We start from the raw sequence: 47,328 nt of genomic DNA, 5'->3' as shown, positions 1-47,328 counted from the left end.
CCCCACGGCAGCCTAGCGCGCCGCGCCGCTCACGCCCCCACCCCCAGCCCCTCTCCCCTAGGCACGCTCACCCCCAGCCCCTCTCCCCAAGGGAGAGGGGAGCTAGGTGTTGTGGTAGGCGGCCTGCAGGGCGGCCAAAGAGACCGACAACAGGGGATCCCCTTCTGCCGTCGTCAAGGCCAAGGGATCGGCAGGGGATCCCACTTGTCCCAGCAGTTGCCACTGGCCGGGGAGCTGGGACTCTAAGTAGGCTTCCCAAGGAGAGCGCTGGGCTGGATTGACAGAAACGAGGATGCGGCTGGATCCCTCGCCAAACAGGGCCTGATCCCAGCGCAGGGATCCGGGAGCCAGAGAGACGCTGGCGCCGCGGCCCCCGCTGAGGCAGGCTTCCGCCAGAGCCACGGCCAGTCCTCCCTCGCTACAGTCGTGGGCGGAGCGCACCCACCCCTGCCGGATGCCGTGGCGGCAGGCGGCTTGCACGCGCTTTTCCAGTTCCAGATCCACGGGGGCAGGCCGACCCGTGACCTTGTTGTAGATTGCCGCCAAATACTCGCTGCCGCCCAGACTGGTAACAGCCTGGGATCCCAAGAGGTAGATGAGATCCCTTTCTTGCTGCCACCCCTGGCCACAGACCAACTTCAAGTCTGGAAGGAGACCGACCATGCCGATAACGGGGGTAGGGTAGATGGCCTGGGATCCCTTCTCGTTGTAGAGGGAAACGTTCCCCCCTGTTACCGGTGTCCCTAGGGCACGGCAGGCCTCCCCAATCCCCCGACAGGCCAGGGCCAACTGCCAGTACACCACCGGGTTTTCCGGGTTGCCGAAGTTGAGGTTGTCGGTTACAGCCAAGGGCTCCGCCCCCACGCAGGAGAGGTTGCGGGCGGCTTCGGCCACCGCGGCTTTGGCCCCCTCGTAGGGATCCAAATATACCCAGCGGCCATTGCCATCGAGGGTGGCAGCAATGGCCTTGCGGGCAGCCTGCAGGGGGGGCACCTCGCCCACGCCAAACTTTTGCGAGCGGATGCGGATAACCGCTGCATCTCCCTGCCCCGGCCAAAGGACAGTGTTGTTTTGCACCTGGTGGTCATATTGGCGATAGATCCAGGCTTTGCTGGCCAGGGTGGGGCGGGCCAAAAGCCTCAGCAGCACCTCTTGCCACGTCAGGGTTGCCTGATCGAGGTGGATCCCTTCGCGACTGCAAGGGGGTAGGGTGGCGGGATCCCACTGCCACGCTGCCTGGACGTACTCCGGTGGCTCTGGCAGCAGCGGGCGGACGTAGACGGGGGTCTCTTCGGCCAAGGCCCGCGCCGGCACTTGCACCACGCAGGATCCGCGGTGCCAGATCTCCACCAGCGGCTCGGCAATGACTTCTCCGGCCACGCTGGCCTGCAGGCCCCAGCGGTGGAAGATCTCCATCACCTCCGCTTCGCGACCTTTTTGCACCACCAGCAGCATCCGCTCCTGGGACTCCGAAAGCAGGTACTCCCAGGCGGCCATGCCGCTTTCCCGCGCCGGCACCCGGTCGAGATCAAAGCGGATCCCTACGCCGCCTTTGGCGGCCATCTCCGCCGTGGAGCAGGTGATCCCGGCCGCTCCCATGTCCTGGGCGGCCACCACGGCTCCTGTGGCAAAGGCCTCCAGGCAGGCCTCGATGAGACATTTGCCCAGAAAGGGATCCCCCACCTGCACCGCCGGCCGATCCTGCTGGGAGTCCTCCTTGAGCTCGGCGCTGGCAAAGCTGGCCCCGCGGATCCCGTCCCGCCCCGTGGGGGCGCCCACGTACAAGACCGGATTCCCCACCCCCCGAGCTGCCGATTTCACCACCGCCGGCGTCTCCAGCAGCCCCAGAGCCATGACGTTGACCAGGGGGTTGCCACTGTAGCAGGGATCCACGGCCACTTCCCCCCCCACCGTGGGCACCCCCACGCAGTTGCCGTAGTGGGCGATCCCCTCCACCACCCTGGCCATGAGGCGGCGGTTGCGGGGATCCGTCAGCGGCCCAAAGCGCAGGGAGTTGAGCAGGGCAATGGGACGGGCGCCCAGGGTAAAGATATCGCGCAGGATGCCTCCCACGCCGGTGGCCGCTCCCTGGAAGGGCTCAACCGCTGAAGGATGGTTGTGGGATTCAATCTTAAAGGCCAGCCAGTCCCCATCCCCCAAATCTATGACGCCGGCATTTTCCCCCGGCCCCACCACCACCCGCTCGCCCGTAGTGGGAAAGTTTTTCAGCAGAGGGCGAGAGTTCTTGTAGCAGCAGTGCTCCGACCACATCACCCCAAACATGCCCAGCTCGGTGGGGTTGGGATCCCGGCCCAGTTGCTGCTGGATCTGGTGATATTCCTGGGGGGAGAGGCCGTGGAGCGTCAGCTCTTCAGGAGTAGGGGGCATAGGCACCAAGGTTAAGTCAACAAAGCCGGCCCCAAAAGGCGGGCCTGGCGTTCTTCCAGTATGCGACGCAGGCGGGGCCACTGCTGCAGCTGTGGGTCTTGGGCAATGAGCTGCTCTGCTGCCTGGCGGGCCAACTGCAGCACCTCTTGGTCATCCATGAGGCTGGCCAGAGCAAAATCGGGCAGTCCCGACTGGCGGGTGCCCATCACCTCCCCAGGGCCGCGGAAGCGCAGATCCATCTCGGCAATGAAAAAGCCATCGTGGGACTGCTCCAGGACTTTTAGCCGGCGCAGGGCCTCTTCGCTTTGGGATCCCGTCATCAGGATGCAGTAGGCCTGTTCGGATCCCCGCCCCACCCGCCCCCGCAGTTGGTGGAGCTGGGAGAGGCCAAAGCGCTCAGCATGCTCCACCAGCATCACCGAGGCGTTGGGCACATCCACCCCCACCTCGACCACCGTGGTGGAAACCAAGATATCCAGCTCCCGCCGGCGGAAAGCTTCTATGACGGCGTCCTTCTCGCTGCTGGTCAGACGCCCGTGCAGCAGGCCCACCCGGAACTGGGGGAAGACCTTCTCCTGCAGGCGCTGGTGCTCTTCAATGGCGGACTTGAGATCCAGCTTCTCAGACTCTTCAATCAAAGGCAGCACCACGTAGGCCTGCCGCCCCTGGGCAATCTCCCGCTCCATCAGCCGCACCACCTGCAGGCGATCCCCCGGTCGAGCCACCACCGTGTGCACCGGCTTGCGCCCCGGGGGCAACTCGTCAATTTGGGTAACATCCAGATCCCCGTGCAGGGCCAGGGTAAGGGTGCGGGGGATGGGGGTGGCCGTCATGGTCAGGACATCGGGGTGATCCCCTTTCTGTTGCAGGGCAGCCCGCTGTTCGACGCCAAAGCGGTGCTGCTCGTCGATAACCACCAAGCCCAGGTTGCGAAACTGCACCGCCGGCTGGATGAGGGCATGGGTGCCAACAACTAGGGGCAGCTCCCCGGTCTGCAACTGCCGCAGGATCTCGCGCCGCTTGGCGGGGGGTGTGGAGCCGGTCAAGAGTTCAACGGGCACTTGCAGTTGGCTGAGCCACTCCACCAGCTTGCGGTAGTGCTGCTCGGCCAAGACCTCCGTGGGAGCCATGAGGGCCGTCTGCCAGCCCGACTGGATGGCCGCCAGCAAAGCCGCCACCGCCACCACAGTTTTGCCGGATCCCACATCCCCCTGCAGCAGGCGGTTCATGGGCAAGGGATCCCGCAGATCCGCCAGGATCTCGTCGATGGCCCGCTGCTGGGCAGCGGTCAGCTGGAAGGGCAGGATTTGGTAGAAGCGGTCCAAGAGCTCCCCTCTAGCTGGCTGGTAGCGGGGGACAGCCTGGGCCTGGGCGCGGTAGCGCTGCCGCCGCTGCAAGAGGCTAAGTTGCAGGTAGAAAAACTCGTCGAACACCAGCCGCCGCCGGGCCTGGGCCAGCAGCTCTTGCGTCTTGGGAAAGTGGATCTGCTGCAGGGCAAGGGGCAAGTCCAACAGCTGCAACTGCCGCTTCAGGGGCTCCGGCAAGGGATCCTCCACCAAGGCGGCTGCCGGCAGGGCGAGCTGGACGGCTTTGCGCACCAGATCGGCGGGGATCCCTTCTGAGAGGGGGTAAACGGGTAGAATCTTGCCCAATCTCTCCGGATCCTCGCCCTCTCCCCCCAGCACCTCCAGTTGCGGGTTCTCCAGTGTCAAGCCCAAGCGGCCCTTTTTCACCAGACCGCTGGCCGCCACCACTGCCCCCTTGGGGTATTGCCGCTCCAGGGCCGCCTGCCAACTGCGCTGGGCAAATTGCCGCCCGCTGTAGAAGCGGCTGAGGGTGACTACGCCGCTTTTGTCGGCAAGCTTGAGGTTGAAGATGGTCAGCAAGGGGTTTTTGGGGCTGGTAAAGCAACTGCAGCTTTTCACCGTCCCCACCAGGGTAACCGTCTCCCCCACCTTGGCCTGGCGGATGAGCACGCGGCGGGAATAGTCCAGGTGATCCCGTGGGAAGTAGTAGAGGGCATCGCACACAGTGTGCAGGCCCAGTTGCGCCAGTTTCTCCGCCGACTTGGGGCCAATGCCCTTGAGAAATTGCAGCGGCTGCTCCAAACTAAGGCCCTTGGGCAGGGGCAAAGCAGGGCTGGGTGGAGCAGAGTGGGCTTGTTCTTGCTGGCGACGCAGCCGCTCCAGCCAGCGGCGGGTTTCCGCCACCAGGTGCTGCCGCTCCGGCAGCTCTAGCTGGGGGTAGAGGCGATAGCGGGATCCCAGTTCTTTCCACCGCCGTCGCGCTTCCCCATCCAGGATCCAGCCAGCGGGGGGATCCTGGCCAAACACGCTCTGCAAAAATTGGGAGAAGGTCTGCTCTCGCCCCCGCAGGTCGGTAAACCCCACCTCCGCTTCCAGAGAAAGGGCGCGCTGAACCCGCTGTAGATCCACCTGGCTCAAGTTGCTTCTGGGTTGGCTGCCGGTAGTATCCTTTATCCAACTTTAGCCAATGGCAAAGCGTCCCAGGCGCAGCCCCTGGGCCTCAACTCAAAAGGGCCTGCTCTATAGGACAGGCCCCCGGATCCAGAGCAACCTTATTCTTCCAGATGGAAACTAGCTGCGGGCCAGGGCGGATCCCAGCAGCACGGCCATCACTGCCGGCACCAGGGCAATGGCCAGGATGGTGAAAACTTGCGCGTCGGTCATAGCCAACTCCTAAAACCCAGTGCTGTAAACCTGCCCCTCACTTTACCCCGGCTGGTGACCAGACCTGGGGCCCAAAAACATTCTTTACAAAGCGGCCTTTGGTTCTGCGCTTAGCCGCTGCGGGATCCCCTGGCCTCAATTGTGTTACGATGTTGCTTCACAACGCTGTTGCGACCGCAGGGTAATTCTGGCCTTTTTTTCTTTGCAACGTTTGCTCTTGGCGTCACCATGGTAGCCGCCCCCCACAGCCTAACCACTCCCCGGGACAACCTGGCCATTTTGGCCGAAACGGATCCCATCGTTTACCGCCTCATCCAGCAAGAGCTTAAGCGCCAGCGGGATCACCTGGAGATGATTGCCAGCGAGAACTTCACCTCGCCGGCTGTCCTGGCGGCGCAGGGCTCGGTGCTTACCAACAAGTATGCGGAGGGTCTACCCGGCAAGCGCTACTACGGCGGCTGCGAATTTATCGACGAGATCGAACAACTGGCCATCGACCGCGCCAAGCAACTGTTTGGGGCGGCCCACGCCAATGTCCAGCCCCACTCCGGCGCCCAGGCCAATTTCGCGGTTTTCTTGGCTCTGCTGCAGCCAGGAGACACGATCATGGGCATGGATCTGGCCCACGGCGGCCACCTTACCCATGGCTCGCCAGTCAATGTCTCTGGCAAGTGGTTCCGCGTGGTGCACTATGGTGTGGATCCGCAGACGGAGCGGATTGATTTTGACCAGGTGCGGGATCTGGCCCTGCAGCACCGGCCTAAGCTGATTATCTGCGGCTACTCCGCCTACCCACGGACAATTGATTTTGCTGCCTTCCGCGCCGTTGCCGATGAGGTGGGGGCCTATCTGATGGCAGACATTGCCCACATTGCTGGCCTGGTGGCCACTGGGCACCACCCCAACCCCGTGCCCCTCTGCGATGTGGTAACCACCACCACCCACAAGACGCTGCGGGGGCCGCGCGGGGGGCTGATTCTCACCCGCGACCCGGAATTGGGCAAAAAGCTGGACAAGGCGGTGTTCCCCGGCAGCCAAGGGGGGCCTTTGGAGCATGTCATTGCCGGCAAGGCAGTGGCCTTTGGAGAAGCCCTGCAGCCCAGCTTTGCCCAGTACTCCGCCCAGGTCATTGCCAATGCTCAGGCACTGGCAGCAACGCTGCAACGACGGGGCATCCGGTTGGTTTCGGGGGGCACCGACAACCACCTGATGTTGCTGGATCTGCGCTCGGTCTCGGCAGTGCTGGAGAAAAACGGAGCGGCGGATCCGGTGATGACGGGCAAGCGGGCGGATCGCCTGATGGAGGAGATCCACATTACCGCCAACAAAAACACCATCCCCTTTGACCCGCAGCCGCCCTTTGTGGCCAGCGGCCTGCGCCTGGGATCCCCGGCCTTGACCACCCGCGGCCTGGGCGCAGCAGAATTTGAGGAAATTGGGGAAATTATTGCCGATTGCCTGTTTCAACCGGGGGATCTGGCTGTGCTCGAAGACTGTCGCCGGCGAGTGGCCCAGCTCTGCCGCCGCTTTCCGCTCTACCCCCAGTTGGGATAACCGCAGTCCTCTCCGCGGCTTGCCATGCCCTACTTGGTTGCCTTTCTCGCTGCTGCCTGTGTGGTTCTGTGGGCAACCCCAATGGTGAAGGCGGTCGGGATCCGCAGCGGCCAGTTGGATTTTCCCGATGAGCGTAAGATCCACCGGCAGCCGATGGTGCGCCTGGGGGGAGTTTCCATCTTTTTCGGCAACCTGGTGGCGCTGCTCTTGCTCTGGGGAGCAGGGGCGTTCGCGGGGCTGCGCACCGAGCAAGAGTACGAGATCTGGGGGGTGACGATCGGCGGCGTTTTGTTTTTTTTGATTGGCCTGGCCGACGATCTGTTTCAGTTGTCGCCCTTTTCCCGCCTGGCGATGCAGTTTGGGGTGGCTGCCGCCGCTTGGGGAGTGGGGGTGCGCATTGAGTTCATCAACCTACCGCGCCTTGGCCTCTGGCCCTTCCCGGTGTGGTTGAGCCTGCTGGTTACCCTGCTGTGGCTGGTGGGGATGGCCAACGCCATCAACTTCATGGACGGCCTGGATGGGCTGGCGGCAGGGGTGTCAGGGATCGCGGCAGTCGTGATGCTGATGGTAACGCTGCTGCTGGATCGGCCGGCGGCGGCGATGCTGGCGGCAGCCTTGGCAGGGGCCTGTCTGGGCTTTTTGCGCTACAACTTCAACCCGGCTCAGATCTTCATGGGAGATGGGGGAGCCTACTTTTTGGGCTTTACCCTAGCCGGGATCGGGGTCATTGGGGTGGCCAAGGGGGTGACCACGCTGGCGGTGGCCCTGCCGTTTTTTATCCTCGCCGTGCCAATCCTGGATATGTCTGCCGTCATCCTCAAGCGGCTGGCCAGGGGCAAGTCCCCCTTTCATCCCGACAAGGGCCACTTGCACCATCGCCTGCTCAAAGCCGGCCTGTCGCAGCGGCATTCAGTGCTCTTGATCTACGCCATGACCCTTTGGGGGGGATCCCTGGCCTTGGCCTTGGCCGGCCTGCCGGCAGGGGGCACCTACCTGGGCGGCGCCTCGCTGCTGTTGGCGGGAGTAAGCTGGGGGGCCTGGCAACGCCAGCGTCAGCGGCAACGGTCTTTGGCTGCTGAAGATACCGAGGTTCAAGCAACAGATTCAGTTAATTCAAAAAAGGATTAAGCCTGGGTTGTTCCCAGCCGCCCGCCTGCCTAGACTGGAAGAGATCTCCTCTGCCGCCTTGATGATGCGTCCTACACCGGAGCTGGCGGCCCTTTTGCGCCGCACTGCTGATCGCCTACAGGCCCAGCACTGGGGCTTTTGGGATCGCGAGTACTGCTGGCGGGATAGTACTCGCTGCAATTGCGGCCTGCTGGTGCGGGAAGCCCTGGGCTGGAATCAGCAGCAGCTTAGCCTGCGCATCCACCGCGGCACCTGGCGCTCCATTGCCCAAACGGCCTACCGCACTGCTGCCCTTGTCCTGAGGGATCCCTGGGAAGCCCAGTGTGAGACCACGGGCCTGCGGCTGGGATATGTGTTCGAAAAAATGGCAGAGCTGGGGTTTGACCGGCCGGAAGACTTTGCCGCCCTGGAAGAGCTGAGCGATCCGGTTATCTTGGCCCGCCTGGCTGCAAAAGGGGTGGAGCCGCTGCGGCGCGACCAGGCAATTCATGTGGCCCTCTACATGCGGGAGCTGGCCGACTGGATTGAGGAACAACTGCAGGCGCAAGCTCAGCTCAGCCACCTGACCCAACCTCTGCCCAAAGCCAAAGCACCAGAGGTGGGCGTCCGCCAGCCGCTACACCTGCGGTGAGGTTGCCTACAAAGCGCTCTGGTGCCCTCACCCCCAGCCCCTCTCCCAAAGGGAGAGGGGAGATGGGAAGCATAGCAAGGCCAGGCCGTCGCCCTGCTATCTGCAGCCCAAGATGAGGGGTGTAGAACCGCGCATCCAGGCCCAACTTCCTGCCCACAGGGATCCAGAAGAATTTCCTCGTTCTGTTTGGGAGTTCAGTTGGATTCGTCCACCATCACCACATGGGTGGGGATCTCAGGGGGCAGGAGCTTGCGGCCCGACAAGAAAGCCAGCTCGATCAAGAAGGCAAACCCCCCCACCTCAGCCCCGCTCTGGGCCACCAATTGGGCGGTGGCGGCGGCGGTGCCCCCGGTGGCGATGACATCATCTACGATCACCACTCGGTTGCCGGGGCGCAGGGCGTGGGCATGGAGTTGCAGCTGGTCTTGGCCGTATTCCAGGCTGTAGATTTGGCTGAGCACCGGCGGTGGCAACTTGCCCGGCTTGCGAACCGGGACAAATCCCAAACCCAGATGCTGAGCCAAGGCAGCTCCTAAAATAAAGCCGCGCGACTCGATGCCCACCACATAGTCCAGGGATCCCATGGCAGCGGTGCCGGCGGCCAATTGTTCAATAGCAGCCCGGAAGCCTGCTGGATCCTGCAGCAGGGGTGTCATATCCCGAAAGAGGATCCCGGGTTTGGGAAAATCGGGCACCAAGCGGATGAAGGCGCGCAAATCCATCCTGTTTTCCTCGTTGGCCAGCGGCTTGCAGAAAGCACGCAACCCATCATACCCACTTAGCTTAAGGGCAGATGGGATCCCTTTTTGTCCGTTCGGCAGCGGGGAAGATTTTTTATAATTGGCAGGGCTGGGAGCCGCGGCTTACCTGGTCTTTCTGTTCCTGACCTCGGAGACTTCTCATGCGCTATTACATGGCCATCGACTCCAATCCCCTGGCAAGTTTGCCGCTGGCTCTGTTTGGGGTGGGCAGTGAGTCGGCTTACGTCGATCTGCTGCAGGACAAGTTAACTGTCCGGGCGGGCAACCTGTTCAACGAAACCTTCTCCCTGAGTGAGTTGGGACAAGGGGAGCGCTTCTCTTGGCCCTGGTTCTACGGCCTGGGCGTGCGTACCGATTTCCAGGGGCTGGTGGGCGCGGTAACCAGCACCCAGGGGGTGGTTGCCATCCCGCTGCTGCAGGAAAAGACCCTCTTCATCCCTCTGCTGGGGCCGCTGGGTCTGCAAGTACCCTGCAAAAAGCTGGTCTTCAGCCTCAAGGATCCAGACACGTTCCTGGCTAACTTCAATCAGGGTCGCCCCGAGGTGAACGCCGGCCCGAAAAATCTGGTGATTGAGTGAGTAAGGGATCCCCCAGACGGCGACGGGTCAAGGGCCTACAGGAGTTGGGGTAGCGCGCCCAGAGGCGACACGGCTTATGCGACGCAAGCCCGGCAAGCCAGGGTCCACCACCACCACACTGCCATCCGGTAAGACCACCAAACCGGCAGGCTGCTGGAAGCGGGCCGCCGAGGTGGGGCCGTCCTGCCAACCAGGCTCATTCTGTCCGGCCAGGGTGGAAACTTGTCCCCCAGGCTGAAGCCGCCGAATGCGCTGGTTATCTCGGTCGGCCAGCCAGAGGACGCCTGAACTATCGAAGGCCAGCCCGGCGAGAGAGCGAAAACGGGATTCCGCCAGGGGGCCATCGCGGTAGCCCGCCTCTGGATCCGATTGGGTGGTCAGTTGTCCGGCAACAGACAACAGGCGCAGGCGATGCTGATCGGCAATCCAGAGATTCCCTTCCCTGTCCACCGCCAGGGCCGTGGGCTGCAGGAGCTGGGCCCGCTCTGCCGGGCCATCGGCGGATCCCGGCTGGCCGGTGCCGGCAACCGTGGCCACCTCACCTGCAGGGGTGATGCGGCGGATGCGGCGGTCGGCACGGTCGGCCACGTAAACGCTACCATCTGAACCCGAGGCCAGGCCAAAGGGCTCGCGAAACTGCGCCTGGTCACGCTCCCCATCGCGGTAGCCGGCTACACAAGTGCCGGCAAAGGTGGTTACCTGCCGCTGAGGGCTGATGTGGCGTAGGCAGTGGTTGCCGCTGTCGGCCACCCACAATCCCCCTTTGGGATCCCAGAGCAGCCCCTGTGGGGAGTCGAACTCAGCTTGGTCGGCTGCTCCGTCGCGGCGGCCTGCTTGGCCTGTGCCGGCCCAAACTTCCAATTCCCCCTCTGGAGAAAGCCGGAAAATCCGGTGCTGAGCTGGGTCGGCTAAGTAGAGGGAGCCCTCTGGATCCACGGCAATGCCCCCGATCTGCTGTAGGTAGATTCTGGACTCGCTGCCGGTGTTGCCTGACGGATCTGCTGCAGGCGCCGTGCGGCCATCCAACAAGGTTTCCACCACCCAAGCCGACGCTGCCGGAGCAGTGGGAGTGGGGGCGGGAGTCGCCACAGGCCAATCATAGACCAGTGTACCCAGCCCCTGCCCTGCAGCATCGGCAACAGCGACCCAAACGGAGCCGGAAAGAGAAGAAGGCGGCATCACCGCCAGACGGTCACCGCTGCGGGAGCGGATCTCCCCCCTCAGGAGGCGCTCGGGATTGGCGGCTGAAGCAAACAAAACCGTTTCTGCCCGCTCCAGATTTTCTCCCGACAACAGCAGCGGCTGGCCAGGCGCCGGCACCCCCGAGCCCGTGTGCAGCAGCGGCACCCCCACGTCGGAGAGCACCAACATGGCCAGGCGGCGATTGGCCCCGCCAGAGCCCCCAGAGCGGGCAGAAAGGGTCAGGGATCCCTTTCCTTGCGCCAAGGTGGTGGATCCCCGGTAGGCGACGGCGCTGAGCTCCGCTTCGCCGGCGGGCGGGTTGGTAAAGGTGAAGGTGGCCGGTTGTCCTGGGCGCAGGGGCGCGGTGGCGGTCTGGCGATAGCTGCCCAGGGTAATGCTCAAGTCGATCCCTTCCGCCCCCGGCCAGGCGGGGGTGCGGGCCAGCCAGCGCTCCACCTCTGAGGCCGGGAGCTGGGCCACCAGATCGGATCCCTGTTCTTGGAGCAGCAAAACGATGCGATTGTTGGGCACCGCCAAACCCGATTGGCGGGCCTGTTCGAGCGTGAGGGCAAAAGCGGAGGGGACGAGGGGAGTTGGGGTGGAAACCGGCTGCAGGGCAGAAGGGGGAACGACGCTGGGAGACAAATTAGAGGAAGAAAGCTCGCCGCAGGCCGAGAGGGCCAGCACCAGGGCACTCAGCGCCGGCAGAGATAGCGGTGCAGGGGAAACCCGTCGTGGCATGATGCAGCTTATCCTCTCCCCCAAACTGGGAAATGGCGGGAACCCAAACCTCCATATCTGTCTTCCTCAGCGTACGAGCTGGCGAAAACTGCCCAGCACCTTCCCTGCTGCAGGAGCCAGCCCGGCCAATGCCTCAGGCCCTGAACTGCATTTCTATTCATAACCAACTGCCCTCACCCACAGGTGAGTTACACTCCTCACTCTTTACATCCTTACTCAAATCCCCGCCGAAAAGCCAGATGGCAGTTGGGTGCTTGCCAAGTTGTGTCTGCGTTTGTTCGCTCGATGGCCAGAGACGGGATCCCAGCCTCTTCAAGCAGAAGCATCCGGCACGGTGGGAGACTGTCGCTAACCTATGGATCTGGAATTGGCCACCCTCGCGGATAAATCAAATAGACAGTACCCCCGGAGTGTGCCAACCACAAAGACTCTAGCTGGTCGCGGCGGTAGGTGCGGCGAACTTCTTCATTGGTCTTGGCCGCCGGATCTTGGAGGATGGGATCCCCTTGGCTGCTGAACCCCACCAGCACCGCCAGATGGCCGTTGCTTTTGGGGATCGGCGCCCCCTCCAGCTCTCCCTCGCCCCAGGCATAGCTGAGGATAGCCGGCACTCCTGCTGCGATCCAGGCCTCTGCCTGGGCCAGGCTCTGCAGCCGCGCCACCACGCCGGCCAAACCTCGCTCGGCCGCATGAGCCACATTGAAGGCCCAGTTGCCGTGGCCCTGGTAAACCCGGTCGTACACCCCGGCCGCCGCGGCGCGCACCAACGGCTCACAGGGGCGGGGATCCCGCTGCCAGTAGGCCATCACCATCGCCAAAGAGGTGGGGCTGCACCAAGCTGCTCCCCCGTCGGCATAGACCATCTGGGAACACAAGGGCAGATCCAAGACCTGGCCCCAGCGGCTGGGATCCCCAGGGGAGAGGTGGCTGGGCTGGGCCGGCTGGTTGGAAAAGGCAACCGCCACCTGATCCACCAGGGGAGAGCGGCCCGCCTCTTGTGTGAATAGGCGCACCCTGACCTGAAAAGCCTCTGCCCCGTTGTGGGTATCCTTGAGCACCAACAAATCCGTGTTTAGGTTGCCGTCCTCATCTGCCTGCCCGCGCACGGAGTGGCTGGCCAGGGTGGCCGGATCGGCGGCCCACACCCCAGCGTGGTACCACTTCGTCCAGCGCCCCGCAAGCTTGGCCCGGATCCCCACTTCCAACCAGGTGCCGGGGGGCGTGGTGGCATTCCAGGAGACGATCGCCTCCACCAGAGGAAAGCTGGCGGGAACTTCCGGGCTGACGGCTTCTCCCACCCAATAGCTGCCGGGGGGATAAAAAGGCCGGCCCTGAAACGCCGACTCAGGTGCTTCAGAGCTGACTGCTTGCCGCCAGCCCTCTGGATCCAAGAACAATTGCCCTTGGGGGTTCAGCCGGATCCCGCGGGCTGACCAGTCCTGAAAACCTTGGGGGGCCTGCCAGCGCTGCAATCCGGTGCGATAGGTGGAGTGGGTCTGGGTTTGCATCAGCAAGAGTCCTGGAGAAATTGGAGCCGGCTGGGCCAACGCGGGCAGGAGCAGTACAGCCGCGCTGACCAGCCCAAACAGCCCTTGCCAACCGCTCTGGCCTTCTGCAACCCGCATGGTCGGCTTGCCCCCATTAAAAGCCGGACACAATGACTCTGCAAAAGGGCATTTAGTAGCGGCGCTCTCTTACCCAGAGGCCAATCAACGCTGCCTTGCCCCAGGGATCCACTTTCACTTCTGCCCGCGTGGCTTCGGGATAACGCCGAATATCCTCTTCCAGGACATCTCCCACCGCTTCGGGAATAAAAAATTCTTCGATGCCAAACTTGAGCCGCCACCCGTCAAACCGGCCTCGCAGCACTTTCTCTTCAGGCTTCACGTCTTTGGGCATGTCCCGGCTGACACCGATGGCTTGCCAAGGTTGAGTTGGATCCCCGCCGGAGGGAGCTAAGCGCAGATACAGGATCCCTGGTCTGTCCAATTCAGATGACCAACCCGGCAGTTGTTCCAGGGTGGAGCGGCGATCGACGACGTAACCCAAGGTCACGTACCGGCCCCGCAAGAGGTCATAGGGATCCAGAGGGGCCGTTTGCAAGTAGATCGTAGTTCCGGTGGCGAGGGTCAGCGCCTGCCGAGCCGGTATCAGCAGAACAATGCCCAGTTGCAGCAGCAGGGCCAGCCAAAACCGCCATTGGGGCAGGGATCCCTTCTTAAAAAGATTCGACATAGCCAGAGGGAGCGACTTCTCTCTTATGGCACAGGTTTGTCGACCTCGGACAAAAGCGGGTAGAAGTGTCCCACCGGCCCCTGCCCCGCGCCAATGGCCAAGGGATGCCGCAGCGCTTCTGTTACATAGGCTTTGGCCGCCAGCGTAGCCGCCAAGGGATCCTTGCCCCAGGCCAGTTGCGCCGCAATGGCCGCCGAGAGGGTACAACCGGTGCCGTGGGTATGGCGGGTGGGGATCCGCTCCGTTTTCAGCACTTCCAGCCGCTCGCCATCGAACCACACATCCACCCCCTGCAACTCCCCCGGCATGCCCCCACCTTTGACCAGCACCGCCCCACAGCCCAAATTGCGGATCCGCCGGGCCGCCGCCTCCATATCTGCCAGCGACTGCAGCTCCAGCCCTGCCAAAATCTGGGCCTCGTAGCGGTTGGGGGTCAGCACCTGAGCCAAGGGGATCAGCCGCTCGCAGATGGCCTGAATGGCCTCATCGGCCAATAACTTAGCTCCCGTGCGAGACACCATCACCGGATCCACCACCAGCGGCCGCAACGCCCAGCGCTCCACCTGCCGGGCCACCTCCCCCACGATCTCGGCGTTGAGCAACATGCCGGTTTTGATCCCTTGCACCCCGATGTCCTGCACCACCGCCTCAATCTGGGCAGCCACTGCCTCCGGCGGCAGGGGATCCACCCGGGTAACCCCCAGGGTATTCTGGGCGGTCACGCAGGTCAGAGCGGAAGAGCCGTGTACGCGCTGGAAGGCAAAGGTACGCAGATCTGCTTGAATGCCCGCTCCGCCACCGCTGTCGGATCCAGCGATGGTGAGGGCGACAGGGGGATGCTGCTCGGCCAACATTGGAGCCGGAGTTGGTTCAGATGTGGGGACAGACATTGGCCAAACGACAAAAACTGCCGAGGGTACCGATAGTCATTTCCATCAATCGATATCGATCATCTTTTCAACGTAGCAGTGAAACTGTTGGTTCCCGATAGTCTGAGACCGCTGAGGTATTGGGAAAACGCTTCCAGACGCCCGTCAAGAAGCCAACCATAGTCATTTCAAATATCAAATGGGTTCGTCACGTCGTTATTGCTACGCAACGCTGTCACGAACCCGCCGCTCTAACTCCCCTCTCCCTCTGGGAGAGGGGTTGGGGGTGAGGGCCTCTGGAAGAGGGGTTGGGGGTGAGGGAGTGTCTGAATCGGGTTTGAAATAGCCATAGGAGTGGGCTGTTCTAGCCTAGATCTGGAGAGCCATCCGCGGTGGTAGCCACCACCTCTACCCAAGCCCTCTCCCCCTCCACCGCCGTCAGGCTCCAGCGCAGTAGGGAGGCTGGCCGCCCCAACTCCTCGGCCACTTGCTGGAGAAGGGATCCCTCCAGTTGAGAAGCAGAAACCGGCCAACTCAGGGGCAAAGACAGGCGGAGAAAATGCAGCTTCACAGGCTGTCGAAAACCATCCCACAATAAACTGGCGTAGAAGCAGGCGTGGGATCCGGCACGGCTAGGAGCCAAATTGTAAACGGTAAACCTCTTCCTCTTGATCGGTCTCCACCTCCAGATCAGAGGTAGGGTAAGCTACGCACAGCAGGACAAAGCCCTGAGCCCTGAGTTCCGGCCCGATCCCCATTGCATCCACCTGGGTCACGGATCCCGACTTCAGCCGCCCTGCACAGGTGGTGCAAACTCCCGCCTGACAAGAGGAAGGTAGCTCCAGGCCGTGCTCCAGAGCCGCCTGTAAAACCGTCTGATCCGCCGCGGCGGGGAAGCGGTAGGTCTGGCCCCGGTGATGGACAGTTACTTGATAAACCATAGCCGCCATTAGGAACCCACCCGCGAAGGAGTGCGGGCCACCGTCAGCGACTGCGGCTGGCGCATTTTCTTCACCTGAGCCTCGATCCTTTTGACCCCCTCCGCCTCCAGGTCGGCGATGTAGTGACTCTTATGCGCCTCTGCCTCTCTCTCGCTGGCAAAGGGGCCGTAGTAGTAGGTGCAGTCGTCGGTGGTGATCTCGATCCAAACCGATAAGCCAAGCAGCCTATCCAACAGACTGGTTAAAGAGTTGCTCACGGGATCCATCCCCCCCTATTCACAAGTGCCAAAGATCGTTCGGGATCTTTGGCAATCATCAACTAGATTCTACTGCTTTTGTTGACGATTTGTTGAGAAATGTTTCGACCTCGGCGCGTTTGAGCTGGTGGGGGGAGCGCTGCCGGTGAATCTCATAGAGGGCGATGCCCGCTGCCACCGAAGCATTCAAACTTTCCGTGCGGCCCGCCAAGGGGATCGACAGCAGTTGATCGCAGTGGCGCTGGGTGAGCAGGCTGATCCCTTCCCCTTCCGATCCCACCACCAAGGCGATGGGACGGCGAAAATCGGCGCCGTAGACGGGGGGAGCCCCTTGGCTGGTGGTGCCGTAGACCCAAAACCCCTGCTCTTTAAGATATTCTAGAGCGCGATTCAAGTTCACCACCCGCGCCACCGGCAAGGTGGAGAGGGCTCCTGCCGCCACCTTCATCACCGTCGCGGTTACCCCTGCCGCCCGCCGTTGGGGGATCACCATCCCCTGCATACCAAACGCTTCCACGCTGCGGGCGATAGCCCCCAGGTTGTGGGGATCTTGGATCCCGTCTAGCACCACCAGCACCGGATGGGGGCCGGCCTGACGGCTTTTTTCCACCAAATCCTCCAGATCCATGTACTGATAAGGCGTGGCCTGGGCGGCGATACCCTGGTGATTGGCACCAGCCGTGAGGGCGTTCAGCCGTTGTGGAGATACCTCATCGATAACGGTGCCCCGCCCTTTGGCTGCTTCCAGCAGAGAGAAAAAGGGCGGGCTGTAGCGCAACTTTGGCAGGATCCAAACTCGGTTGAGGGTAGCTTGACTTCTCAGAGCAGCCAGTACCGTCTGGCGGCCGTAGATAATCTCTTGCTCCAACTCGGCCTGAGGCTGGGCTTCTTCCGGCAAGACCCCTGTCCCGTCAATGGGAAGGCCGGGATCCAGTTTGCCTGTCAATTGAGAATCCACCTGGCCTTGAGGCGACTGCCGTTGTGCGTTGCGGCGGGGAGCCTCTTGAGTGACAAGCTTGGGCCCCCCATCTCGGCGTTTGGGCCACTGTCCCCGCTTGCCGACGGATTGCCCTGCTCCTCGCCGTTGCAGTTTGCCCGAGCGAGACAGCCGTAGAGCAGGTTTGCGCTGAGAAGGCTTGGGCATGGGCGTGGAAGAGGTAAAGACGAAAGACTATCCTAGCCTTCCTCCTCGCCCAGGGTCTCAGCCAAAACATCGGTGAGGGCGAGGACATGGCGAAGTCGTTCGGGATTGACCAGGTAGAGATAGCCCAGAACGGTTTCCAGGCCGCTGGCGTTTTGGTAATCGGCCAGAGGCAGATGCCGGGGTGGGCGACCGCAGCCATTGCGACCCCAGCGGACGATCTCCTGCTCTTCGGGGTTGAGATGGGGCAACAGCGCCAACAACAACTTGGCCTGTGCCGAGCCGCGCACCCGCCTCACCACCTGCTGGTGATAGCGCTCCAGCCGATCCGGCGGAAACAACCGTTGCCGCCGCACATGCAGTTCATAAATGGCATCTCCCAAGTAGGCCAAGGCTGCGGGCGATAGGCGACGGATTTCGGCCAAAGATCTTTCAGCAGTGGGGTCGGACAGCAGATCGCTCACAACAGCTTACAACAACCATTCGTTGAAAAAATATCCAGAACCGCTGCTGTCGGCTCATGACAAATTCAAGACTCAATCCGGGCCGATCCAGTCCATGCTAGGGCAAGTTTCCGCCATGCTGCCAGTCTCCCTGTCGCCCTGAACCCCCGCTTCTGTAAGTGATTTGGATCACGAAGCTGGGGAAGAAAAAGCGCTGGTTATGGTCATTGCAAAGGGTATGAAACAGCCTGTCCGTTGATCTCCAGCTCCCCTCTCCCCTTGTGAGAGAGGCAAAGTGTTTTAATCGTGCTTAGAACAACCATGACAAACCAAGCGGTACCGGCAAGGGTCTGACGCTATGAGCCTTGACAAGCAAGTGACTCCCCCCCTCAAGAAGAGCCAAATCCAGGAAGCAGTGGGCGAGCTGGCCGGCGATCAACGCGAAAAGCTGGAAAGTAAAGCCGAACTGGCCGAAGCTGCTGCTCAACAGACGGCTGAAGAGTCCCTCAAAGACGTCGCAGATGAGGGGATGGACTAGAGAGGAAACCGCTTAGCCGAAATTGGGGAATAACAGATCTCCGTTGAGCAAAAGCAGATAGGCGACAATCGCCCCGCCCATCCCCCCTATCAAAAAGCCGGCCGCCAATTCGCTCCAAGACTGGGATCCCCCGTTGCGCTGCGAGGAGACAGTGCCGTAGAGAGAGAGGGCTGCCGTCAGGATTAAGATCAGGCCACAGGCTCCCAGAAAGCCGCTCAGCAGACCGATGGACTCGTTGCGCAGCGGCCCCAGCTTGGTAAAGGGGCCGACCAGCCAATAGCCGTGGGCCATGCCGATTTCCAAGCCCCGCCAAATGGAGCTCAATCCCGGTCGGTTGATGGGCAACCAGTCTATCAACAGACGGACAACAGACGCGTGGTTGATCGGCGTCCAGAGATCGCCAATCTGCGGATCTCCTTCGGGGACGGTGACGTATCCCCTATTCATATTCAACGGAGCGGGATCGGCATTGGGTTCGACCATTTCAGCAACTCTGTGTCCGGTTCAAAAGAGATGGAAAAAAGCTCAAAAAAGCAGGGATCCCGCCGGGCACGGGTCGTGGCGGGGATCCCCTGCTTCCACTCAGAACGTCAAAATGTCCGGGAAGAAGCGATTGATCTCGATAAACAGGGCAAAAACGAAGCTGGAAAACAGGATAAAGGCCACCGGAGCAGTGGTGAGAAACTTGGTGAAATCAGCCATAGATGCCTCTCAAGAGTTGAACAGATAATGAACCGATAATCGAGTTAAGGAAGGCCGGGCTGAGGTTCCTCAGCGGGGCGAGATGGGCACAGCAGCTTCTGGCTCCTGAATTTCGCCGCTGGCAATTTCCTTCAAAGCAGCCGCGGGCCAAACCAGAGCCGTGAGGAAACAGCGCAGCGCCAGCGCTACATCGATTAGGCTTTCTTTCATCTCCGGGCTCTCCTCATCTCGAACTGCAATCAGGTAGGAGCGTCCGGCCCAGCCCAACCAACCGGCAATATAGAGGAAAAGCAGGCCGGGGATGAGAAACTCGCCCGCATGATTCAATCGACCATCTGTAACCAAGTGGGGCAGGCCCTCTTCGCCGCAGAGCAGCTTGCTGTAGCGTTCAAAGCGCTTCTCAGTTTGGGCCAGCTTTTGCTGGTAGAGAGGAGCCAGGTCAGGGCTGGCGTTGAGGATCTTCTCTTCGAGGCTGCTCAGGCGTTCGTTCATCAGGGCCTGAAAAGCGGGAACTTCGCTGCAAGGCTTCAGACCGATCAAGGGTTCTGCCTGCACAGATTGGGCAAGGCCAAGCGCGATGCAGAGGGCCAAAAGGAAACTCAAAAGGGTTCGCATAGCAGGATGTGTCCTTGAGCTAGGGGTCTAGGATCTGTCTAAATGTGCAGGAATGCTAAGTGCAGAAACAGGCACTAAACGGTTAGTATCATACTCCTGAGCGCCTCACCTCGACGGATCCCGAGTTTTAGCTCACACAATTCTTAAGGATCCTGAAGCGTTCCCACCCCTTTTCCCCCACTTGCTCTCCCATGGCCCGCGTCCTCGCCATCGAAACCAGTTGTGATGAAACGGCTGTGGCTGTGGTGGAGGCAGATGCGGCCTGGCCGGGGTTTGCCCCGCGGCAGCTCAGCTCTGTGGTGGCCAGCCAGATTGACCTTCATGCGGCCTATGGGGGCGTGGTGCCGGAGGTGGCCTCCCGCCGCCACGTGGAAACTCTGCCCTTTGTGCTGGAGTCCGCGCTGCACCAGGCCGGGCTGGGCGTGGCCGAGGTGGATGCTGTTGCCGTCACCTGTGCGCCGGGCCTGGTGGGATCCCTGCTGGTGGGGCTGATGGGGGCCAAGACCTTGGCCCTGCTCTACAACAAACCTTTGATCGGGGTGCACCATCTGGAGGGCCACCTGTTCAGCGGCTTTTTGACCGAGCCCGACTTGCGTCCCCCTTGTCTCTGCCTTTTGGTTTCAGGGGGCCACACCAGCTTGATCTGGATGAAGGACTATGGGGAGTACCAGACGATGGGCCGCACCCGTGACGATGCTGCCGGCGAAGCCTTTGACAAGGTGGCGCGGCTGTTGGGGCTGGGCTATCCGGGCGGGCCGCCGATCGACCGCTGGGCGCAACAAGGGGATCCCAACCGCTTCCCCCTGCCCGCGGGCAAGCTGGATCACCCCTACGACACCAGCTTCAGCGGCCTTAAGACGGCGGTGCTGCGCCTGGTGCAGCAGTTGCAGCAGGAAGGCCGGGAACTGCCCGTGGCCGATATTGCTGCCAGCTTCCAGGCCTGCCTCACCCGCGTGCTGACCGAAAAAGCGGTGGCCTGTGCCGAGGCGCTGGGCCTCTCGACCCTGTTGGTTACAGGGGGGGTGGCCGCCAACCGGGAGCTGCGAGCTCGCCTGCTGGAAGCGGGCCGACCCAAGGGCCTGCGGGTGATCATCCCGCCTGTTGCCCTCTGTACCGACAACGCCGCCATGATCGGGGCAGCCGGCCTCTGCCACTGGCTGCGGGGAGAGATCTCACCCCTGGATCTGGGCGTAGCTTCGCGCCTGCCCCTGGAAGAGATCCCTGCCCTCTACGGCAAGGGTGGCAGAGATTACCGCGAGGTGCTAACGGGTTCTGCCGTTGCCCTCTGACGTTGCCGCACCTCGAGGTAGATGAGCAGCGCGTTGATGTCGGCGGGGTTGACGCCGCCAATGCGAGCGGCCTGGCCCACCGTCAGGGGTCGGACGGCCGCCAGTTTCTCCCGCGACTCTTTGGAGAGGGTGGGGATGGAGTGGTAGTCCAGATCGGGGGGCAGGGGGCGGTGGTACTGCTTGCTCACCTGCTCAATTTGGTTCTGCTGCCGCTGGATGTAGCCGCTGTATTTGACGGCAATTTCTGCTGCCTCCTGCTCAAAGGGATCCAGCTCCTCATTGCCCAAGCCCAGCTCCAGCAGGTCGGCGTAGTGGATCGGGTTGCGGCGCAGGATCTCGGCCAGCGTGGCGGATCCTTTGATCCCCTGGCCGGTCAGTTGGCTGAGGTGGATCCCGGCGGGGTCGTGGGCCTTAACCCGCTGGGTTTCCAGGCGCTCGATCTCGGCGGCAATGCGGGCTTGCTTGGCCTGGAAAAGAGCCCAGCGGCGGTCGTCGATGAGGCCCCATTCCCGCCCCAGGGGGGTGAGGCGTTGGTCGGCATTATCGGCGCGCAGGATAAGACGGTATTCGGAGCGGCTGGTGAGCATGCGGTAGGGCTCCCGCAGCTCTTTGGTGCAGAGGTCGTCGATGAGGGTGCCGATGTAGCTGGACTCGCGCGGCAGAGTGACCAAGGGTTTGCCCTGCACCAGGCGGGCGGCATTGATCCCGGCTATGAGCCCCTGGGCTGCCGCCTCCTCGTAGCCGGTGGTGCCGTTAATTTGGCCGGCGCAGAACAGCCCCTGCACTTTTTTGGTCATTAGGGTGGGGTAGAGCTGGGTAGCCGGCAGATAGTCGTATTCCACGGCGTAGGCAGGCCGCAGCATCACGCACCGCTCCAGGCCGGGCAAGGAGCGCAACATCTGGATCTGGATTTTCTCCGGCATCCCCGTCGAGAACCCCTGGATGTAGAGCTCCGGCAGATCCCGCCCTTCCGGCTCGATGAAAATTTGATGGCTTTCCTTGTCGGCGAAACGGACGATCTTGTCTTCGATGCTGGGGCAGTAGCGAGGCCCCTTGGCCTCCACCCAACCGCCGTAGACCGGGGTCTCGTGGAGATTTTCGCGGATGATGCGATGGGTCTCCGGCGTGGTGCGGGTGAGGTAGCAGTCCATCTGCTCCCGCGGCACCCACACCTCCGGGTCGAAGCTAAACCAGCGCACGTCGGGATCCCCTGGTTGCCGCTCCATCACGGAAAAATCGACGCTGCGGCGATCCACACGGGCAGGGGTGCCGGTTTTCAGCCGGCCCGTCTCAAAGCCCAGTTGGCGCAGGGTGTCGGTCAGGCCTTCGACAGCAAATTCCCCCGCCCTGCCGGCAGGTTGCCAGTGGCGGCCAATCCAGATGCGCCCCCCCAGAAAGGTGCCCGTGGTCAGGATCACCGCCCGACAGCCGAGGACACTGCCAAAGTGGGTAACCACGCCCACCACCTCATCGTTGCGCCCCAGCACCAGGTCGGTGACGGTGCCCTCGCGAAGGGTCAGGTTGGGTTGGTTTTCCACCACCGAGCGCATCACCCGCGCGTACTCGCGTTTGTCGGTTTGCGCCCGCAAGGCCCATACTGCTGGCCCCCGCGAGCGGTTGAGCACCCGCTTTTGCAAATAGGTGCGGTCGGTAACCTTGCCCATCTCGCCGCCAAGGGCGTCGATTTCGTGCACCAGTTGCGACTTGGCCGGGCCGCCCACGGCGGGGTTACAGGGCTGCCAGGCAATCTTGTCCAGGTTCAACGTCAGCATCAAGGTATTGCAGCCCAAGCGTGCTGCCGCCAAGGCCGCTTCACAGCCGGAATGCCCCCCACCCACGACGATCACGTCGTAGTGGTCGAGAAAGTCCACGTTGTCTCGTCCAACTTTGAGCATCGGATTGCCCCTTGCTGGCTACCGGGATCCCCTATCCCAATTGGGTTGTTACAGCTTGTTTCTCCAGTCTAGCGATGGATAGAGGGCTATCCCCAAATCTCGGCAAGAGGAAAAGGCTCCTTGGCCAGACCCCCACCAGTTTGCCGCCCCGAGGCTGCCCAAACCGGCCAGGATCCCGCTCTCCCCAGTCGGATCTAATCCAGACCATTTTAGTCGGGTTTGGTTGACGGGATAGATCGGGGGTGATAAGATGGCCCCCGACGATGGGTAAACAAGATCCAGCCCTTTCTCCTGCCTGAGGCTCCCTATGACGCAAACCCTTTCCCAACGCCCGCTCGTGCCTGCCGCTGCCCCGGCGGCTCCTGCCCTGCGCAACCCCCAGGTGGGCTTCAGCCGCTTGCGCTGCCGCGAATGTGGGGCTGAGTACGAGCCGGTGGCTAAGCACGTGTGCGACCTGTGTTTTGGCCCCCTGGAAGTGGTCTACGACTACGACTGGCTCAAGGGCGCCGTCAGCCGGCAGAGCATCCAGGCCGGGCCGCTGTCCATCTGGCGCTATCGGCCTTTTCTGCCGGTGGTTTCGGAGCGGCCCATCGATGTGGGCACCGGCATGACGCCTCTGGTGAAGGCGGAGCGGCTGGGCCGGCGGTTGGGGTTGAAAAACCTCTACATCAAAAATGACGCCGTCAACATGCCCACCCTCAGCTTTAAGGATCGGGTGGTGTCGGTGGCCCTAACCCGCGCCAAGGAGCTGGGTTTTACCACCGTTTCCTGCGCCAGCACGGGCAACTTGGCCAACTCCACCGCCGCCATTGCCGCCCACGCCGGCTTGGACTGCACCATCTTCATCCCGGCGGACTTAGAAGCGGGTAAGGTGCTGGGATCCCTCATCTACAACCCCATCGTCATGGCCGTGGAGGGCAACTACGACCAGGTCAATCGCCTCTGCGCCGAGGTGGCCGATCGCTACGGCTGGGGCTTTGTCAACATCAACCTGCGCCCCTACTACGCAGAAGGCTCGAAAACCCTGGCTTACGAAGTGGTGGAGCAACTGGGGTGGCAACTGCCGGATCAGGTGGTGATCCCGCTGGCGTCGGGATCCCTGTACACCAAGATTTACAAAGGTTTCCAGGAGTTTGTGAAGGTGGGGCTGGTGGCGGAGAAGCCGGTTACCTTCCATGGCGCCCAGGCCCAGGGCTGCTCGCCCATTGCCCAGGCCTTTCGCGAAGGGCGGGATTTTGTTACTCCTGTTAAGCCCAATACCATTGCCAAGTCGATTGCCATCGGCAACCCTGCCGACGGCATCTACGCCCTGGAGATCGCCCGCAAGACCGGCGGCCAGATCGCGACGGCTACGGATCCTGAGATTATCGCTGGCATCAAGCTCCTGGCCGAGACCGAGGGCATCTTCACCGAGACCGCCGGCGGCACCACCATCGCCGTGCTCAAACACCTGGCCGAAGCCGGCCAGCTCGATCCTGAGGCGGTTACGGTTGCCTATATTACCGGCAATGGCTTGAAGACCCAGGAGGCAGTACAGGCGCAGGTGGGCCATCCGCTGCTGATCTCGCCCAAGCTGGAGAGCTTTGAACAGGCGCTGGATCGGGCCCGTACGCTGGAGCGGCTGGACTGGCAAGAGGCCTCGGTTTGAAGCGAGGGGGATCCCCCTGGGCTCTTAACGGAGTCTTAATGAAGAACTGTTACAATCCCTGGTAAAGGCCCACCTGCTCAGGAGCTTTGCACCATGCCTATCTTTCGTTCTGTCCGTCACTTTGCGCGTCGCTGCCTGCCGGTGGCGGTGGCTGTGTTGACCCCTCTTGCTTTGGCTCCCACGGCTCGGCCCCAGGGGCTGAACACCATTGCCGTTGAGCTGGAAACTTTGCCCAGCAGCTACTCGACGTTGGCGGCGGCTTTGCGGGCGGCGGGGCTGAATACAGCGTTGGCGGGGCCGGGGCCATTTACGATCTTTGCCCCTTCCAATGTAGCTTTTGGCCAACTGCCGCCGGGCACCGTAGAGACGTTGTTGCAGCCGGCCAACCGGGATCAGCTCACCCGCATCCTCACCTATCATGTGGTGCCGGGGCGGATTACCTCGTTTGACCTGCGGCCCGGCCAATCGACTACTCTGACCACCTTGGCAGGGCTGCCGCTGCGGGTGCAGGTGGGATCCGATGGCAGCATCCGGGTCAACGGGGCCAACGTGAACCTGGCGGATATTCCCGTCTCGAACGGGGTGATTCACGGCATTGACGGGGTGCTGCTACCCTAGTCTTCTAATGTTGGTCGTGGACGAAGCATTGGCTTATGGCGGTCAAGGTGTTAATTCCCACCACGCTGCGGGCACTCACCCGGGATCAGGAGGTGGTGAATTGCGAGGGATCCACAGTTCGGGAGTTGCTGGAGGCCTTGGAGCAGAGCTATCCGGGCATCAAGGCGCGGCTGTGCGACGAGAAGGGGGAATTGCGCCGCTTTGTCAATTTTTATGTCAACAGCGAAGACATTCGCTTCCTCAACGGCTCCGACACCCCTCTTCAGGATGGGGATGAGGTGAGCATCGTCCCTGCTGTTGCCGGGGGCTGAGGGCTGCCGAGCCTGCCGTGGATCCCAGGGATTGGTTAAGCCAGCCGGCGCCGCTGGTGGCGCCTGCTTTGCTGGGCATGGTGCTGGTGCGGCAATTTGCCGATGGGCTGCAGGTGCGGGCCCAGATCGTGGAAACGGAAGCCTACACCGCCGGAGATCCGGCTTGCCACGCCTATCGCCGCAAGACCCGGCGCAATCAGGTGATGTTCGGGCCGCCGGGCCATCTCTACGTCTATCGCATCTACGGCCTCTACCACTGCTTGAACATCGTCACCGACGCGGAAGGGATCCCCTCGGCAGTTTTGATCCGGGCAGCCCAGTTGGATTGCCTGCCGGAGTGGATCCCGGCCAGTAAGCGCTCGAAGCCTGCACGGGTGGCGTCAGGGCCGGGCCTGCTCTGTCAGGCGTTGCGCATCGACGGATCCCACAACGGCTGGCGGCTGGAGCGGGCGGAAGCCGGCCAGGAAGGCATTTGGCTAGAGGGATCCCCCGCTTGGGAAGCACAGTTGCCCATCGTCCAGACCACCCGCATTGGCATTACCCATGGGGCCGAGCTCCCCTGGCGCTGGTACATTAAGGATCATCCGACGGTGTCGCGCTATTAGGTCACGCTTTCATTGGCGAATCTCTTCTATCCAACCGGTTTTGCAACCACGTCTGAATATCCCGCAGGCTCTCCGGAGCAACTTCATGGCCCATCTCGTACTCGCGATAGGTGAAGTTCAGCGGCAACGGGGCGAAATAGTCCCGGATCTGGCGGCCAAAAGCAATCGGCAAAACGGCATCGGCAGTGCCATGAACCGCCAAGATGGCCAGGTGTTTCATCCGCTCCGGCTCCACCGCCTCGGCCAGGATCTCTGGAGATAGGCGCCCACTCATCGCCACCACCCCTGCCAGCTTCTCCGGCTGGGTCAGAGCCAAATACAGGCTCATGATCGCCCCCTGGCTAAACCCCAGCAAATACACCTGGCCTGGATCCAAAGCAAGATTAGAAAGATCCGGGAGCCCATCCGGCAACACCTGCTCCAGAAAGCGGCTCAGGAGCTGGAGGCTATCGCGTGCCTGCTGCGGATCCCCCACCAGCCCTTCCGGCGTCCAGGCCATTTCAAACCAGGCAAACCCGCCTACACCCCAAGCAATGGGGGCTCTCAAGCTGATCACCGCAAACCGGGGATCCAGATAGGGAGCCAACTGGAACAAGTCCCCCTCGTGGCTGCCGATCCCGTGCAGCATCACCAACACAGGTGCGGATCCCAGGCCGGCTTGGCGGGGGGGCTGAAAGCGGTAGGCGAGGGGCAAAGGGGGAGACACACAGACATCCTCCCGACGGGGAAACTATGCCCAATCCTGGGGGTGCCGCAGAACCTGGTAGAGCTTGGCTTCCCAGGTGCCCGGCTGCGGCTCGTAGCCGTATTCCCAGCGCACCAACGGCGGCAGCGACATCAGGATCGACTCGGTGCGGCCTTGGGTCTGGAGCCCGAAGATCGTGCCCCGGTCGTAGACCAGGTTAAACTCCACATAGCGCCCGCGCCGATAGAGCTGGAATTGTCGCTCCTGCTCCCCCCATTCCATTCCCTGGCGCCGCTCCACAATGGGCACATAGGCCGGCAAAAAGGCCTCACCACAGGCTTGCACCAGCTCAAAAAGGTGCTCCCAACTGCGGCATCCCACCCGCACTTGCAGCGGTGGCGGTTCAGTCGCAAGCTGGTCGGGATCCCCTTCTGCCTGACCCTCAGGACGGTAAAGGAGGCCGGGGCGCTCATCCTGATAGTCGAAGAAAATGCCGCCAACGCCGCGGGCCTCACCCCGGTGGGGCAGGAAAAAGTAGCGGTCGCACCAGATCTTGAAAGCCGGGTAGTAGGCGGGATCCAAGCGGTCACAGGCCGCCTTGATGGTGCGGTGAAAATGGGCCGCATCCTCCTCAAACAGGTAATAGGGGGTGAGATCCATGCCGCCCCCAAACCACCAAACCGGCCCCGCCTCGAAATAGCGATAGTTCAGGTGAACCGTCGGCACGTAAGGGTTACGGGGGTGCAGCACCATGGAAGTGCCGGTGGCATAGAAAGAATGCCCTGCCGCTTCTGGGCGCTGTTTCAGAATCGAGGGGGGCAGATGGGATCCGAACACCTCGGAAAAATTGACTCCCCCCTGCTCAAATACGTCTCCCTGCTGGATGACCCGCGAGCGCCCACCCCCTCCGCCAGGGCGTTCCCAACGGTCTTCGCGAAACTTGGCTTTGCCATCCAGGGCTTCCAGACGGGCACAGATGTCATCCTGTAGGCGCTGCATGAACCGGCTCACCTGTTGGCGGGCATCCACCGGCAGCGCTGTCGGGCTTGAGGCCAGCATCATCGTCTTCACTATCTCTCGCAACTTGCCAAAAACATCCCCAGTCCCAACAAACCCTCTCAAGCTGGGGCAACCGAACTCAAGAGCTCTGACCGCCCCTAGACGGTACAGTGCGCAGCTTAGGTCCAGGCCATTCTAGGATCTTACGTGGGAACCGCCTCGTAGGGACGGAGCCGCGCCCATTTGTTCCGTTCCTCGCGAAAGCTCTGGCAGCCCACCACATCCCATTCCATCTCCGTGCCGCCGTTGCGGATATTGACATTGATCTGGGGGCCTTGCGGCTCAAAATCCGGCGTCAAAGTGAGATGGGGCTGCTGATGCTGCGCTTCCACGGCATGGTAGGTGGTGCAGCGGTCTACGTAGTAGCAGTGAATACAAATACACATGGTTGCTGCCTGCAAGAGACGGTTCCCGATCTCGAGAGTAGCATCCGGCCCTTTTCTAGACAGGGGATCCCCTCTTTCTCAGCCGGCTCTTGAGATATTTCTTAGCAAACAGAGGCATCTCCTCGTCTCTCATCTAGAATCTCGACATACTTCTCAGGCTGAGGCTGGATCTGCCTCTAGGATCGAACTATCCAGGCTATCCCAAGGAATTGCCATGAACACCCACACCCGCTACCGCTTCACCTGCACCCTCTCCTTTGGAGATATTTACGGCCAGATCATCATTTGGTTGATTGTCATCTTTGCCAGCCTGGGCGCTGCCCTCTCCCTGATGAATAGCCCCCTCTATGCCTTTCTCACCATCGCCCTGATTTTGGTCATTTCCCTGCCTTTTTTGCTCTTCGCCTTTGTGACCACCCTGCTCAACCACATCGAGTTTGTGGCCGTTCCCCCTGAGGCAGAGGAAGAGCGAGCTGTGGCAGCCAAGTCGCGGATGGCCGTCGGCTAGCAGCCAGTGGGCCCCTTCCGGCGCTAAGGATGCCGCAGGTTGGCCAGCCGTTTCGGTGGCCAGCGGGGCTTTCTGCTTAATACTTGTTTAAACTCCGTCAGATTTTGTCTATAATTGAGTCGGAAGGCCTGACAGCTTTTTCCACCTTCAGGAGAGTTCTGCAGCCAAGCAGGATCCTAATCTATGCAAGGGATGGATCTACCTTGGCTGAGGGAGATGACGTGGTAAGAAGCTGTACCGTTTGACCTCTTGGCTGGTCTTGCTGCCTTGCTTGCAGGGGCGAGCCGGCTGAGGATGGCTTAGGAGAGGGCTGCAAGTCAGTTCAGGAAGATGGGTGTGCTGTAGTGACGAAGGTGATGGACAATAGCTTGGCGCAGCTCGACTACCGAGTGTACAGGTTGGCGCGGCTGTTGAGCGAGTATTTGAATTTGGGGGAATTGATTGCCCTGTCTGTTGGCTCTCTGCAGGAGGGGCGTTCTCGCAATGGAGATTAGGCTGGGCCTGATCTACCCGGGCGCTGGCGTCGGCAAGCGGGATCCCGTAGCCTAGATAATTTGTCCTCCGTTACAGCCCCTATGCGGATCCCTTCCTGGTGGCCGAAGCTCAGTTTTCAGGTCTGGCTGATCTTCATCGGTCGGCTGCTTTCCCAAACCGGAACCGGCTTTACCCTGTTTTATGCCACCCTCTTTTTTGTCAATCGGGTAGGGCTGACCGCCACCCAAGTGGGCTTGGGGCTGGGCGTTATGGCTTTTGCCGGGGTGTTTGGCCGCATCCTGGGCGGCTCGATGGCCGATGGTTCTTGGGGGCGCCGCTCCACGTTGATCCTCTCGCTGTCTATTTCTGCCGTGGGATCCTTTGGGTTTGCGCTCTCCTACGAGTTCTGGAGTTTTGCCTTGGCCAACGTGGCGGCAGGTTTGGGGCAAGGGTTATACTGGCCGCCTGCAGAAGCGATTGTAGCGGATCTAACCACGCGCGAGCAGCGCAACGAAGCCTACGCTCTCAACCGCCTGGGGGATAGCCTGGGTCTCAGCCTTGGGGTGGCTATGGCCAGCACGCTGGTGGCTCTGACGGGGGCCTATCGGCTCTTGTTTGTAATCGATGGTGTTACTTTTCTAATCTTTTTGGCGGTGCTCTGGTTTTTCATCCGGGAAACCCGGGCCACCTGTTCGGCGACAGAGCCTGTGTTAGCAGGTTGGAAAACCGCCCTTGGGGATCGCTCTCTCTTGGTGTTTGGCCTGTCGAATATCCTGTTCACCACTTACATCGCTCAGCTCAGCAGCAGCATGCCCCTCTACTTCCGCAATCGGGTAGGGATCCCAGAGGTGCAAATCGGCATTCTGTTTGCCTTACATGGGGCTCTGATTGCTCTGCTGCAGATGCCGGTGGCCCGTTGGCTAAACCGCCGCACGCGCGTCCAAGGGTTGCAGGGATCCGCCCTAATGTGGGGGGTGGGATTTCTCCTGGTTTGGCTCAGCGGCCTGGCGGCAGGGTTGGGAACCGTGCCGGCTTTGGGGATGGCGGCCTTGGCTCTGATGGTGCTCTCGTTGGCGTTGGTGAGCTATAACCCCTCTGCCTCTGCTTTGGTGGCGGATTTGGCGCCGGATCACTTGCGGGGGGTGTATCTGTCGGTCAACTCCCTCTGTTGGGCGGCGGGGTTTGCCGTTGGCCCCATGATTGGGGGGATGGCCTTGGACTTGCCGCAACCGTGGGCAAGCGGGTTGTGGGTCTTTTGGGTGATCAGCGTCGGCCTGGTTTTGGGGATCCTCGGCTTTCTAAACCGCATTCTCCCCTGCAAGGTGAATAGAGCCACAGCGCCTCTGGTCATGGAGCCCTAAAGCGCAGGAAAGAAGCGGATCTGGGGATCCCGGCTTGGCCAGTAGCTTGTTAGGATCAATCCGTCCTCAAAGATGGGTCTTGAGACCCAGTTTTTTGGGTGAGGATGCCGAACAGGAGGGCTGGTTCCACAATCTGGTCTCAACGGTGGAGGATCTGAATCGTGAGCTTGATTGGCAACATCATTTGGCTCATCTTCGGGGGCTTGCTGACAGGTTTGGGCTATATCTTGGGAGGGCTGAGCCTCTGCCTGACGATCATCGGCATTCCTTTTGGCTGGCAGAGCATCAAACTGGGGTTTGCAGTGCTGGCCCCTTTTGGGAAAGAAGTGGTGGAGTATCCCGATGCCAACAGCCCGCTGCTGCTGATCTTTAACGTTATCTGGCTATTGCTGTTCGGCTGGCCGCTGGTGCTTAACCATCTCTTCTGGGCTCTGATTCTGGCCATCACCATTGTCGGGATCCCTTTTGCAAAACAACACATGAAGTTAATTATTTTGTCCTTGTTGCCCTTTGGCCGAGATCTGCGCTGAGGAAGTGGGTGGACTTGGGATCTCGCCTTTTGATTTCCGAAGACTTCGCCAAGCTGACGGTAGGGGCGGATGCAGACTATGGGTCATCCTGCCGCCAAAATCGCCTCCAACAAGGGATCCGCCCCAAAGCGCACCACATCGGTACAGGGCCGTCCGGTCTCGGCTTGCACCTGGCGGATCTGCTCCAGCGCCGCTTCTTCCTCCCAGCCGAAGGTATTGAGGGCAATCCCCACCACCGGCACAGGGGCGAAGGCACCAGCAGCCATGGCCACCTGTTCGTACAGCTCGATCACCTTGGACAAAGGTGGGATGGGCACGTAGTCCATCCCTTTGATATGGGTCTGGCCGGCTCGGTGGACCAAGATCAAATGGGTGGGCTGGGATCCCCGCAGCAGGGGCAAGGTCGCTGTAGAGGCGGGGTTGAGCAGGGATCCCTGGCCTTCGAGGTGCAAAATGTCGTGGTCAAAGCCAGAGCGCAGCACCAGTTGCTCCACCGCTCCGCTGGCGTAGTCCACCCGCACCGCATCCAACGGGATCCCCTCGCCGCTGATGAGGATCCCGGTTTGTCCGGTGGCCAAAAAGCGGGAGCGCAGTCCCCGTCTCAGGCTGGCCCGGTGCAGCTCCAGGCTGGCGGACATTTTGCCCACGCTCATGTCGGTGCCCACCGTCAACACCCGTTTGCAGGGCAAGGTGCGGGCCAAAGCTTTTCCCACCGACAGGTTGGGGGGTTCGCGGCGAATGTCCCAGATCCAGGCTCCCGGCTGCAGCCACTGCCGCAACTGGGGATCCTCGGCCAGAGGCGTGTGGAGACCGTTCACCAGAGATAGGCCGGCTTGCAGGGCTTGGCGCAACTCCTCCCGCCAGGCTTGTGGCAACTGGCCGCCCGAAGGGGCAATCCCGATCACGAGCACTTCAGGCCGGTAGGCCAGCGCCTCCGCCACCGAGGCCACAATGGGAATGGCTTTGGCGATGCCGGTCAGATGAACCAGGGATCCCCCCGCCTGCTCCCGGTCGATCACCGCCACCACCGGGAAAGGCCCGTAGCGCAGCAGCCCCAAGCCCGTTTTGCCGTGCTCCCCCAGCAGGCCACCGTGGAGCAGGATGGCCACCCGAGTTTGGCTGGATAGGGATCCCGGCTTTCCCATTACTCCTCCCGCAGCTCTACCCCCAAGCCCGGTCGGTCGGTGGGGATGAGACGGCCCTCCTGCAGGACGGCCCCGACGAAGGGATCCTCGACAAGATTGAGGTGGCTGTCCAAATCCAGATAATCCACCAGTGGGGCCAAGTGGGCCGCCGCCGTATTCCCCAGAGCCGTGTTGCTGTAGCAGCCCAGCATCACCTGCAGCCCGTAAGATTTGGCCGTGTGGATCATGCGCCAGGCTTCGCTGAGGCCCCCACATTTCATCAGCTTGATGTTGATGCCGTGGACGCGATCCGCCAGGGCAGGAATATCGCGGCTGTCGCAGCAGCTCTCATCCACAAAGATGGGCAGCTTCGACTCGTGCCAGAGGGTGATCAGCTTCGCCTCCTGCCCCCTCTCCAAAGGCTGCTCTAGGTAGCTCACCCCTTGCCCCGCCAGCCAGTTGCTCATGCTCAAGCTCTGCTCCACCGTCCAAGCCCCGTTGGCATCCACTGTAATCAAGGATCCCAGCGGGATCACCTCTTGCACAGCAATCAGCATGTTCTGATCCGCCCTCAGCCCCAAGTCGCTACCCAGCTTGATCTTAAAGGCCCGCGCTTGGGTCTGTTCCATCCAGGCCAAGGCCCGCTGGCGGGCCGCTTGAGGGGTGGAAATGCCAATGGTCAACGTGGTGGACGGAATGCGGGAGCGATCCAGCCCCCACAACTGCCACAGGGGCTTCTCCAGTCGTTTGCCCATCCAATCGTGCAGAGCCATATCCACCGCCGCCCGCGCCGCCGACGGGATCCCGGCCTGCAGCAACTGGGCCTCGATTTGCTGGCGCTCCCAGGGGGAGTGGCGCCTCAGGATCCCTTTGGCCACATCTAGGCCCATGAGGATATCGTCCAGGGACTGGTGGCAGTCGTCGCTTAGCGAGAAGGGACAAGCCTCTCCCCACCCTTCAATCCCCTCTTCCTCGATCCGCACCCACGCCAGCGCAGCCTCACTGTAGGTACCTCGGCTGATGGTCAGGGCATAGCGCTTGTGAACGGTGAAAGCTTCAACATAAAACCGCATGGGCATCTCCAGAGGAGAGAAAGCTTTGAGGGGCAATTCCATTCGAGCTTAGCTCGGTTCCCACCGCCCCCTAGCTCAGAAAAAAAGTTATCCCCTGCCCTGTCCGCTGTCTATGGTGGAGGGCCCGCCTTTACTACTGCGACAAACCCAACACCTGTCTCATCTCCAATGGCTTTGCCCGCCAAATTGGTACATCCTGACCGCCACATCGTGGCCGTGACTGGAGATGGCGGCTACGGGTTGATCGGGTGGCAGCAGTATGGCGTCAAGCTGGCGGAGAGCATGGGGCTCAAAGGCTACCCTGTCTCAGAGAGCAGGGCTCCTGCTGCTTGGGATAGACCACCCTGTTTGCAGAGGTCATGCACGGGGTAGCTGCCGAAGAGCTTCAAAGTTTCCGCAATCGCTTCCAGCGCCGCAATCACCTCTGCATCCAGATAGGGCTGGCCGACCGGATTCTCCAGATCGACAAAAAAGACATAAGTCCCCGCCGATTTTTTGGTGGGGCGCGATTCAATACGCGACATGTTCAAGCCCCGCTCCGCAAAGACTTGCAGCGGCTTCAGCAGCGCCCCCGGCACATTGTGGGGCAGGCTGAAGGCCAAGGAAGTGTGGGATCCTCCAGGGGAAGCGGGCGCCCCATCCTGTCGATCTGAAGGCGAAAGCGGCCCACGGCCCACCACCCAAAAGCGGGTGCAATTGTCGGGGTGATCGTTGATTGGGCAGGCCAAGACCGGCAACTGGTAGAGGGTGGCAGCTCGTTCTGAGGCAATGACGGCGGCGCCGGGCTGCTGCTGCAGGCGATCCAATTCTTCGGTGGTGGAGCGGGTTGGGATCAGCGTGGCTTGAGGCAAATGGGCTCTCAGCCACGCCTGACATTGGGCCAAAGCCTGCGGGTGGGAATAGACCTGCTCAATGTGCTGCAACTGCGAGGCACGTCCGATGAGGGCATGGCGAATCGGTAGGATCAGCGCCTGGCGGATGCTCAGCCCCTCCAGTTGCCAGAGGGCGTCCAAGGTCATGGAAACGCCGCCCTCTACCGAGTTTTCCACCGGCACCACCGCCCAGGGTTGCTGGCCGGCAGCTACCGCCTCCAAACAAGCGCTGATCGTCGGATAGGGCACCAAGGGATGGGATCCCTGGCTGTGCAGGTGAGGCTGCTCGGGGCAGGCCAGCAAAGCAGCCAGCTCCGTGTAGGTTCCAGCAGGGCCGAGAAAGGCCACCGGCGAAGCGGAAACGGTCACGTCAGCAGTGGGTAGCACTGTCGGGGGCATTCCTGCAATCAATTGTCGCTGGGGGCCAGCTCTAACTCGGTCGCGTCAGCGGTCTGGACGAGCAGCAGAGGACAGTCAGGTTCTGGGCAACGGGGATTGGTCGCCACCTTTTCCATGGCCTTCACCACCTCCAACCGGATCAGCCTCTGCAACTCCTGATCCGCTTGAATGGCTTCCAAAGTGTGAAGAGAGCCATGAAAACTGGTGGCGTAGCGAGGCTGGAGATTGTTCAAGGCCAGGGCGGCAGCATCGTGACAGAATCTCTCGCAGAAGCAGTAGCGCTGCTGGCTTTCCAGGAGGAGCATCTCGTTTATGGCTTCGAGGACGGCCCGCTCCATTTGATTTTCCAGCCTCCTCAGGGGTTTGCGTGTCTCCATGGCTGCCTCCTTGTAGCTTCCCTTACCGATGGCGAATTCCCCTTTAAGCGGGATCTGGCCAGCCGGAGTCTCTAGCGACCTCCTATCCTCTAGGGTACCCAGCTCAGCAAACAATGTTGGTGCTGGCAGCCTCTCCATTGACCAACACTCTCGGCAGACGAGCAGAAAGCCCACACAGCAGTTCGTAGGCAATGGTGCCCGCCTGGTCAGCCCAATCCTGCACAGACAAACCCATATTTGCCAGCTTGGGGCCCAGCAGCTCCACCACGTCCCCCACCTGTATATCCGGCCTCTCGGTGACATCCCACATACATTGATCCATTGTGATCGTGCCCACCTGTTGGATCAGGCCGCCGCGCACCCATCCTCGCAGCCAGCCGGAAAGCCGCCGTGGGATCCCGTCCGCATAGCCGATGGCCAGAGTGGCAATGCGACTGGGGCGAGAGGTGATGTAGCGATGTCCGTAGCTCACGCCGGTTTGGGCGGGCACGGTTTGAATGTGGGTCAGCCGCGCCTTGAGACGCAAGATCGGCTGTAAACCCGGCACCGGCAGGTGGGGAGCAGGCGACAAGCCATAGAGGACCAACCCCAACCGCACGCGGGAGTAGTGAAGACGGGCCAGAGCGCCGGCGGAGTTATCCAGATGCAACGGTGGCAAGGGATCCCCGGCTTGGCGAATCTGTTCCACCACCTGGGCAAAGCGGGCGTGCTGCTGTTCCATGGCCGGAGAATGGGGCTCGTCTGCCGTCGCCAAATGGGAAAACAGGCTACAGCCCGCCAGCTCCGGGATCCGACAAATCTGCCCCCACACGGCTGCGGCTTCGCTCCAGGGGATCCCCAAACGGGTCATGCCCGTATCTACATTGACATGCACCGGGACGGGTCGCCCGGCCCAGCGGGCCACCTGGCGCATCAGGGGGATTTGCTCGGCGCGGGTAAGGCTGACCTCCAGCCGAGCTGCCATGGCCTGCTGCAGCTCCGCCCAGGTGTTCAAAGCTCCCAAGACCAAAATCGGAGCCTGCAGCCCCATTTGCCGCAACTCGATCCCTTCCGCTAGGGTGGCCACACACAGCCCTTTGACGCCGGCAGCAACGGCCACAGGAGCCACCAAGTGGGCCCCATGCCCGTAGGCGTTGGCCTTGACCACTGCCCAGATCTCGGTATCCGGCGACAAGCGGGCCTGCAACAGCCGCAGATTTTCCCGCAACTGGGCCGCGTCGATTTCCACCCAAGCCCGACTGGTTGACAGCTCCAGGTCGATGGCGCCATCCTGCTCTGCCCCCTGGGATCCTTCCCTTAGGGCGCTCCCCTGATCCCCCCAATTGCTCCGCACTGCCTGCGGAACCGCTTCTCGATTCACCACTTCACCCCCCCACACCCAAACCGGTCGTGATTAGATTTAGCGCAAAGTCCGCTCCGGCGCCATCCACAGCAGCGGCACGTCTGGGATCCCAGCAACCGCGTCGCCGGCCAACAGCCGGCTCAGCCAAGCATCTTGCCTTTGCGGGGACAATCCCTGGCTGAGCAGTCGTCGCAGTGCCCGTTGGAAGCCATCTCCCCCACCTGCGGGCGACAAAGAGGGATCCCCGGTCATGCGCCGCAGATCCTCCACCGCTTCGGTGTATCCCCCCAAAGCATCCACCAAGCCCACCTCCACAGCTTGCGCCCCGGTGAAGATGCGCCCATCGGCCAACTGTCGCACTCGCTCTTCGTCCAAGCTTTGTCGCCGCGCGATCATCTCTGCGTCCAACACCTGCTCTGCCCCTTTTGCTGGCAGGTGCTGGCGTCCTTGGGCCACATCGCGAATGAACTGGTCAAGGGTGTTCTCCACCAAGCCCTGCAGAAGGCGCTGCTCTTGAGGAGTGGCGCTGCGGAAGGGAGAGAGGATGTCTTTGTACTCGCCGGTTTTGAAGGTCTGCGGCTCGATGCCGTAGTTCTCCAGCAACTTGCCAAAGCTGAGGCCGCTGATGATGACCCCTATGCTGCCGGTCAAGGTGCCGGGGTTGGCATAGATTTTGTCGGCAGCACTGGCCACGTAGTACCCCCCACTGGCAGCGATGTCTTCCAGGATGGCGACCACCGGCTTGCCGGCTTCGTGTAGAGCGGTTACGGCACGGTAAAGTTCCTGGCTGGATCCCACGGCCCCGCCCGGGCTGTTGATGCGCAGCAATACAGCCTTGACGGCGCGGTCTTGCACTGCCTCCCGCAACTGTTCCACAGGAGAGGTGGGCAGGCCTACCAAAGTCGAGCCCCGTGGACCTCCTATCGTTCCTTCCAGGGTGACCACCTCGATGCGATCTGCCCCCTGCGCCGACTCCAGGCCAAGCCGAGCCGACTCTGAGGCAGGTCGTGTGCCGCCAACAATGGCCGCCATCAGGCAGACCACCAGCAAAGAAGCCGCCAAAATGCGGTTAAGCAGGGATTCCTCTGTCACAAGCCCCTCAATGTCACTGACTCTGTTCTATCACCCGGCAAGCTCCTCCGGTGGCCACAAGCCGAGAGCCTGGCAGAACCCATCCACCGAGCTCTTGACAAGCATCCACGGCCTGTCTACGATGAGTACCTGGCACTTTTCACCGGCGCAGCGCCTTCTTTAGGCTAAGCTGGTTATCTGGACATGGGGAAAAAGCTCCCTTTCCCGTTGGCCGAAAGCCTGGGGCTTTAGCTCAGTTGGTAGAGCACTTCAATGGCATTGAAGGGGTCAGCGGTTCGAGTCCGCTAAGCTCCATCCTCAAATAGAGAAAAGCTCCTCAGTCAGAGAATTGGGCCAGACGAGTACAAGCTTCGGATTCATCTGCGGGTGGAGTAAAGAGCGCGACATTGCTGCCGGCGAAACCCTCACCCTATGAAGGTGAGGAGATACGCAGAGCAAGAACCTCTAGCTGGGGAGAGTGTTCACAAGGACACTTTCCACAACCCGCACTCAGGATTTGGTATGGATCCGTTTATCCTCTGGCCGAGGCAGTCAAGGCAGAGTTCATAATCGGCCAGAACCAGTGGGGCCGCATTAGGATCACCGTGTCGATAACGTGAATGATGCCGTTGTCGGCTTCGATATCCGCCTGGATAACGGTGGCATTGTTCACTTCAAACACATCCCCTTCGATAAACAGATCGATGGGGGATCCCTCTACTGAGCCCACGCTCTGGTACTTGGCCAAATCTGCCTTTTTCAGGCGACCGGGCACCACGTGGTAACACAAGATGCGGGTCAGTTGGGGGATGTTTTGCACCAGGGTGGTAATGGTGCCGGGGGGCAACTTGGCGAAAGCTGCATCCGTGGGGGCGAAAACCGTAAAGGGGCCGGGGCTTTTCAGAGTATCCACCAAGTTTGCCGCTTTCACGGCTGTAACTAGGGTGGAGAAACCCTCAGCAGAAACGGCAATATCGACAATATCAGGCATGGCCGAGATCCTTATTTTCTGGAAGTTGGGATGATAGGAAAGCCAAAGAAACAGGCAGTTGCAGAGCTACCTAGCCTGGACACAATCGAGGAGGGGAAGGGTCAATGCCTAGCACTTGAAGTCGGCTAGCGATAGTTCTGATCCTGAATGTAGGACAGGCGGGCTGCTTCTCGGATCCCGTATTCTGGTCGGGTGAAGCGATTGAGTTGTCCCTCAAAATAACGGCGGTTCATCATCAAATGCCGCGGATTGGGATCGTCCAAAGGATAGAGAAAAGCTGCCCTCCCCGCCTGGATCACGGCTGAGGTAACGTTGTACATGGAGCGCTGGAAGCTGATCCCAAGCTGGATCAGCATGTCATCTTCGCCGCGGCAATGCTTGCGGTAATACTCCACCAAATACTGGGGCAAAAAGTGGTACATATCCTGGTGCAAAAGCGTCGGCGGGATCCCAGCAGTGGCCACCGGAAACTTGTCGGCGTAGAGGATCCCATAGTGGAAGTCCAACTGGTTGGTGGGAACTTCGTTGGCCTGGGCGTTGTAGGACTTGGTGCCGCGGAAGGGAGAGGTGCGATAGAACACGGCCTCTACGTAGGGGAAAGCCGCCTCGTAGAGCCAGGTAAATCCCTTGGATTTGGGCACAATATCGTACCATTCCCCGCGAATGCGCACCCGGTGGTAGATGGGCCGCCCGGCAATGGCGAAGATCCCGTTGACCAAAAAGTTCATCGCCTCCGGCACGCTGGTGATTTTGCCCTCGTCGTAGAGGTCGCTCATCTCAAAAAAGACGGGGGCCATAATCTCCCAAAACAGGCCCAGCACCGAATACATGGTGGCCTGGCGGCAAAGTTCCAGAAACATGTCTGGAAAGAGCTTGTACAGGCCGGTCAAGAGAGGATTACCCTGACAGTAGGCGCGGATGGCGCGGTCGGCATTTTGTTTGTATTCCTCGGAATCCATATAGGGATCCAACAGGCCCCCCATATCCCGGTGCCAGAGCATGGCCCGCATACATTCTTCGGCAAATTCCATGTTGATGCGGTCATGCCAGAGGTGATGCAAAATCCGCGGCAGCTTGCGCTTGAGCTCCCCTTTTTCCATGAACTCCAGAAGTTCCGGGTGGGCCGTGGCGGGGCCGCGCCAAATGCGCAAATCTGCATTATCTCCCGCGTAGTGGTTGGCCAGCTTTAGGTATTCTTCGGGAATGATGAACTTAAAAAAGGGCAAGGGATCCACAAACACCTGCTCGGCAATGTAGAGCAGATCCCGCCAGTAGAAGTCCATCGGCACCGCATAGGCTTTGTAAAGGCCGATAATTTGCATCAGGTTTTCCGGCGTATCCGGCAGCATGGATCCCCCCGCTTCGAGGCGGTGGACTACATCCGCAAAAGGGTGGGTAGAAGGGGGAAGCTTGCGGGTTGTGAGGGTTGTCGTCATGGAAGAAGTCTCCAACTCTTCAAAAGCTCTGGATCCTTGCGGCTATGCGTCGAGATCTCAATTCGGTCTTGGACGCTTCCTGGAAGTTCTCCGATTGCTTTGATCGCCTCCCGAGAAGGTGACCTAGGGAGAATGGGCAAAGTCGCCGGCTGAGGCCAAGATGAGGGTTTGGGCCTGAGCCACCTGGGTGGATAGAGTAAACGCCAACGGTTGCGGCCATTTCACCAGGTTCATAGGCTGGATCCCAAACCAGACGATCAAGGCAGTTAAGATAAAGCCCGGGATCCGCTCCCAACCTTGCACCCGTGGGTAGTAGGCGGTGCGGTTGTCCAATTTGCCGAAGCAGGTGCGGTTGAGCAGGATTACAAAATACACCGCCGTCAAGCCGGTGCCGCAGATGCTGATCAAGGTGGGCAAGGGAAAATCTTGGTAGCTGCCCTGGAAGATCAAAAACTCCGCCACAAAGCCCACCAAGCCCGGGATCCCGGCGCTGGCCATGCCGCCCAAAATCAGCAGGGCACTCACGGTGGGCAGGCCGCGCAGGGGATTGAGCAGGCCGTTGAGCACGTCCAGATCCCGCGTTCCCACCTTGCGCTCCACCAGGCCCACCAGATCAAACAGCAGCGCCAAAATCAGGCCGTGGGAGATCATCTGCACCATCGCCCCCGTCAGGCTAATCGGTGTGGCCGCCGCCATGCCCAGCAGGATATAGCCCATATGGCCAATGGAGCTGTAGGCCACCATGCGCTTGATGTCTTTTTGGGCGATGGCCGCCAAAGCCCCCGACAGCACAGCAATGGCCCCCCACCAGGCCAGGATCCCGCCCAGATCGGCCCAAGCTTGGGGAAACAACTGCAGCCCAAAGCGAAACAGACCATAGGTGCCCAACTTGGAGAGCACCCCACCCAGCAGGATCGCCACCGGCGGCGAAGACTCGCCGTAGGCGTCGGGCAGCCAGGTGTGGAGAGGCACCAGCGGCATCTTGATGCCAAAAGCCACAATCAACGCCAAGAGTGTCAGGGTTTGGGCAGCAGGGCCCAGAGAGCTAATGCGAATCTCGGCCAGCTCAAAGGTATGGGGATCCCCTAGCCAGTAGATGGCCAAAAACGCCCCCAACAGGAAGATGGCAGAGACAGCGGTGTAAATCAAAAACTTGATGGCGGCGTAATCCCGCTTGGGGCTGCCCCAGATGGAAATAAGCAGGTAAATCGGGATCAGCACCAGCTCGTAAAAGAGGAAAAACAAGAGCAGGTTCTGAGCGGCAAAAGCCCCGTTGACCGACCCGCTCATGAGCAAAATGCAGCCGTAAAAGAGATTGGGCCGCTTCACTTCCGGCTCCGCCGTCAGAATGGCGATGAGGGTGAGCAGCCCGTTCAGGGCCACCATCAACAAAGACAGCCCATCCAAGCCCAGGGAGTAGCTCAGCCCAATTGGCGGGATCCAATCCCACCGCTGCTCCCACTGCAAGCCGGTCGCCTGCAAGTCGAAGCGGGTAAATAGGAGCAGGGAGATGGCCAGCGGGATCGCGGCCAAGACCACCGCCAGCTTTCGCCCTCCCAAGCCCAGGAACAGGAGCAGGGATCCCACAATCGGCAACACAATCAAGGCACTCAGCATCGTCTTTTTCCTCTTTTCTAAGGACTCCGTCCTGCCACCACCCAAGCCTAGAGAATGAGCCAGCCCAGCAGGGCCACCCCCACCACAATGGTCAGCACATAGGCCTGCAACTGGCCGGAGGTGGTGTATTTCAGGACTTGGCCGCCTGCCAGCACCGCCAAGCTGGTCAAATTCACCAAGCCGTCCACCACGTAGCGATCAAAGAAAGCCGTGACATCAGAGATGATGCGCACCAAAAACACCACACTGGCTCGGTAGAGCTTGGAAGTGTAGAAGTCGTTGGCCAGCAGATCCTGCCAGTCGGCCAAGAAAGCCCAGTCCACCGGCCGCCGCTCCCGCGGTAGGTACAGCCAGGCTCCCAAGGCGATGCCCGCCAAGCTGGATCCCGTCATCACTCCAACGGGGATCCCTTCTAGGACGGGAATGAGATCCAGCGCCGCCAGGATCATGGGCATGTGCAGCGCCACTCCCATGGTGACTGTGCTGGGCAACATCATTGGCCAATGCACCTCTGGGGAACGCTCGCTCATCTGCTGCGGCTTACCCCCCCAAACCAGGCCGAAGACCCGCGTCAGCCCCAGCGCCGTCACCGCATTGGTAACCAGCACCACTGCCGCCCACAGCCCCTGCCCCGATTGCGCCAACTGCTGCCACAGATCCGTCAACACCCAGAAGGAGCCGAAGGGGGGCAAGGCGATGATCCCGGCCATCCCCGTCAAAAAGCACAGGCCGGAGATAGGCCGCCGCGACCACAAGCCCCCCAGGTAGCGCAGATCCTGGGTAATGCTGTTCCAGATCACCATACCCAGCGCCATCACCAGCAAGGCCATCGCCGGCGCATAGGTGAGCAGCAGTTGGTAGGCTTGTTGGGTGTGTCCTGTGCCCACCGCTACAAAGATCAAGCCCATGTAGGCGCTCACCAGATAGGACAAGGCCCGCTTGGCATCGATTTGGGCCAGGGCCACGAAGGCTCCTCCCACTGCCGTCAGTGCCCCGATCACCAGCATCACTTCCAGCACGGTTGGGGAAAGAGCATAGAGCGGTTGCAGGCGAATCAACACCCAAGCTCCCGTGCCCACCACCACCGAGTTGCGCAAGATCGAGGCCGGGATCGGCCCCTCCATCGCCTCATCCAGCCACAGGTGCAGGGGGAACTGGGCACACTTGCCCACCGGGCCAGCCAACAACCCCAGCCCCGCCAAAGTGATCAAGGTCGGATCCACAGAGATAGCTCCTGCCTGCACCGACTTTGCCCAAGCCGTCAAGTCATCAAACTCCCAGGATCCCGTCAAAGGATAGATGGCGATGACCCCCATCAAGAGCAACAGGTCGCCAATGCGCTTGGTCAGAAAAGCATCCCGCGCCCCTGTTACCACCAGCGACTGGTTAAACCAAAGGCCCACCAACAGGTAGGTGCCCAGAGTCAAAATTTCCAAGATGACGTAGCTAAAAAACAAAGAGTCGCACAAGGCCAGAGCGCACATCCCCCCCTCAAATAGGCCCAGCAAGGAGAAAAACCGCGCCCAGCCCCAGTCCATTTCCATGTAGCCAAAGCCGTAGATCTGGGCCACCAGGTTTAGCGCTGTCACCACGGCGCAGGCCCCCAGCGTTAGCGATGAGACCTGCAGCGGCAGCTCCAATACCAGATCCCCCACCTGCAGCCAGGGCAGCCGAATCACCTGCGACGGCTGATCCCAAATTGCCACCAGCGCTCCTACACTGTGCAAGAACGCCAGCAAAGTCAGCAGCGCATTCAGATAGCCCGCCGGACGGGGTCCTGTGCGCCGGGTAATTCCTGGGGACCAGATTAGCGCTCCCGTCCACGCCACCAAGGCATAGAGGGGAATGAGCCATGCAGTTGTGATCAGCCCGTTCAAGCTCATAATCCTCCTTCGGCCAGGGATCTTGGCCAAACTGGAACACTCGCTGAGATCCTGCAAGAAATCTTAAAAAGCATCCTAGCGGAGAACCGAGATAGATAAAAATTGAACTTTCCGATGAGATCTCTAGGTAAGAGTCTATGCTTTAAGAGCGGGTAGCCAGGTGGTCTCTGTTGTTGTGACCACCTTGCTTTTTATCCTCACTACTTCTATAGGGTAGATGGGAACAAGCTCCTTGGAAACCTGAGGATCCGCGGTTGGGTGGATCCAGTTTCCGGTGCTGTTTCCGATCCAGCAGGACGGGCGCGCCCCAGTTCAGCTCTTCTCCCCAGTCCGCTACTCAATCAAGTCGCTATGGAATTGCTATTGTGAAGTTGCTATGAAGATCAAGAGCAATGCCCTAGAAAGGCGTCTTGACTTTGGGTTGCTTGACCTTGAGTTCGCGAATCCGTTTCAACATTTTTTGGAAATACTCGGCCAGGTAATCTTCAAGCGAGGTCAGAGAGGTCAGTTCAATCCCCAAGGTTTCGCACACAGCTGTCATATCGGCATGCATGGGTTCTTTGGCAGCAATCACCTCGACAAAGGCCAGCCGGTCGGCAATGTTCCAGCTCCACTGAAAGAACTGGGCCACCTTACGCGCTCCTCGCAGCAGTCCCAAGGGCATGGTGCTGACCTTGGCTTTTTTGCCGGAGAGCTGCTCGCACAGGGCGATGACTTCTTGGGATGTCCAGGCCTTGGGCCCCACCAAAGGGAAGATCTGCTGCTTGGCGCCTTCGACACTAAGGGATCGCACGGCAAACCGGGCTGCATCTAGGGTGTCGAGGTAGGCTGTGGGGATGCTCTCGCTGGCTACCCAAACAATTTGCTCTTCCAAAATGGGGATGGCATACTGGCCGATCAATCCCTGCATGAAGCCCGCCGGACGAAAGATGGTGTAGGGCATCTGGGATCCGATCAAGTACTTCTCGATGTGGTGCTTGAAATTCATCAGGGGCACATTGGGGTACTCATGCTGAGCACCCATGATGGAGAAAAAGACGAAGTGGCCCACTTGGGCAGCCCGTGCCGCATTGATCAGAGCAACTTTGCCATCCCAATCCACCTGGCGGGCGCTGAGGGTGTCGGTTACCCGCACCGTGGCACAGTCGATCACCGCCTCGACGCCTTCCATTGCCGCTCGGAGCGTGCTGGGCTGCAGTAGGTTCCCCACCTTGAGGTGGGCGCCCCATTCACTCAAGAAAGCAGCCTTGGCCGGGTTTCGCACCAGACAAGTCACCTGATGCCCTTCTTCGATGGCCCGCCGCACCACCTGACGGCCCAGCGTTCCTGTTGCCCCCACAACCAGCACGTTCATAAAATTATCATTTCTTAACCTTAGGCTTAGTCTATCAGACAAAGGCAGCTTCCAACACAGAAGGATAGCTTGGTAGCCCCGAACTGGAGTGCGGAGCGGAAAAGCCCGTAATTGGCAATAACAGCGCCTTTACGAGTTTGTTTTTGAACTGTGTAAGAATCCCCCGCCTTTAGGCAGTGGGAGTGTCAAAACTCGGCCCAACTCTAAGCCATGAACAAAACAGGGATCCCCGACCCAAGGAGCTTTGCAGGGATCCCCGGCTCAGTCTGCTGCCGAGAGAGTGTTCACCCAGCCAGCTCGTTCATGCGTTGTGCCAAGGTGAAATCCAGTTCCGTAATGCCTCCGGCATCGTGGGTGGTGAGATCCACCCGCACGCGGTTGTAGACATTGGTCCACTCGGGGTGATGCCCCATGCTCTCGGCCACCAAAGCCACACTGCTCATCCAGCCGAAAGCTTCCACAAAGGAGCGAAATTGAAACTGGCGATGCAGCTTCCCCTCCTGCAAAGACCAGCCAGGCAGCTCCTCTAGCTTGGCCTGGATCTCGGCTTCACTGAGTTTGACAGGTCTGGACATGGGCCTTCCCTCCAGTCGATGCCATCGTTTCCATCACGTTTTCATCAAAAGAGCGGCTGCGGGCAGATCCCAGCTTCTTTACAAAACTTCGTAGTCTTCCAGTTCCTGGGAGGCGGCAGCAGGGCCGAGGGGTTTGTATAGCCAGTAGCCTTGCACAGCAAAGTGGGCCTGCCTATAGAAGTTAAGGGCAGCTTGATTGTGGCGGTAAACCTGCAAGGTGATGGCCGACAACCGCTGCTGGGATCCCCAGCGTTCTACCTGTTGCAGCAAAGCTCTGCCCAGCCCCCGCCGACGATGGGCGGGATCCACCCAGAGCAAAAAAACGTAGGCCACCCGACGATGAGTGGCTTGGTCAGTAGAAATGCCGGCCCACACGCCGCCCACCGGCTCCCCTGTTGCTTCGTTGAGGATCCACCAGCAGGGAGTACGGGGGGGGTCAAAGAGGCGATCCAGGGTCGCTTCCAGGTGATCCCACTGGCTTTGCTCAGGGAAAGATTCCTGCAAGGTGGCCTGCAATCCCCGCCGCACCCAAGGCCGATCCCAAGCAGAGCCAATGCGCCAACGGTAACCAGCAGGCAGAGGGATCTCCAGTTCAGCCATCCTCAAGCATTCGCGGAAGAAAGATCGGCAAGACCCATCGATGTTACTTCCTCTACCGGGGCCGGCTGGGCCATATCTTCTGGCAGAAACGAGCGGATGCTCACCACCACCAGAGTAAACAGGAACACCAGCAGGATGAGAGCAGGAAAGATATATTGCCGCAGGATGTTCATATTTCTACATAACCTTGGCCTTTACAGTATAGTCCAGAGCAGGATCTCTGGTCGGCCTTGTGGCAACCTTCCCCAGCCCCCATCGACTAACCGGGCGGGATCCCGCGCGTCAACAAGGTGAGAGACTGTAGCCTATGATTCCAAAGTAAGCTCCGTCGTGCATTAAGGTTAAGCGCAGGTAGGTAGGTACTTGCCCTGACCCGTGAGCGGAGAGCCGATGAGCCCCCCAAGCCGCCCCTTAAAGACTTTGGGGATCCCTCCCAACGCCTGGGCTGTGAACGCCGCAATGGCCGACATCACCCGTCCGCCTTTGGAGCCTCGGCCCATCCTGCTGCCTACCTCCAGCAAAACCCTGCGCCTGGATCTGGCCAAAGCGGCGCTGCTGGTCATTGACATGCAAAACGACTTTTGCCACCCCGACGGGTGGCTGGCCAGCATTGGCGTCGATGTTACACCGGCGCGAGCTCCCATTGGCCCCCTGAAAACTCTATTGCCCCGCCTGCGGCAGGCCCAGGTGCCGATCGTGTGGGTCAACTGGGGCAATCGGCCCGACCTGCTCAACATCAGCGCCGGCCTGCGACACGTCTACAATCCCACCGGAGAGGGGGTAGGGCTGGGGGATCCCTTGCCCAAAAAGGGGTCTTTGGTTCTCACCCGCGGCAGTTGGGGCGCGGCTGTGGTGGAGGAATTGGAAGTCAAACCCGAGGATATTTGGGTGGATAAGTTCCGCATGAGTGGCTTTTGGGACACCCCTCTCGACAGCATTCTCAAAAATCTCGGACGTACCACCCTCTTTTTTGCCGGCGTGAACATCGATCAGTGTGTTATGACCACGCTGCAAGACGCCAATTTCCTCGGCTACGACTGCATTTTGCTAGAAGACTGCGCCGCCACCACCTCTCCTGAGTACTGTCTGCGGGCCACCCTTTACAACGTCAAGCAGTGCTTTGGCTTTGTTGCTTCCTCTGCTGATTTGCTGGCAGCTCTCCCCTCTTAGCGCTTTCCACTTTCCACCCACCCTCTCTTGAGGGGAGGATCCCGATGCAAACGCTCTCCCGCTGTGTGATCCCAATCGTCAAAACTCCTGCCGATTATCAGGCCTATCGCATCAGCCCCCACGACACCAATCGTCTGGCCATTGTGTTCGATCCTTCTCATGCTCAAGTCTCGCTAACGTTCTGTGTCGAGATTTTCGATGAGGGAGGCAGAACGCCCCCCAATCGCCATCAAATGGCTGTGGAAATGTTTTTCGTGCTCAAGGGGGAAGGTTTAGCTATTTGCGATGGGAAAGCGGCCCCCATCAAAACCGGAGACAGCATCCTGGTGCCGCCGACCGGTGTCCACGAAATCCACAACACCGGCCCTGGCCGTCTCTACGCCCTCTGTATGATGGTGCCCAACGAAGATTTTGCCGAGCTGATCCGATCTGGGATCCCTGCTGACTTGGACGAAGAGGATCTGGCAGTTTTATCTGGGGGCTGGAGAAGGGCTTGAGCCTCAAGTACTCCTGGAGACTTGGGCCTATTCCAACAGCGGTTCTTACCCCTTCTGTCTATCCCCTTGGAGCCAAGCTTCCCTCCCAAGGCAAGGGATTTTGGGCTTTAACGTAAGGTGCGGAATTCCCCACCGTCTATACGGTGGGGATGGATAGCACCCTCTGACTGATTCTGGATGTATT

50 protein-coding genes, 1 tRNA gene and 1 pseudogene are annotated in these 47,328 nt (G+C 60.8%); 18 read left to right on the top strand and 34 right to left on the bottom strand.

Annotated features, from left to right (window positions below):
• Nucleotides 1-102 precede the first annotated feature (102 nt).
• From purL to psaM, 3 genes are all read right to left on the bottom strand, one after another.
• Nucleotides 103-2,388 (bottom strand): phosphoribosylformylglycinamidine synthase subunit PurL, encoded by a 2,286-nt coding sequence (purL, locus tag NW858_RS05605; protein WP_414520076.1) that lies wholly within the window; start codon nucleotides 2,386-2,388, stop codon nucleotides 103-105.
• 11 nt (nucleotides 2,389-2,399) lie between these two features.
• A complete protein-coding gene (gene recG, locus NW858_RS05600; RefSeq protein ID WP_414520077.1) occupies nucleotides 2,400-4,823 on the bottom strand; it encodes an ATP-dependent DNA helicase RecG in 2,424 nt (807 codons plus the stop codon).
• A 162-nt stretch (nucleotides 4,824-4,985) separates the two neighbouring features.
• Nucleotides 4,986-5,078: a photosystem I reaction center subunit XII gene (gene psaM / locus NW858_RS05595; protein ID WP_414332959.1), complete on the bottom strand. Its 93-nt coding sequence runs from the start codon at nucleotides 5,076-5,078 to the stop codon at nucleotides 4,986-4,988.
• Nucleotides 5,079-5,306: 228 nt separating this feature from the next.
• Between psaM and glyA the strand changes: the two genes are divergently transcribed.
• The 3 genes from glyA to NW858_RS05580 all read left to right on the top strand — a co-directional run bounded on the left by glyA (nucleotide 5,307) and on the right by NW858_RS05580 (nucleotide 8,391).
• A complete protein-coding gene (glyA, locus tag NW858_RS05590; protein ID WP_414520075.1) occupies nucleotides 5,307-6,632 on the top strand; it encodes a serine hydroxymethyltransferase in 1,326 nt (441 codons plus the stop codon).
• Between the two features lie 24 nt (nucleotides 6,633-6,656).
• Nucleotides 6,657-7,760 (top strand): glycosyltransferase family 4 protein, encoded by a 1,104-nt coding sequence (locus NW858_RS05585; protein WP_414509408.1) that lies wholly within the window; start codon nucleotides 6,657-6,659, stop codon nucleotides 7,758-7,760.
• Between the two features lie 61 nt (nucleotides 7,761-7,821).
• The gene (locus tag NW858_RS05580) at nucleotides 7,822-8,391 is read left to right on the top strand and encodes a hypothetical protein (protein ID WP_414338444.1); all 570 of its coding nucleotides are present in this window, start codon (nucleotides 7,822-7,824) and stop codon (nucleotides 8,389-8,391) included.
• Nucleotides 8,392-8,585: 194 nt separating this feature from the next.
• Here the strand turns inward: NW858_RS05580 and NW858_RS05575 are convergent, their stop codons facing one another.
• The gene (locus NW858_RS05575; RefSeq protein ID WP_414427025.1) at nucleotides 8,586-9,113 is read right to left on the bottom strand and encodes an adenine phosphoribosyltransferase; all 528 of its coding nucleotides are present in this window, start codon (nucleotides 9,111-9,113) and stop codon (nucleotides 8,586-8,588) included.
• A gap of 179 nt (nucleotides 9,114-9,292) precedes the next feature.
• Here NW858_RS05575 and NW858_RS05570 point away from each other — a divergent pair, with 179 nt between their 5' ends.
• Nucleotides 9,293-9,730, top strand: coding sequence for a hypothetical protein (locus NW858_RS05570; RefSeq protein WP_414520074.1), 438 nt, complete (start codon nucleotides 9,293-9,295; stop codon nucleotides 9,728-9,730).
• Between the two features lie 27 nt (nucleotides 9,731-9,757).
• Here the strand turns inward: NW858_RS05570 and NW858_RS05565 are convergent, their stop codons facing one another.
• The 9 genes from NW858_RS05565 to NW858_RS05525 form a co-directional block, all read right to left on the bottom strand.
• Nucleotides 9,758-11,653 (bottom strand): hypothetical protein, encoded by a 1,896-nt coding sequence (locus NW858_RS05565; protein ID WP_414520073.1) that lies wholly within the window; start codon nucleotides 11,651-11,653, stop codon nucleotides 9,758-9,760.
• 353 nt (nucleotides 11,654-12,006) lie between these two features.
• A complete protein-coding gene (locus tag NW858_RS05560) occupies nucleotides 12,007-13,278 on the bottom strand; it encodes a peptidase C39 family protein (RefSeq protein WP_414520072.1) in 1,272 nt (423 codons plus the stop codon).
• A gap of 52 nt (nucleotides 13,279-13,330) precedes the next feature.
• Nucleotides 13,331-13,888 carry a GDYXXLXY domain-containing protein gene (locus tag NW858_RS05555; protein ID WP_414332972.1) on the bottom strand — a complete coding sequence of 186 codons (558 nt, stop codon included), beginning with the start codon at nucleotides 13,886-13,888 and terminating at the stop codon, nucleotides 13,331-13,333.
• A 23-nt stretch (nucleotides 13,889-13,911) separates the two neighbouring features.
• Complete coding sequence (thiD, locus tag NW858_RS05550) at nucleotides 13,912-14,742, bottom strand: bifunctional hydroxymethylpyrimidine kinase/phosphomethylpyrimidine kinase (RefSeq protein ID WP_414520071.1); 831 nt, start codon at nucleotides 14,740-14,742, stop codon at nucleotides 13,912-13,914.
• Nucleotides 14,743-15,121: 379 nt separating this feature from the next.
• On the bottom strand, nucleotides 15,122-15,328 hold the full coding sequence (locus tag NW858_RS05545) for a hypothetical protein (protein WP_414332976.1): 207 nt from the start codon (nucleotides 15,326-15,328) through the stop codon (nucleotides 15,122-15,124).
• Nucleotides 15,329-15,389: 61 nt separating this feature from the next.
• Nucleotides 15,390-15,707 (bottom strand): 2Fe-2S iron-sulfur cluster-binding protein, encoded by a 318-nt coding sequence (locus NW858_RS05540; protein WP_414332977.1) that lies wholly within the window; start codon nucleotides 15,705-15,707, stop codon nucleotides 15,390-15,392.
• Nucleotides 15,707-15,964 carry a DUF1816 domain-containing protein gene (locus tag NW858_RS05535; RefSeq protein ID WP_414332979.1) on the bottom strand — a complete coding sequence of 86 codons (258 nt, stop codon included), beginning with the start codon at nucleotides 15,962-15,964 and terminating at the stop codon, nucleotides 15,707-15,709. Before NW858_RS05535 ends, NW858_RS05540 begins: the two co-directional genes overlap by 1 nt.
• A 49-nt stretch (nucleotides 15,965-16,013) precedes the next feature.
• The gene (gene rlmB, locus NW858_RS05530; protein WP_414332981.1) at nucleotides 16,014-17,099 is read right to left on the bottom strand and encodes a 23S rRNA (guanosine(2251)-2'-O)-methyltransferase RlmB; all 1,086 of its coding nucleotides are present in this window, start codon (nucleotides 17,097-17,099) and stop codon (nucleotides 16,014-16,016) included.
• Nucleotides 17,100-17,131: 32 nt separating this feature from the next.
• Entirely contained in the window at nucleotides 17,132-17,521 is a 390-nt protein-coding gene (locus tag NW858_RS05525) for a ribonuclease III domain-containing protein (protein ID WP_414332983.1), read from the bottom strand.
• Nucleotides 17,522-17,897: 376 nt separating this feature from the next.
• Between NW858_RS05525 and NW858_RS05520 the strand changes: the two genes are divergently transcribed.
• Entirely contained in the window at nucleotides 17,898-18,077 is a 180-nt protein-coding gene (locus NW858_RS05520) for a CsbD family protein (protein WP_414332985.1), read from the top strand.
• A gap of 12 nt (nucleotides 18,078-18,089) precedes the next feature.
• Here NW858_RS05520 and NW858_RS05515 read toward each other — a convergent pair whose 3' ends face one another.
• The 3 genes from NW858_RS05515 to NW858_RS05505 all read right to left on the bottom strand — a co-directional run bounded on the left by NW858_RS05515 (nucleotide 18,090) and on the right by NW858_RS05505 (nucleotide 19,394).
• Nucleotides 18,090-18,560 (bottom strand): photosystem I reaction center protein subunit XI, encoded by a 471-nt coding sequence (locus tag NW858_RS05515; protein ID WP_414332986.1) that lies wholly within the window; start codon nucleotides 18,558-18,560, stop codon nucleotides 18,090-18,092.
• 99 nt (nucleotides 18,561-18,659) lie between these two features.
• Nucleotides 18,660-18,779 carry a photosystem I reaction center subunit IX gene (locus NW858_RS05510; RefSeq protein ID WP_011434365.1) on the bottom strand — a complete coding sequence of 40 codons (120 nt, stop codon included), beginning with the start codon at nucleotides 18,777-18,779 and terminating at the stop codon, nucleotides 18,660-18,662.
• Between the two features lie 69 nt (nucleotides 18,780-18,848).
• Complete coding sequence (locus NW858_RS05505) at nucleotides 18,849-19,394, bottom strand: Photosystem I reaction center subunit III (RefSeq protein ID WP_414332988.1); 546 nt, start codon at nucleotides 19,392-19,394, stop codon at nucleotides 18,849-18,851.
• 191 nt (nucleotides 19,395-19,585) lie between these two features.
• Here NW858_RS05505 and tsaD point away from each other — a divergent pair, with 191 nt between their 5' ends.
• Nucleotides 19,586-20,683: a tRNA (adenosine(37)-N6)-threonylcarbamoyltransferase complex transferase subunit TsaD gene (gene tsaD / locus NW858_RS05500; RefSeq protein ID WP_414332990.1), complete on the top strand. Its 1,098-nt coding sequence runs from the start codon at nucleotides 19,586-19,588 to the stop codon at nucleotides 20,681-20,683.
• On the opposite strand, the gene mnmG is transcribed toward tsaD, so the two are convergent.
• Nucleotides 20,644-22,578: a tRNA uridine-5-carboxymethylaminomethyl(34) synthesis enzyme MnmG gene (gene mnmG, locus NW858_RS05495; protein ID WP_414520070.1), complete on the bottom strand. Its 1,935-nt coding sequence runs from the start codon at nucleotides 22,576-22,578 to the stop codon at nucleotides 20,644-20,646. The two genes, tsaD and mnmG, sit on opposite strands and share 40 nt — an antisense overlap.
• 307 nt (nucleotides 22,579-22,885) lie before the next feature.
• Between mnmG and thrC the strand changes: the two genes are divergently transcribed.
• The 4 genes from thrC (at nucleotide 22,886) to NW858_RS05475 (ending at nucleotide 25,760) form a co-directional block, all read left to right on the top strand.
• On the top strand, nucleotides 22,886-24,226 hold the full coding sequence (gene thrC, locus NW858_RS05490; protein ID WP_414520069.1) for a threonine synthase: 1,341 nt from the start codon (nucleotides 22,886-22,888) through the stop codon (nucleotides 24,224-24,226).
• 93 nt (nucleotides 24,227-24,319) lie between these two features.
• Nucleotides 24,320-24,844: a fasciclin domain-containing protein gene (locus NW858_RS05485; RefSeq protein ID WP_414332996.1), complete on the top strand. Its 525-nt coding sequence runs from the start codon at nucleotides 24,320-24,322 to the stop codon at nucleotides 24,842-24,844.
• A 35-nt stretch (nucleotides 24,845-24,879) separates the two neighbouring features.
• Nucleotides 24,880-25,155, top strand: a complete 276-nt coding sequence (locus tag NW858_RS05480) for a ubiquitin-like small modifier protein 1 (protein WP_414332997.1) — start codon at nucleotides 24,880-24,882, stop codon at nucleotides 25,153-25,155.
• A 17-nt stretch (nucleotides 25,156-25,172) separates the two neighbouring features.
• Nucleotides 25,173-25,760: a DNA-3-methyladenine glycosylase gene (locus tag NW858_RS05475; protein WP_414332999.1), complete on the top strand. Its 588-nt coding sequence runs from the start codon at nucleotides 25,173-25,175 to the stop codon at nucleotides 25,758-25,760.
• A 1-nt stretch (nucleotide 25,761) separates the two neighbouring features.
• Here NW858_RS05475 and NW858_RS05470 read toward each other — a convergent pair whose 3' ends face one another.
• From NW858_RS05470 to NW858_RS05460, 3 genes are all read right to left on the bottom strand, one after another.
• Nucleotides 25,762-26,466 carry an alpha/beta hydrolase gene (locus NW858_RS05470; protein WP_414333000.1) on the bottom strand — a complete coding sequence of 235 codons (705 nt, stop codon included), beginning with the start codon at nucleotides 26,464-26,466 and terminating at the stop codon, nucleotides 25,762-25,764.
• A gap of 24 nt (nucleotides 26,467-26,490) precedes the next feature.
• A complete protein-coding gene (gene hemF, locus NW858_RS05465; RefSeq protein ID WP_414333037.1) occupies nucleotides 26,491-27,504 on the bottom strand; it encodes an oxygen-dependent coproporphyrinogen oxidase in 1,014 nt (337 codons plus the stop codon).
• A 143-nt stretch (nucleotides 27,505-27,647) separates the two neighbouring features.
• A complete protein-coding gene (locus NW858_RS05460; protein WP_011434378.1) occupies nucleotides 27,648-27,890 on the bottom strand; it encodes a Ycf34 family protein in 243 nt (80 codons plus the stop codon).
• A gap of 214 nt (nucleotides 27,891-28,104) precedes the next feature.
• On the opposite strand from NW858_RS05460, the gene NW858_RS05455 reads away from it, so the two are divergent.
• The 4 genes from NW858_RS05455 (at nucleotide 28,105) to NW858_RS05440 (ending at nucleotide 30,763) form a co-directional block, all read left to right on the top strand.
• Entirely contained in the window at nucleotides 28,105-28,398 is a 294-nt protein-coding gene (locus tag NW858_RS05455; protein ID WP_414333001.1) for a hypothetical protein, read from the top strand.
• A 344-nt stretch (nucleotides 28,399-28,742) separates the two neighbouring features.
• Nucleotides 28,743-28,892 (top strand): hypothetical protein, encoded by a 150-nt coding sequence (locus NW858_RS05450; RefSeq protein ID WP_414341815.1) that lies wholly within the window; start codon nucleotides 28,743-28,745, stop codon nucleotides 28,890-28,892.
• A gap of 81 nt (nucleotides 28,893-28,973) precedes the next feature.
• Nucleotides 28,974-30,233, top strand: a complete 1,260-nt coding sequence (locus NW858_RS05445; RefSeq protein ID WP_414520068.1) for an MDR family MFS transporter — start codon at nucleotides 28,974-28,976, stop codon at nucleotides 30,231-30,233.
• Between the two features lie 161 nt (nucleotides 30,234-30,394).
• Entirely contained in the window at nucleotides 30,395-30,763 is a 369-nt protein-coding gene (locus NW858_RS05440; protein WP_414333005.1) for a YccF domain-containing protein, read from the top strand.
• Between the two features lie 83 nt (nucleotides 30,764-30,846).
• Here NW858_RS05440 and NW858_RS05435 read toward each other — a convergent pair whose 3' ends face one another.
• Both NW858_RS05435 and NW858_RS05430 read right to left on the bottom strand, forming a co-directional pair.
• Nucleotides 30,847-31,908 (bottom strand): DUF1611 domain-containing protein, encoded by a 1,062-nt coding sequence (locus tag NW858_RS05435; RefSeq protein WP_414348299.1) that lies wholly within the window; start codon nucleotides 31,906-31,908, stop codon nucleotides 30,847-30,849.
• A complete protein-coding gene (locus tag NW858_RS05430) occupies nucleotides 31,908-32,960 on the bottom strand; it encodes a dipeptide epimerase (RefSeq protein ID WP_414348296.1) in 1,053 nt (350 codons plus the stop codon). Before NW858_RS05430 ends, NW858_RS05435 begins: the two co-directional genes overlap by 1 nt.
• Nucleotides 32,961-33,076: 116 nt before the next feature.
• Between NW858_RS05430 and NW858_RS05425 the strand changes: the two are divergent.
• Nucleotides 33,077-33,320, top strand: a pseudogene (locus tag NW858_RS05425) (acetolactate synthase large subunit); the annotation flags it as partial.
• On the opposite strand, the gene pheA reads toward NW858_RS05425, so the two are convergent.
• The 4 genes from pheA to sppA form a co-directional block, all read right to left on the bottom strand.
• Nucleotides 33,257-34,219 (bottom strand): prephenate dehydratase, encoded by a 963-nt coding sequence (gene pheA, locus NW858_RS05420; RefSeq protein WP_414348294.1) that lies wholly within the window; start codon nucleotides 34,217-34,219, stop codon nucleotides 33,257-33,259. The pseudogene NW858_RS05425 and the gene pheA overlap by 64 nt on opposite strands.
• Before the next feature lie 20 nt (nucleotides 34,220-34,239).
• Nucleotides 34,240-34,608 (bottom strand): late competence development ComFB family protein, encoded by a 369-nt coding sequence (locus NW858_RS05415; RefSeq protein WP_414520067.1) that lies wholly within the window; start codon nucleotides 34,606-34,608, stop codon nucleotides 34,240-34,242.
• A 103-nt stretch (nucleotides 34,609-34,711) separates the two neighbouring features.
• Entirely contained in the window at nucleotides 34,712-35,941 is a 1,230-nt protein-coding gene (gene alr / locus NW858_RS05410; RefSeq protein WP_414333014.1) for an alanine racemase, read from the bottom strand.
• 66 nt (nucleotides 35,942-36,007) lie between these two features.
• Nucleotides 36,008-37,042, bottom strand: a complete 1,035-nt coding sequence (sppA, locus tag NW858_RS05405) for a signal peptide peptidase SppA (protein WP_414520066.1) — start codon at nucleotides 37,040-37,042, stop codon at nucleotides 36,008-36,010.
• 221 nt (nucleotides 37,043-37,263) lie between these two features.
• On the opposite strand from sppA, the gene NW858_RS05400 reads away from it, so the two are divergent.
• Nucleotides 37,264-37,336 (top strand) — tRNA-Ala (locus NW858_RS05400).
• A gap of 217 nt (nucleotides 37,337-37,553) precedes the next feature.
• Here NW858_RS05400 and NW858_RS05395 read toward each other — a convergent pair.
• The 8 genes from NW858_RS05395 to NW858_RS05360 all read right to left on the bottom strand — a co-directional run bounded on the left by NW858_RS05395 (nucleotide 37,554) and on the right by NW858_RS05360 (nucleotide 45,650).
• A complete protein-coding gene (locus NW858_RS05395) occupies nucleotides 37,554-38,012 on the bottom strand; it encodes a fasciclin domain-containing protein (RefSeq protein WP_414333017.1) in 459 nt (152 codons plus the stop codon).
• A gap of 125 nt (nucleotides 38,013-38,137) precedes the next feature.
• On the bottom strand, nucleotides 38,138-39,448 hold the full coding sequence (locus tag NW858_RS05390; RefSeq protein ID WP_414333019.1) for a CO2 hydration protein: 1,311 nt from the start codon (nucleotides 39,446-39,448) through the stop codon (nucleotides 38,138-38,140).
• Nucleotides 39,449-39,571: 123 nt separating this feature from the next.
• Nucleotides 39,572-41,065 carry an NADH-quinone oxidoreductase subunit M gene (locus tag NW858_RS05385; RefSeq protein WP_414520065.1) on the bottom strand — a complete coding sequence of 498 codons (1,494 nt, stop codon included), beginning with the start codon at nucleotides 41,063-41,065 and terminating at the stop codon, nucleotides 39,572-39,574.
• Nucleotides 41,066-41,112: 47 nt separating this feature from the next.
• Nucleotides 41,113-42,948: an NAD(P)H-quinone oxidoreductase subunit F gene (locus tag NW858_RS05380; RefSeq protein ID WP_414520064.1), complete on the bottom strand. Its 1,836-nt coding sequence runs from the start codon at nucleotides 42,946-42,948 to the stop codon at nucleotides 41,113-41,115.
• Nucleotides 42,949-43,345: 397 nt separating this feature from the next.
• A complete protein-coding gene (locus NW858_RS05375) occupies nucleotides 43,346-44,302 on the bottom strand; it encodes an NAD(P)H-binding protein (RefSeq protein WP_414348287.1) in 957 nt (318 codons plus the stop codon).
• Between the two features lie 284 nt (nucleotides 44,303-44,586).
• On the bottom strand, nucleotides 44,587-44,877 hold the full coding sequence (locus NW858_RS05370; protein WP_414338497.1) for a 4a-hydroxytetrahydrobiopterin dehydratase: 291 nt from the start codon (nucleotides 44,875-44,877) through the stop codon (nucleotides 44,587-44,589).
• A gap of 78 nt (nucleotides 44,878-44,955) precedes the next feature.
• A complete protein-coding gene (locus tag NW858_RS05365; RefSeq protein ID WP_414338499.1) occupies nucleotides 44,956-45,477 on the bottom strand; it encodes a GNAT family N-acetyltransferase in 522 nt (173 codons plus the stop codon).
• A gap of 2 nt (nucleotides 45,478-45,479) precedes the next feature.
• Nucleotides 45,480-45,650: a hypothetical protein gene (locus NW858_RS05360; protein WP_414338501.1), complete on the bottom strand. Its 171-nt coding sequence runs from the start codon at nucleotides 45,648-45,650 to the stop codon at nucleotides 45,480-45,482.
• A 217-nt stretch (nucleotides 45,651-45,867) separates the two neighbouring features.
• On the opposite strand from NW858_RS05360, the gene NW858_RS05355 reads away from it, so the two are divergent.
• Together NW858_RS05355 and NW858_RS05350 are read left to right on the top strand one after the other, a co-directional pair.
• Nucleotides 45,868-46,647 (top strand): cysteine hydrolase family protein, encoded by a 780-nt coding sequence (locus NW858_RS05355; RefSeq protein ID WP_414427021.1) that lies wholly within the window; start codon nucleotides 45,868-45,870, stop codon nucleotides 46,645-46,647.
• A gap of 44 nt (nucleotides 46,648-46,691) precedes the next feature.
• Nucleotides 46,692-47,144, top strand: a complete 453-nt coding sequence (locus NW858_RS05350; protein WP_414333033.1) for a cupin domain-containing protein — start codon at nucleotides 46,692-46,694, stop codon at nucleotides 47,142-47,144.
• Nucleotides 47,145-47,328: the final 184 nt, after the last annotated feature.

Origin of the sequence: Synechococcus sp. H55.10 (assembly GCF_047502715.1) — a bacterium.
GTDB lineage: Bacteria > Cyanobacteriota > Cyanobacteriia > Thermostichales > Thermostichaceae > Thermostichus.
This window is presented reverse-complemented; position numbering and strand designations above follow the sequence as displayed.

What these genes read in the sequence shown, in the direction of transcription:
- purL (WP_414520076.1), bottom strand. Translation starts at nt 2,388, where the DNA reads ATGCCCCCTACTCCTGAAGAGCTGACGCTCCACGGCCTCTCCCCCCAG.
- psaM (WP_414332959.1), bottom strand. Translation starts at nt 5,078, where the DNA reads ATGACCGACGCGCAAGTTTTCACCATCCTGGCCATTGCCCTGGTGCCG.
- glyA (WP_414520075.1), top strand. Translation starts at nt 5,307, where the DNA reads ATGGTAGCCGCCCCCCACAGCCTAACCACTCCCCGGGACAACCTGGCC.
- NW858_RS05585 (WP_414509408.1), top strand. Translation starts at nt 6,657, where the DNA reads ATGCCCTACTTGGTTGCCTTTCTCGCTGCTGCCTGTGTGGTTCTGTGG.
- NW858_RS05580 (WP_414338444.1), top strand. Translation starts at nt 7,822, where the DNA reads ATGATGCGTCCTACACCGGAGCTGGCGGCCCTTTTGCGCCGCACTGCT.
- NW858_RS05575 (WP_414427025.1), bottom strand. Translation starts at nt 9,113, where the DNA reads ATGGATTTGCGCGCCTTCATCCGCTTGGTGCCCGATTTTCCCAAACCC.
- NW858_RS05570 (WP_414520074.1), top strand. Translation starts at nt 9,293, where the DNA reads ATGCGCTATTACATGGCCATCGACTCCAATCCCCTGGCAAGTTTGCCG.
- NW858_RS05565 (WP_414520073.1), bottom strand. Translation starts at nt 11,653, where the DNA reads ATGCCACGACGGGTTTCCCCTGCACCGCTATCTCTGCCGGCGCTGAGT.
- NW858_RS05560 (WP_414520072.1), bottom strand. Translation starts at nt 13,278, where the DNA reads ATGCGGGTTGCAGAAGGCCAGAGCGGTTGGCAAGGGCTGTTTGGGCTG.
- NW858_RS05555 (WP_414332972.1), bottom strand. Translation starts at nt 13,888, where the DNA reads ATGTCGAATCTTTTTAAGAAGGGATCCCTGCCCCAATGGCGGTTTTGG.
- thiD (WP_414520071.1), bottom strand. Translation starts at nt 14,742, where the DNA reads ATGTTGGCCGAGCAGCATCCCCCTGTCGCCCTCACCATCGCTGGATCC.
- NW858_RS05540 (WP_414332977.1), bottom strand. Translation starts at nt 15,707, where the DNA reads ATGGCGGCTATGGTTTATCAAGTAACTGTCCATCACCGGGGCCAGACC.
- NW858_RS05535 (WP_414332979.1), bottom strand. Translation starts at nt 15,964, where the DNA reads ATGGATCCCGTGAGCAACTCTTTAACCAGTCTGTTGGATAGGCTGCTT.
- rlmB (WP_414332981.1), bottom strand. Translation starts at nt 17,099, where the DNA reads ATGCCCAAGCCTTCTCAGCGCAAACCTGCTCTACGGCTGTCTCGCTCG.
- NW858_RS05520 (WP_414332985.1), top strand. Translation starts at nt 17,898, where the DNA reads ATGAGCCTTGACAAGCAAGTGACTCCCCCCCTCAAGAAGAGCCAAATC.
- NW858_RS05515 (WP_414332986.1), bottom strand. Translation starts at nt 18,560, where the DNA reads ATGGTCGAACCCAATGCCGATCCCGCTCCGTTGAATATGAATAGGGGA.
- NW858_RS05510 (WP_011434365.1), bottom strand. Translation starts at nt 18,779, where the DNA reads ATGGCTGATTTCACCAAGTTTCTCACCACTGCTCCGGTGGCCTTTATC.
- NW858_RS05505 (WP_414332988.1), bottom strand. Translation starts at nt 19,394, where the DNA reads ATGCGAACCCTTTTGAGTTTCCTTTTGGCCCTCTGCATCGCGCTTGGC.
- tsaD (WP_414332990.1), top strand. Translation starts at nt 19,586, where the DNA reads ATGGCCCGCGTCCTCGCCATCGAAACCAGTTGTGATGAAACGGCTGTG.
- mnmG (WP_414520070.1), bottom strand. Translation starts at nt 22,578, where the DNA reads ATGCTCAAAGTTGGACGAGACAACGTGGACTTTCTCGACCACTACGAC.
- thrC (WP_414520069.1), top strand. Translation starts at nt 22,886, where the DNA reads ATGACGCAAACCCTTTCCCAACGCCCGCTCGTGCCTGCCGCTGCCCCG.
- NW858_RS05485 (WP_414332996.1), top strand. Translation starts at nt 24,320, where the DNA reads ATGCCTATCTTTCGTTCTGTCCGTCACTTTGCGCGTCGCTGCCTGCCG.
- NW858_RS05480 (WP_414332997.1), top strand. Translation starts at nt 24,880, where the DNA reads ATGGCGGTCAAGGTGTTAATTCCCACCACGCTGCGGGCACTCACCCGG.
- hemF (WP_414333037.1), bottom strand. Translation starts at nt 27,504, where the DNA reads ATGCTGGCCTCAAGCCCGACAGCGCTGCCGGTGGATGCCCGCCAACAG.
- NW858_RS05460 (WP_011434378.1), bottom strand. Translation starts at nt 27,890, where the DNA reads ATGTGTATTTGTATTCACTGCTACTACGTAGACCGCTGCACCACCTAC.
- NW858_RS05455 (WP_414333001.1), top strand. Translation starts at nt 28,105, where the DNA reads ATGAACACCCACACCCGCTACCGCTTCACCTGCACCCTCTCCTTTGGA.
- NW858_RS05445 (WP_414520068.1), top strand. Translation starts at nt 28,974, where the DNA reads ATGCGGATCCCTTCCTGGTGGCCGAAGCTCAGTTTTCAGGTCTGGCTG.
- NW858_RS05435 (WP_414348299.1), bottom strand. Translation starts at nt 31,908, where the DNA reads ATGGGAAAGCCGGGATCCCTATCCAGCCAAACTCGGGTGGCCATCCTG.
- NW858_RS05430 (WP_414348296.1), bottom strand. Translation starts at nt 32,960, where the DNA reads ATGCGGTTTTATGTTGAAGCTTTCACCGTTCACAAGCGCTATGCCCTG.
- NW858_RS05415 (WP_414520067.1), bottom strand. Translation starts at nt 34,608, where the DNA reads ATGGAGACACGCAAACCCCTGAGGAGGCTGGAAAATCAAATGGAGCGG.
- NW858_RS05395 (WP_414333017.1), bottom strand. Translation starts at nt 38,012, where the DNA reads ATGCCTGATATTGTCGATATTGCCGTTTCTGCTGAGGGTTTCTCCACC.
- NW858_RS05390 (WP_414333019.1), bottom strand. Translation starts at nt 39,448, where the DNA reads ATGACGACAACCCTCACAACCCGCAAGCTTCCCCCTTCTACCCACCCT.
- NW858_RS05385 (WP_414520065.1), bottom strand. Translation starts at nt 41,065, where the DNA reads ATGCTGAGTGCCTTGATTGTGTTGCCGATTGTGGGATCCCTGCTCCTG.
- NW858_RS05380 (WP_414520064.1), bottom strand. Translation starts at nt 42,948, where the DNA reads ATGAGCTTGAACGGGCTGATCACAACTGCATGGCTCATTCCCCTCTAT.
- NW858_RS05375 (WP_414348287.1), bottom strand. Translation starts at nt 44,302, where the DNA reads ATGAACGTGCTGGTTGTGGGGGCAACAGGAACGCTGGGCCGTCAGGTG.
- NW858_RS05370 (WP_414338497.1), bottom strand. Translation starts at nt 44,877, where the DNA reads ATGTCCAGACCTGTCAAACTCAGTGAAGCCGAGATCCAGGCCAAGCTA.
- NW858_RS05365 (WP_414338499.1), bottom strand. Translation starts at nt 45,477, where the DNA reads ATGGCTGAACTGGAGATCCCTCTGCCTGCTGGTTACCGTTGGCGCATT.
- NW858_RS05360 (WP_414338501.1), bottom strand. Translation starts at nt 45,650, where the DNA reads ATGAACATCCTGCGGCAATATATCTTTCCTGCTCTCATCCTGCTGGTG.
- NW858_RS05355 (WP_414427021.1), top strand. Translation starts at nt 45,868, where the DNA reads ATGAGCCCCCCAAGCCGCCCCTTAAAGACTTTGGGGATCCCTCCCAAC.
- NW858_RS05350 (WP_414333033.1), top strand. Translation starts at nt 46,692, where the DNA reads ATGCAAACGCTCTCCCGCTGTGTGATCCCAATCGTCAAAACTCCTGCC.